Source organism: Tissierella creatinophila DSM 6911, from assembly GCF_001940565.1.
In the GTDB taxonomy this organism is placed as follows: Bacteria; Bacillota; Clostridia; order Tissierellales; family Tissierellaceae; genus Tissierella_A; species Tissierella_A creatinophila.
This window is the reverse complement of record NZ_LTDM01000032.1, coordinates 57672-115342: the sequence shown is the minus strand read 5'-3', so window position 1 is coordinate 115342 and position 57671 is coordinate 57672. Positions and strand designations below refer to the sequence as shown.

The 57671-nt window shown below is 30.9% G+C and carries 59 protein-coding genes, 1 tRNA gene, 1 pseudogene and 2 riboswitches (1 of these 63 only partly in view); of the genes and pseudogenes, 54 read left to right on the top strand and 7 right to left on the bottom strand.

All coding sequences use genetic code 11. The features are described 5' to 3' along the window. Nucleotides 1-64 precede the first annotated feature (64 nt). A complete protein-coding gene (locus TICRE_RS08670; protein ID WP_158016500.1) occupies nucleotides 65-1711 on the top strand; it encodes a GGDEF domain-containing protein in 1647 nt (548 codons plus the stop codon). Nucleotides 1712-1726: 15 nt separating this feature from the next. On the opposite strand, the gene TICRE_RS08665 is transcribed toward TICRE_RS08670, so the two are convergent. Beyond that, nucleotides 1727-2521, bottom strand: coding sequence for a nitroreductase family protein (locus tag TICRE_RS08665; RefSeq protein WP_158016498.1), 795 nt, complete (start codon nucleotides 2519-2521; stop codon nucleotides 1727-1729). Between the two features lie 150 nt (nucleotides 2522-2671). Here TICRE_RS08665 and TICRE_RS08660 point away from each other — a divergent pair, with 150 nt between their 5' ends. From TICRE_RS08660 to lysA, 7 genes are all read left to right on the top strand, one after another. Continuing rightward, the gene (locus TICRE_RS08660; protein ID WP_233120175.1) at nucleotides 2672-3853 is read left to right on the top strand and encodes a double-cubane-cluster-containing anaerobic reductase; all 1182 of its coding nucleotides are present in this window, start codon (nucleotides 2672-2674) and stop codon (nucleotides 3851-3853) included. 15 nt (nucleotides 3854-3868) lie between these two features. Further along, on the top strand, nucleotides 3869-4627 hold the full coding sequence (locus TICRE_RS08655; RefSeq protein ID WP_075727161.1) for an acyl-CoA dehydratase activase: 759 nt from the start codon (nucleotides 3869-3871) through the stop codon (nucleotides 4625-4627). 124 nt (nucleotides 4628-4751) lie between these two features. Next, nucleotides 4752-4926, top strand: a riboswitch (Lysine riboswitch). Nucleotides 4927-5026: 100 nt separating this feature from the next. After that, entirely contained in the window at nucleotides 5027-5917 is an 891-nt protein-coding gene (gene dapA, locus TICRE_RS08650) for a 4-hydroxy-tetrahydrodipicolinate synthase (RefSeq protein WP_075727159.1), read from the top strand. A gap of 13 nt (nucleotides 5918-5930) precedes the next feature. Continuing rightward, nucleotides 5931-6635: a 4-hydroxy-tetrahydrodipicolinate reductase gene (gene dapB / locus TICRE_RS08645; protein WP_075727157.1), complete on the top strand. Its 705-nt coding sequence runs from the start codon at nucleotides 5931-5933 to the stop codon at nucleotides 6633-6635. 16 nt (nucleotides 6636-6651) lie between these two features. Beyond that, entirely contained in the window at nucleotides 6652-7641 is a 990-nt protein-coding gene (locus TICRE_RS08640; protein ID WP_233120174.1) for a diaminopimelate dehydrogenase, read from the top strand. 13 nt (nucleotides 7642-7654) lie between these two features. After that, nucleotides 7655-8971, top strand: a complete 1317-nt coding sequence (locus TICRE_RS08635) for an aspartate kinase (RefSeq protein WP_075727155.1) — start codon at nucleotides 7655-7657, stop codon at nucleotides 8969-8971. A gap of 11 nt (nucleotides 8972-8982) precedes the next feature. Then, nucleotides 8983-10278, top strand: a complete 1296-nt coding sequence (lysA, locus tag TICRE_RS08630; protein ID WP_075727153.1) for a diaminopimelate decarboxylase — start codon at nucleotides 8983-8985, stop codon at nucleotides 10276-10278. Between the two features lie 53 nt (nucleotides 10279-10331). Here the strand turns inward: lysA and aroF are convergent, their stop codons facing one another. Further along, nucleotides 10332-11333, bottom strand: coding sequence for a 3-deoxy-7-phosphoheptulonate synthase (gene aroF, locus TICRE_RS08625; protein WP_075727151.1), 1002 nt, complete (start codon nucleotides 11331-11333; stop codon nucleotides 10332-10334). A gap of 534 nt (nucleotides 11334-11867) precedes the next feature. On the opposite strand from aroF, the gene aroB reads away from it, so the two are divergent. The 15 genes from aroB to TICRE_RS08550 all read left to right on the top strand — a co-directional run bounded on the left by aroB (nucleotide 11868) and on the right by TICRE_RS08550 (nucleotide 25641). Beyond that, the gene (aroB, locus tag TICRE_RS08620) at nucleotides 11868-12914 is read left to right on the top strand and encodes a 3-dehydroquinate synthase (protein ID WP_075727149.1); all 1047 of its coding nucleotides are present in this window, start codon (nucleotides 11868-11870) and stop codon (nucleotides 12912-12914) included. Further along, nucleotides 12908-13423, top strand: a complete 516-nt coding sequence (locus TICRE_RS08615) for a shikimate kinase (protein ID WP_075727147.1) — start codon at nucleotides 12908-12910, stop codon at nucleotides 13421-13423. The genes aroB and TICRE_RS08615 overlap by 7 nt, the downstream gene beginning before the upstream one ends. Nucleotides 13424-13496: 73 nt before the next feature. After that, nucleotides 13497-14342, top strand: coding sequence for a prephenate dehydrogenase (locus tag TICRE_RS08610; protein ID WP_075727145.1), 846 nt, complete (start codon nucleotides 13497-13499; stop codon nucleotides 14340-14342). 12 nt (nucleotides 14343-14354) lie between these two features. Then, entirely contained in the window at nucleotides 14355-15635 is a 1281-nt protein-coding gene (gene aroA, locus TICRE_RS08605; RefSeq protein WP_075727143.1) for a 3-phosphoshikimate 1-carboxyvinyltransferase, read from the top strand. Continuing rightward, a complete protein-coding gene (gene aroC / locus TICRE_RS08600; protein WP_075727141.1) occupies nucleotides 15616-16722 on the top strand; it encodes a chorismate synthase in 1107 nt (368 codons plus the stop codon). The genes aroA and aroC overlap by 20 nt, the downstream gene beginning before the upstream one ends. Further along, the gene (pheA, locus tag TICRE_RS08595; RefSeq protein ID WP_075727139.1) at nucleotides 16700-17788 is read left to right on the top strand and encodes a prephenate dehydratase; all 1089 of its coding nucleotides are present in this window, start codon (nucleotides 16700-16702) and stop codon (nucleotides 17786-17788) included. Before aroC ends, pheA begins: the two co-directional genes overlap by 23 nt. Before the next feature lie 26 nt (nucleotides 17789-17814). Next, nucleotides 17815-18675, top strand: coding sequence for a shikimate dehydrogenase (locus TICRE_RS08590; protein WP_075727137.1), 861 nt, complete (start codon nucleotides 17815-17817; stop codon nucleotides 18673-18675). Between the two features lie 5 nt (nucleotides 18676-18680). Beyond that, nucleotides 18681-19430 (top strand): type I 3-dehydroquinate dehydratase, encoded by a 750-nt coding sequence (gene aroD, locus TICRE_RS08585; RefSeq protein WP_075727135.1) that lies wholly within the window; start codon nucleotides 18681-18683, stop codon nucleotides 19428-19430. Between the two features lie 78 nt (nucleotides 19431-19508). Further along, nucleotides 19509-20180, top strand: coding sequence for an ABC transporter permease (locus TICRE_RS08580; RefSeq protein ID WP_075727133.1), 672 nt, complete (start codon nucleotides 19509-19511; stop codon nucleotides 20178-20180). Next, the gene (locus tag TICRE_RS08575; protein WP_075727131.1) at nucleotides 20173-21096 is read left to right on the top strand and encodes a glycine betaine ABC transporter substrate-binding protein; all 924 of its coding nucleotides are present in this window, start codon (nucleotides 20173-20175) and stop codon (nucleotides 21094-21096) included. Before TICRE_RS08580 ends, TICRE_RS08575 begins: the two co-directional genes overlap by 8 nt. Continuing rightward, nucleotides 21093-21794 (top strand): ABC transporter ATP-binding protein, encoded by a 702-nt coding sequence (locus TICRE_RS08570; protein WP_075727129.1) that lies wholly within the window; start codon nucleotides 21093-21095, stop codon nucleotides 21792-21794. The genes TICRE_RS08575 and TICRE_RS08570 overlap by 4 nt, the downstream gene beginning before the upstream one ends. A gap of 35 nt (nucleotides 21795-21829) precedes the next feature. Continuing rightward, nucleotides 21830-22189, top strand: coding sequence for a CBS domain-containing protein (locus tag TICRE_RS08565; RefSeq protein ID WP_075727127.1), 360 nt, complete (start codon nucleotides 21830-21832; stop codon nucleotides 22187-22189). Between the two features lie 18 nt (nucleotides 22190-22207). Then, entirely contained in the window at nucleotides 22208-23377 is a 1170-nt protein-coding gene (locus tag TICRE_RS08560) for a cation diffusion facilitator family transporter (protein ID WP_075727125.1), read from the top strand. A gap of 47 nt (nucleotides 23378-23424) precedes the next feature. After that, a complete protein-coding gene (locus TICRE_RS08555) occupies nucleotides 23425-25191 on the top strand; it encodes a methyl-accepting chemotaxis protein (protein ID WP_158016496.1) in 1767 nt (588 codons plus the stop codon). A gap of 63 nt (nucleotides 25192-25254) precedes the next feature. Continuing rightward, nucleotides 25255-25641, top strand: a complete 387-nt coding sequence (locus TICRE_RS08550) for a hypothetical protein (protein WP_075727121.1) — start codon at nucleotides 25255-25257, stop codon at nucleotides 25639-25641. 42 nt (nucleotides 25642-25683) lie between these two features. Here the strand turns inward: TICRE_RS08550 and TICRE_RS08545 are convergent, their stop codons facing one another. Together TICRE_RS08545 and ytaF are read right to left on the bottom strand one after the other, a co-directional pair. Continuing rightward, entirely contained in the window at nucleotides 25684-26919 is a 1236-nt protein-coding gene (locus TICRE_RS08545) for an aminopeptidase (RefSeq protein ID WP_075727119.1), read from the bottom strand. A gap of 66 nt (nucleotides 26920-26985) precedes the next feature. Beyond that, nucleotides 26986-27606 carry a sporulation membrane protein YtaF gene (gene ytaF, locus TICRE_RS08540; RefSeq protein WP_075727117.1) on the bottom strand — a complete coding sequence of 207 codons (621 nt, stop codon included), beginning with the start codon at nucleotides 27604-27606 and terminating at the stop codon, nucleotides 26986-26988. Between the two features lie 90 nt (nucleotides 27607-27696). Here ytaF and TICRE_RS08535 point away from each other — a divergent pair, with 90 nt between their 5' ends. The 9 genes and pseudogenes from TICRE_RS08535 (at nucleotide 27697) to wrbA (ending at nucleotide 36054) form a co-directional block, all read left to right on the top strand. After that, nucleotides 27697-28206 carry a dihydrofolate reductase gene (locus tag TICRE_RS08535; protein WP_075727116.1) on the top strand — a complete coding sequence of 170 codons (510 nt, stop codon included), beginning with the start codon at nucleotides 27697-27699 and terminating at the stop codon, nucleotides 28204-28206. 107 nt (nucleotides 28207-28313) lie between these two features. After that, nucleotides 28314-29750 carry a methyl-accepting chemotaxis protein gene (locus tag TICRE_RS08530; protein WP_075727115.1) on the top strand — a complete coding sequence of 479 codons (1437 nt, stop codon included), beginning with the start codon at nucleotides 28314-28316 and terminating at the stop codon, nucleotides 29748-29750. Between the two features lie 183 nt (nucleotides 29751-29933). Then, nucleotides 29934-30629, top strand: coding sequence for an AzlC family ABC transporter permease (locus TICRE_RS08525; RefSeq protein WP_075727114.1), 696 nt, complete (start codon nucleotides 29934-29936; stop codon nucleotides 30627-30629). Then, a complete protein-coding gene (locus tag TICRE_RS08520; protein WP_075727113.1) occupies nucleotides 30626-30934 on the top strand; it encodes an AzlD domain-containing protein in 309 nt (102 codons plus the stop codon). Before TICRE_RS08525 ends, TICRE_RS08520 begins: the two co-directional genes overlap by 4 nt. Nucleotides 30935-30994: 60 nt before the next feature. After that, nucleotides 30995-31531, top strand: coding sequence for a DUF4358 domain-containing protein (locus TICRE_RS08515; RefSeq protein WP_075727112.1), 537 nt, complete (start codon nucleotides 30995-30997; stop codon nucleotides 31529-31531). A 204-nt stretch (nucleotides 31532-31735) separates the two neighbouring features. Next, entirely contained in the window at nucleotides 31736-32992 is a 1257-nt protein-coding gene (locus tag TICRE_RS08510; protein WP_198927537.1) for an MBOAT family O-acyltransferase, read from the top strand. Between the two features lie 9 nt (nucleotides 32993-33001). Next, a pseudogene (locus TICRE_RS13660) lies at nucleotides 33002-34093 on the top strand (DHHW family protein). 16 nt (nucleotides 34094-34109) lie between these two features. Next, the gene (locus tag TICRE_RS08495; RefSeq protein ID WP_075727108.1) at nucleotides 34110-35270 is read left to right on the top strand and encodes a hypothetical protein; all 1161 of its coding nucleotides are present in this window, start codon (nucleotides 34110-34112) and stop codon (nucleotides 35268-35270) included. 163 nt (nucleotides 35271-35433) lie between these two features. Then, nucleotides 35434-36054, top strand: coding sequence for an NAD(P)H:quinone oxidoreductase (wrbA, locus tag TICRE_RS08490; RefSeq protein WP_075727107.1), 621 nt, complete (start codon nucleotides 35434-35436; stop codon nucleotides 36052-36054). A 33-nt stretch (nucleotides 36055-36087) separates the two neighbouring features. Here the strand turns inward: wrbA and TICRE_RS08485 are convergent, their stop codons facing one another. Further along, the gene (locus TICRE_RS08485; RefSeq protein WP_075727105.1) at nucleotides 36088-36984 is read right to left on the bottom strand and encodes a DUF4349 domain-containing protein; all 897 of its coding nucleotides are present in this window, start codon (nucleotides 36982-36984) and stop codon (nucleotides 36088-36090) included. Between the two features lie 131 nt (nucleotides 36985-37115). Between TICRE_RS08485 and TICRE_RS08480 the strand changes: the two genes are divergently transcribed. The 6 genes from TICRE_RS08480 (at nucleotide 37116) to TICRE_RS08455 (ending at nucleotide 44788) form a co-directional block, all read left to right on the top strand. Next, complete coding sequence (locus TICRE_RS08480) at nucleotides 37116-37658, top strand: TIGR01440 family protein (protein ID WP_075727091.1); 543 nt, start codon at nucleotides 37116-37118, stop codon at nucleotides 37656-37658. Between the two features lie 47 nt (nucleotides 37659-37705). Beyond that, nucleotides 37706-37884, top strand: a riboswitch (cobalamin riboswitch). Between the two features lie 173 nt (nucleotides 37885-38057). After that, entirely contained in the window at nucleotides 38058-40598 is a 2541-nt protein-coding gene (locus tag TICRE_RS08475; RefSeq protein WP_075727089.1) for a DUF4430 domain-containing protein, read from the top strand. Between the two features lie 84 nt (nucleotides 40599-40682). Further along, nucleotides 40683-41564 carry a DUF4430 domain-containing protein gene (locus TICRE_RS08470; RefSeq protein WP_075727087.1) on the top strand — a complete coding sequence of 294 codons (882 nt, stop codon included), beginning with the start codon at nucleotides 40683-40685 and terminating at the stop codon, nucleotides 41562-41564. Between the two features lies 1 nt (nucleotide 41565). Continuing rightward, nucleotides 41566-42450, top strand: a complete 885-nt coding sequence (locus tag TICRE_RS08465) for an energy-coupling factor transporter transmembrane component T (protein ID WP_075727085.1) — start codon at nucleotides 41566-41568, stop codon at nucleotides 42448-42450. Beyond that, on the top strand, nucleotides 42423-44099 hold the full coding sequence (locus TICRE_RS08460) for an ABC transporter ATP-binding protein (protein ID WP_075727083.1): 1677 nt from the start codon (nucleotides 42423-42425) through the stop codon (nucleotides 44097-44099). The genes TICRE_RS08465 and TICRE_RS08460 overlap by 28 nt, the downstream gene beginning before the upstream one ends. Continuing rightward, nucleotides 44066-44788, top strand: a complete 723-nt coding sequence (locus tag TICRE_RS08455) for an ECF transporter S component (protein ID WP_075727081.1) — start codon at nucleotides 44066-44068, stop codon at nucleotides 44786-44788. Before TICRE_RS08460 ends, TICRE_RS08455 begins: the two co-directional genes overlap by 34 nt. A gap of 20 nt (nucleotides 44789-44808) precedes the next feature. Here the strand turns inward: TICRE_RS08455 and srtB are convergent, their stop codons facing one another. Then, on the bottom strand, nucleotides 44809-45504 hold the full coding sequence (gene srtB / locus TICRE_RS08450; protein WP_075727079.1) for a class B sortase: 696 nt from the start codon (nucleotides 45502-45504) through the stop codon (nucleotides 44809-44811). Nucleotides 45505-45917: 413 nt separating this feature from the next. Between srtB and TICRE_RS08445 the strand changes: the two genes are divergently transcribed. The 3 genes from TICRE_RS08445 to TICRE_RS08435 all read left to right on the top strand — a co-directional run bounded on the left by TICRE_RS08445 (nucleotide 45918) and on the right by TICRE_RS08435 (nucleotide 49544). Continuing rightward, a complete protein-coding gene (locus TICRE_RS08445; protein WP_075727077.1) occupies nucleotides 45918-47858 on the top strand; it encodes a cell wall-binding repeat-containing protein in 1941 nt (646 codons plus the stop codon). 119 nt (nucleotides 47859-47977) lie between these two features. Further along, nucleotides 47978-48622 carry an undecaprenyl diphosphate synthase family protein gene (locus TICRE_RS08440; protein ID WP_075727075.1) on the top strand — a complete coding sequence of 215 codons (645 nt, stop codon included), beginning with the start codon at nucleotides 47978-47980 and terminating at the stop codon, nucleotides 48620-48622. Nucleotides 48623-48698: 76 nt separating this feature from the next. Continuing rightward, the gene (locus TICRE_RS08435; protein WP_075727073.1) at nucleotides 48699-49544 is read left to right on the top strand and encodes a YitT family protein; all 846 of its coding nucleotides are present in this window, start codon (nucleotides 48699-48701) and stop codon (nucleotides 49542-49544) included. A gap of 1 nt (nucleotide 49545) precedes the next feature. Here TICRE_RS08435 and TICRE_RS08430 read toward each other — a convergent pair. After that, nucleotides 49546-49621, bottom strand: a tRNA-Val gene (locus TICRE_RS08430). Nucleotides 49622-49732: 111 nt separating this feature from the next. Here TICRE_RS08430 and zupT point away from each other — a divergent pair. From zupT to rsmI, 13 genes are all read left to right on the top strand, one after another. Next, nucleotides 49733-50560 carry a zinc transporter ZupT gene (gene zupT / locus TICRE_RS08425; protein ID WP_075727071.1) on the top strand — a complete coding sequence of 276 codons (828 nt, stop codon included), beginning with the start codon at nucleotides 49733-49735 and terminating at the stop codon, nucleotides 50558-50560. A gap of 57 nt (nucleotides 50561-50617) precedes the next feature. Then, a complete protein-coding gene (locus TICRE_RS08420) occupies nucleotides 50618-50878 on the top strand; it encodes a pro-sigmaK processing inhibitor BofA family protein (protein ID WP_075727069.1) in 261 nt (86 codons plus the stop codon). Nucleotides 50879-51006: 128 nt separating this feature from the next. Beyond that, nucleotides 51007-51639 (top strand): 50S ribosomal protein L25, encoded by a 633-nt coding sequence (locus TICRE_RS08415; protein WP_075727067.1) that lies wholly within the window; start codon nucleotides 51007-51009, stop codon nucleotides 51637-51639. Between the two features lie 140 nt (nucleotides 51640-51779). Further along, nucleotides 51780-52610: a hypothetical protein gene (locus TICRE_RS08410; protein WP_198927536.1), complete on the top strand. Its 831-nt coding sequence runs from the start codon at nucleotides 51780-51782 to the stop codon at nucleotides 52608-52610. A 111-nt stretch (nucleotides 52611-52721) separates the two neighbouring features. Next, the gene (locus TICRE_RS08405) at nucleotides 52722-52913 is read left to right on the top strand and encodes a sigma factor G inhibitor Gin (protein ID WP_075727065.1); all 192 of its coding nucleotides are present in this window, start codon (nucleotides 52722-52724) and stop codon (nucleotides 52911-52913) included. 114 nt (nucleotides 52914-53027) lie between these two features. Continuing rightward, on the top strand, nucleotides 53028-53648 hold the full coding sequence (tmk, locus tag TICRE_RS08400) for a dTMP kinase (protein ID WP_075727063.1): 621 nt from the start codon (nucleotides 53028-53030) through the stop codon (nucleotides 53646-53648). A 16-nt stretch (nucleotides 53649-53664) separates the two neighbouring features. Next, complete coding sequence (locus tag TICRE_RS08395) at nucleotides 53665-53991, top strand: cyclic-di-AMP receptor (protein WP_075727060.1); 327 nt, start codon at nucleotides 53665-53667, stop codon at nucleotides 53989-53991. 11 nt (nucleotides 53992-54002) lie between these two features. Beyond that, nucleotides 54003-54287, top strand: a complete 285-nt coding sequence (locus TICRE_RS08390) for a cyclic-di-AMP receptor (RefSeq protein WP_075727057.1) — start codon at nucleotides 54003-54005, stop codon at nucleotides 54285-54287. Between the two features lie 14 nt (nucleotides 54288-54301). Further along, nucleotides 54302-55270 (top strand): DNA polymerase III subunit delta', encoded by a 969-nt coding sequence (holB, locus tag TICRE_RS08385; RefSeq protein ID WP_075727055.1) that lies wholly within the window; start codon nucleotides 54302-54304, stop codon nucleotides 55268-55270. A 10-nt stretch (nucleotides 55271-55280) separates the two neighbouring features. Then, nucleotides 55281-56153 carry a PSP1 domain-containing protein gene (locus tag TICRE_RS08380; protein ID WP_075727053.1) on the top strand — a complete coding sequence of 291 codons (873 nt, stop codon included), beginning with the start codon at nucleotides 55281-55283 and terminating at the stop codon, nucleotides 56151-56153. Nucleotides 56154-56219: 66 nt separating this feature from the next. Further along, nucleotides 56220-56387, top strand: a complete 168-nt coding sequence (locus tag TICRE_RS08375) for a 4Fe-4S binding protein (RefSeq protein ID WP_075727051.1) — start codon at nucleotides 56220-56222, stop codon at nucleotides 56385-56387. Nucleotides 56388-56442: 55 nt separating this feature from the next. Next, on the top strand, nucleotides 56443-57156 hold the full coding sequence (locus tag TICRE_RS08370) for a tRNA1(Val) (adenine(37)-N6)-methyltransferase (protein ID WP_075727049.1): 714 nt from the start codon (nucleotides 56443-56445) through the stop codon (nucleotides 57154-57156). Then, nucleotides 57134-57671, top strand: the 5' portion of a protein-coding gene (gene rsmI / locus TICRE_RS08365; RefSeq protein ID WP_233120173.1) for a 16S rRNA (cytidine(1402)-2'-O)-methyltransferase. 317 nt of this gene lie beyond the right edge of the window; 538 of the gene's 855 nt are visible here — the first part of the coding sequence; it begins with the start codon at nucleotides 57134-57136; the stop codon falls past the right edge of the window. The genes TICRE_RS08370 and rsmI overlap by 23 nt, the downstream gene beginning before the upstream one ends.

The window sequence follows — 57671 nt, the reverse complement described above, 5'->3', positions numbered from 1 at the left end:
CATGGAAATGCAGGGAAGAATAATTAGATTTTTGTGTATTCTTACTATACTCATATTTGTATTTATGAATATAACAAATGAATTTGACCCTCTTAGAGAGGGAATTATATTAGATGGCGCATGGAAAATAGCCTTAGAAGATTCTATTTCCTTTAAAGAAAAGGAATTTAATGATAGTAATTGGAAAGAAGAAGAATTTATCTATAAAAATGTACTTATAAAAAAGGAAGTAGAGAAATTAGATAAAACAATATGGGTTAGAAAAAACGTAGTTATTCCCCAAGAACTTTTATCACAGGACCTTATGCTATATATTCCAAGGCTTCCTAACTATCATAAAGTATATTTTAATGGATTTTTGATAGGGAAAACTATTTCTAGTCCTGAGGATTTATTTAATGATTGGAATAGAAAGTATGGCTACTTTATACCTAAAAATCTTATCCAATATGGAAAAGAAAACACCATATCTATAAAAACCTATTCAAGCTATGAATACGGACCTTCAAAGAGTTTAACTATAGAAAGAGCAAAAGATGTTTTAAAGAGGATAAATATATATAGCAGTAGCTATACTTATATGTATTTAACTAATATGATTATTTTACTTGGAATGAGCGCATACTTCTACTTTATATTTACTAGAATGAAAAAGAAAAAGTACTCATATTTTGCAACTCTATGTTTTGTAACAGCTATATATTATATTGACTATTTTGTATCCACTCTTCCTATACCTTATATCGTTTTTAAAAAGATAGTTTTATCATGTATGTTTTTTGTTCCTATACTTGGAGTACTCTTTTTAAGAGAATTTCTCTCTCTTCCAATCTATAAAGCACAAAAGATAAATATCTATATAAGAATTATGATTATAGCTCTTGGAGTAATTTTATTTAAAGATACTATCTCATACTATAAATTTAGAAGATATTATATGATAATATTTACACTGGACTATATGTATATTTTCTTCATGGTATTATGGGATTACTTTAAAAATCATACTAAGAAGAAATGGATATATCCCCTTCTTTTGATAATACTTTTAATGTGTGGTCATGATATATGCAATGCATTAAGAGGAATATTCCCTCCACTAGGCTTTCATTTAAACATATATGCCTTGATGATCTTTATAGGGATAGTAGCTTTAGACTTAGCTAAAGAATATATAGATATCTTTACAAAGGCAGGTAAAGATGGTCTTACAGGGCTTTTTACTCAGTCATATTTTAAAAATGAATTGATAGAAATAGTTAAAGATAAAGATATTATAAAGAAACCTTTTTCTCTCATGATGCTCGATATTGATAAGTTTAAAACATTTAATGATAACTATGGACACTTAATAGGAGATGAAGTATTAAAAATTGTCTCTAGGATAATAAAAGAAACCTCACCAGAAAATGCAATAGTTACAAGATATGGAGGAGAAGAGTTTGGGATAATCCTAAAAGGATATGATGAAAAAGAGTCACTTGTTTTAGGAGAAAAGATAAGAAAAAATATAGAAGAATTTAGACTAAAAATTGATGAAAATTCTAGCACCAATACAACTATAAGTATAGGGATTACAACATTTGATCCTAAAAGAATATTAATTCACTCAGAGATGCTTATAGAAGAAGCAGATAAAGCTCTTTACTATTCCAAAGAAAATGGCAGAAATAAAGTAACTCATCATAGAGAGATGAGGTATAAAAGATAAGCTTTAGCTTATTTTTTATACCCAGGTAGCAATATACTCTAGTCCATCATAATCCCGAGGGTTTTTAATCTTATCCCAATTTCCTTTTAAACCTTTATCTTTTAAACTTGTTTCAAAGTGATACATAGCTATACCCATATCTAATAGCTGTATATCGTAGTCTAGGTTTTTAGCATAGCCTGGCGTTCTTTTTAGATAAAGGTTAAACTTATTATCTATCTTTATTATTCTCCAAGGTTGTTTATTTGAAGCAGAAGGACCTATCCTAACCATCTCTAGTGCATCTTTAAAATCCCCTAAATCATTTAAATACAATGGCTCTAATCCTTCATAGAAAAATACATCATCAAAATCTTTTCTCTTGTCAGATTGAGCTAAAGTTCTCATGGATTTTTCTTTAAGACTCATCTTTTTTTCTTCATAACCTACAGGGGTTACTACTATCAATTTCTCTCCTTCTTTTAAGTTCATGGATTCAAAAAACTCAAGTTTTTTAAAAGTACCACCGAGCCAGCAAGTCCCAAGATTTAAAGATGTCAAATAAATTATTATTTTTTCAAATAAATATCCCAGCTCTATGAGGTTTCCGTTTTCAAGTAAAACTCCGCCTATATAGGCATTAGCATCTTTAATCACACCATAAGTACCTATTTTTCCATTTAATTTTAAATCTATTAAAGGAAACTTATACTTTGAACTATATTCTTTTTCTAAACCTTCTAAAAACAGATTTATTTTTTCTTTCAAGTCATCTTCTAACTTCTTGTTTTTAAAAGTCCTAACTGATCTCCTTGATTTTATCAATTCCATTTTCATCACCCATTTATATAATATCCAAAAATATTAATTTAAAGCATAAATTTAGTTTTCGTGATTTAACCTGGTAAATTACGATAGTATTTTATTTGGATTTATGATAAAATTTAATTAAGCTAGTTTTACTATAAATAAACATTAGGAGTGAAAAATTTGAGACCAAAATTAATGGAAGAAGTTGAAGCTTTAAGAGGAGTAAATTCTGTAAAGATTAAAGAAGCGCACGAAAATGGGGAAAGAGTAGTAGGTATGTACTGCGTATTTTCTCCTTCAGAAATAGCTATAGCAGCAGGTGCTATACCCGTTACACTTTGTGGAACTACGCAAGAACCGATAGAAGCAGCAGAAAGAGAACTACCTAGAAATCTTTGTCCTTTGATAAAATCAAGCTATGGTTTTGCTATAACTGATAAATGCCCATACTTTTATTTTTCTGATGTACTTTTAGCAGAAACAACTTGTGATGGTAAGAAAAAGATGTATGAACTTATGGGAAAAATAAAACCTATGCATGTAATGAATCTACCTCAAACAGCAGAAGGAGAAGAGTCATTAGTATTTTGGGAAAATGAAATGAAGAAGTTTAAAACATTTTTAGAAAATGAGTTTAATGTAGATATAACTGATGAAAAACTAAGGGATGCTATAAAACTTATGAACAGAGAAAGAATAGCTATGAAAAGGTTACATAAACTTAATGCTCATAAGCCTGCACCAATATCGGGTATGGATATGATGACATCACAGTGGCTAAAAGGATTTAATGTAGATAGAGAAAATGGAATAAAATTAATAGAAGACCTCATAGAAGAAGTGGAAGAGAGAATTGAAAAAGGAATATTTGCATATGAGAAAAGTGCTCCTAGAATACTTCTTACTGGATGTCCTGTAGGAGTTGGTGGAGCGGATAAAGTTCTTAGGGCTTTAGAGGAAGCCGGGGCAAGTGTTGTGGCACTTGAAAATTGTACAGGTTATAAGGGGCTTGATGTATTGGTAGAAGAAAGTGAAACTCAAGATCCATTATACTCATTAGCTAAAAAATATCTATCAACTCCTTGTTCGTGTATGACTCCAAACAACAGTAGATTAGACCTTATAAAAAGACTAGCGGATGAATACAGTGTAGATGCAGTAATTGACCTTACATGGCAAGCATGTCATACTTATGCTATAGAATCATTTACTGTAAAAGGGTTTGTAGAGGATGAATTAAATTTACCATTTATACAAATTGAAACAGATTATTCTGATTCAGATACAGGACAAATAAAAACACGTATAGAAGCTTTTATAGAGACAGTAGAGGTAAACAAAGCTTTAGCGTAAAAAGAAGGTGAAAAAATGCATTATGTAGGAATAGATATAGGTTCTACTGCTACTAAGGTATCAGTTTTTAAAGAAGATAAATTAGAACATAATTATAATTTAAGGACTGGCTGGAGTAGTATAGAGGTATCAAATGAAGTTTTAGAAAAACTTAATAGTGAAGGAATAGAAAGAAAAAACATGAAAGTGGTAGCAACTGGATATGGGAGGATTTCTGTACCATATGCGGACAAGCAGATAACAGAGATAACATGTCATGGTAAGGGAGTAGACTATCTACTTGGAAGAGATGCCACTATCATAGATATAGGTGGGCAAGATACAAAGATCATCACACTTAAAAATGGCAGAGTTATAGATTTTACAATGAACGATAAATGCGCTGCAGGCACTGGTAAATTTATGGAACTTATGGCAAACACACTAGGGGTATCTATAGATGAACTATGTAATATGGCACTTTTAGGAGAAGATATAAACATATCTAGTATGTGCACAGTATTTGCAGAGTCTGAGGTTATATCTCTTATAGGAAAAGGAACTGACAGAAAGAGTATAGCTAGAGGAATAGTAAATTCTATAACTGGAAGAGTTTCTTCTATGTTATTTAAACATGGCTGTAGCGAGAATATATATTTAACAGGGGGACTTTGTGAAGTAGATAACTTTAAAAAACTACTATCTCAAAAAATAGAAAAAGATATAAAGACAAACCCCTTGGCAAGGTATGCAGGGTCTATAGGAGCAGCACTTATCGCTAAAAGCTTAGATTAGGAAACTATCAAAATGATAGTTTCCTAATCTAGTATATATCAGTTTTACTATTGTTTTTTATTTAAATTCAAATATACTATTGACATTTATCTCATGTTGTAATATAATTCTGAATAATTAAATAAGTATTGGTAGAGGCGCACTTTACAAAAAGTAGTATCTGATTGAAAGCCATCGCAAGGTTAGTGTCAGATATAAAAGGTGTAGGTGCCGAAGACAATCAAGGCGTATGATTGGTCTGGCAAAATGAAATAAGATTCATTCTGCTGTTGCATTATTTGCAAAGAGCTATCCTATTAAGACATATAATTTAAAATGTATGTTTCTAATAAAAGGTAGACTTTTAGTCTATTTTTTTTTAGCCCTTTACCATCTATTAAATAAAAAGGAGAGATTGAAATGAAAGATATGATTTTCAAAGGAGCAGCTACAGCTATTGTTACCCCATTTAATAGAGACGGTATTGATTTTGAAAGCTTTTCTAAACTCATTGAATGGCAAATAGGAGAAGGTATAAATGCCATAGTTGTATGCGGTACAACTGGAGAGAGTTCTACAATGTCAGATGAGGAGCATAAAGAAGCTGTCAAATTTGTAGTCGATCAGGTAAATGGTAGGGTACCTGTTATAGCAGGTACTGGTAGTAATGATATAGCATATGGAATAGAGCTCACAAAATACGCATGTGAAGTAGGAGCTGATGCAATGCTTGTTGTTACACCATATTATAATAAGGCAACTCAAAAGGGACTTATAGAATTATTTACAAAGATTGCAGATGCAAGTACAAAGCCTATTATCCTATATAATGTTCCATCTAGAACTGGTGTAAATTTACAACCAAAGACTTGCCAAGTTTTAGCCGATCATCCTAATATAGTGGGACTTAAAGAAGCAAGTGGAGATATTTCACAGATTGCTAAAATTGCGCAACTTTGTGGAGATAAAATTAGTATATACTCTGGAAACGATGATCAGATAGTTCCAATAATGTCTTTAGGAGGAAAAGGTGTAATTTCTGTAGTATCAAATATAATGCCGAGGGAAACTGTTGAAATATGTGATAAGTTCTTTTCAGGGGATGTAAGTGGAAGCCTTGATTTACAGCTTAAACTATTACCACTTATAAATTCACTCTTTACTGAGGTCAACCCAATCCCAGTGAAAGCTGCTGTTTCAGCTATGGGATATTGTGAAGATATTTTAAGACTTCCATTGACATCAATGGAAGATGAAAATAAAGAAAATATGATAAGTCTTATGAAAGAACAGGGAATACAATTGAGATAAGGAGATGAGGTAAATGAAGATAATTATAAATGGCTCAAATGGAAGAATAGGTAAGGAAATAACTAAACTACTATTAGACGGGTATAAAAACTCTTCTCTAGCTGCAAAAGTAGATAGAAACAATACCACTTCTGCTAATGATCTTTTATTTGCAAAATTAGATGATTTTGATGGAGAAGCTGATTGTATCATTGATTTTTCAAATCATTTGGCTACAAAAGATTTAACTGATTATGCAATAAAAAGAAATATTCCACTTGTAATAGCAACAACTGGTCAAACTGAAGAAGAATTAGAGATGATTAAAGTTGCTAGTAAAAAAATCCCAGTGTTTTTAGCTGCTAATGTGTCTGTGGGAATTGCACTACTTTTAGAGCTTGTTAAATTAACTGTAAAGATGATGCCAGGAGCTGAAATAGGAATATTGGAAAAACATCACAATCAAAAGCTTGATGCACCAAGTGGTACAGCTCTTGCTATAGAAAGAGCAATCAAAAGCGTAAAAGAAAAAGAAGATAAGCAAATAGAGATTCATTCTATACGTATGGGCAATATAGTAGGTGAACACGAGGTTATAATAGGCACTAAAACTGAGACAATAACTTTAAAGCATAAAGCTCATTGTAAAGAATTATTTGCTGAAGGTGCTATAGTTGCAGCAGAATTTTTAATAGATAAGCCAGCTGGACTATATGGAATGAAAGATTTAATCGGCTAATCTATATATAAAGGAAGTGATAAATTTGAAAATTGGTATTTTAGGATATGGAAATTTAGGAAAAGGTGTTGAATGTGCTATAAATAACACTTCCGATATGGAGCTTGTGGGAGTCTTTACAAGAAGAGATGCTAAGAGTTTAAAGATTCAAACACCGGGAGCAAAAGTTTATTCAATGGATGATATGTTAGAGATGAAAGATAAAATAGATGTAATGATTATCTGTGGTGGCAGTGCAACTGATTTGCCAAAGATGACACCTGAAACGGCAAGACATTTTAATATAATAGATAGCTTTGATAGTCATGCAAAGATTCCAGAGCATTTTGCAAATGTAGATAAAGCGGCTAAAGAAGGAGATAATATTGCCCTAATTTCAGTAGGGTGGGATCCAGGAATGTTTTCTTTAAATAGACTCTATGCAAATGCAATTTTAGCTAATGGTAGTGATTATACATTTTGGGGAAAAGGAGTTAGTCAGGGACATTCTGATGCAATAAGAAGGGTAGATGGAGTAAAGGATGCAAGACAGTATACTATACCTATAGACTCAGCTCTAAAGTCCGTAAGAAGCGGTGAAAACCCGGTGCTTACAGTTAGAGAAAAACATATAAGAGAATGCTTTGTAGTAGCTGAAGAAGGAGCAGATCTTAAAAGAATAGAAAATGAAATCAAAACAATGCCAGGCTATTTTTCAGACTACGATACAAAGGTTAACTTTATAACACAAGAACAGCTAATTGAAGATCATGGGGGAATCCCCCATGGAGGATTTGTAATCAGAAGTGGAAAAACTGGATGGAATGATGAAAACAATCAAATAATTGAATATAGTTTAAAACTTGATTCAAATCCAGAATTTAATGCTTGTATCTTGGTTGCATATGCAAGAGCTGCATTTAGAATGAGGAGCCGTGGCATTACAGGATGTAAAACAGTATTTGATGTAGCTCCTGTTGACTTATCAGCAATGACTTCAGAAGAACTAAGAGCAAATATGCTTTAAAGGAGAAAGATAAATGGAAACTAAAGTACTAAAATTTGGTGGAAGTTCACTTGCAGATAGCAATCAATTTAAAAAAGTTGCAGAGATAATAAAAAGCCAGGATTCTAGAAGATATGTGATTGCATCTGCACCTGGCAAAAGAGATGAAGAAGATCAAAAGGTAACGGATCTTCTATATAAATGCTACATACTTTCAGAAAATGAAGAAGATATAGATGAAGTGTTTAAAAAAATTGAAAACAGATACAATGGTATTATAGAAGGACTTGGATTAGATTTTTCCTTGAAAGAGGAATTTGATAAGATAAGAACATCTATTTTACATCATGTAGGAAGTGATTATGTTTGTAGTCGTGGGGAATATTTAAACTCTATGATATTGGCAGAATATCTAGGATATGAGTTTATTGATGCAGAAAAAAGGATACTTTTTTTAGAAGATGGAAGCTTTGACTCAGAAAAAACAAATCTAGTTCTATCTGAAGTTTTAAAAGACAATAGATATGCTGTAATTCCTGGTTTTTATGGGTCTATGCCAAATGGAACTATTAAAACATTCTCCAGAGGTGGATCAGATATCACAGGTTCTATTGTTGCACGTGCTGTAGATGCTGATCTTTATGAAAATTGGACTGATGTCTCTGGTATGCTTATGGCAGATCCAAGATGCGTAGAAAATCCAAAGGTAATAGATTTTATAACATATAAAGAACTTAGAGAACTATCTTATATGGGTGCCTCCATAATGCATGAAGATGCAATTTTTCCTGTTAAACAATCTGGCATCTCAATCAATATTAGAAACACAAATGCACCAGAAGATAATGGGACAATGATAGTTCCAGAAGTCGATTTAAATGGTGCTGATAGGATAGTTACAGGAATAGCTGGTAAAAGAGGATTTTCTACAATCAATATCGAAAAAGATATGATGAATATAGAAATTGGTTTTGGACGAAAAATTCTTGAAGTTCTAGAAAACAATAATCTTGCGTTTGAACATCTTCCAACTGGAATAGATACTATGTCAATTATCATAATCTCAGATACAATTAAAGATATAAAAGAAAAGATTAAAGATGAAATCTATGAGGCAGTTAAAGCAGATAATGTTGAAATTGAAGATGGACTTGCTATGATAGCAGTTGTAGGTCGTGGCATGGTAAAAGAAAAAGGCACTGCAATGAGAATTTTTTCTGCAATAAAAGATGCATCTATAAATATTAGAATGATTGACCAAGGTTCAAGCGAGATCAATATAATTATAGGTGTAGCAGAAACTGATTATATTCCAGCGCTTAAAACAATTTATTCGGAATTTGTAGAATAGGAGACAAACTGATGATATGTGATAATATACGGATAAATGAAGATGGAAACCTTACATTTGCAGGCCTAGATACTATAGACCTTGCTAAAAAGTATGGGACACCACTTTATTTAATGGATGAAGATAAAATAAGAGAAAATTGTAATATCTACAAAGATGCACTGAAAAAATATTTTGGTGATAGCGCCCGTGTTCTATATGCGAGCAAGGCCGCAGCTTTTAAAAGGTTATATGAAATTATTGATGATGAAGATATGGGTATAGATGTTGTTTCATCAGGTGAAATATATACTGCTATAAAAGCTGGTGTATCACTTCAAAATGCTTACTTTCATGGAAACAATAAGACTGATTTTGATATAAAATATGCAATAGAAAATAAAATTGGATATTTCGTAGTTGATAATATTGAAGAACTAGATGCGATTGAAAAAGAATCATCTAGACAATGTATAATACAAAAGATACTTTTAAGATTAACTCCAGGAATTGATGTTCATACTTATGAAGCTGTTAATACTGGTAAAGTTGATTCAAAGTTTGGTACAGCTATTGAAACTGGCCAAGCAGAAAAAATGGTTGAATATACATTGGGCTTAAAAAATATAGAGCTTTGTGGTTTTCATTCTCATATAGGCTCACAAGTTTTTAACTCAGATAATTATCTAAACGGTTCTGAAAAAATGCTCGATTTTATTGCAGATATAAAGTCAAAACTTGGATATGAAACGAAAGTACTCAATATTGGTGGTGGATATGGAGTAAGATATACCCAAGATGATCCTATAATAGATATAGATGCAAATATTAAGAAGGTTTCAGAATTTATTAAAAAAAAGGTTAAAACTCTTTCAATCAATATGCCTCAAATCATTATGGAGCCTGGTAGAAGTATTGTAGGTGATAGTGGAATGACACTATATACCGTTGGAACAGTAAAGACAATCACCGGTTATAAAAGCTATGTATCAGTAGATGGTGGAATGACTGATAACCCAAGGTATGCATTATATCAATCACCTTATACAGTTATGATTGCAAATAAGGCAAGAGAAAAGGAAGATTTTAAATACTCGGTGGTCGGTAGATGTTGTGAAAGTGGAGATATAATACAAGAAGATGTGATGATGCCTAAGGCAAAGCGTGGAGATATTGTTGCCGTTTTAACAACTGGGGCATACAATTATTCTATGGCATCAAACTATAATAGGATTACTCGCCCACCAGTTGTAATGATAAAGGATAAAAAGGATTATCTAGCAGTTAGAAGGGAAAGCTTTGAAGATTTAGTTAGAAATGATATATAAGATTATGGACATGGAGATAATTTCTATGTCCATAATCTTATATTTATTTATATTTACAATGCATTAGCTATTTTTTCGATTTCACGCATAAGATGTTCGAACTTTTCAGGTTTTAATGACTGTGCCCCGTCTGAAACAGCTAGTTCTGGTTGGTGATGTACCTCTATCATAAGAGCATCTGCTCCACAGGCAACAGCGGCTTTAGAAAGTGGTTCTATCATAGACCATCTTCCGGCTGCGTGACTTGGATCAATTAAAATAGGTAGATGACTAAGTTCTTTAATTGCTGGAACAGCACTTATATCAAGTGTATTTCTAGTGTATGTTTCAAAGGTTCTAATGCCCCTTTCACAAAGAATAACATTATTATTGCCCTTTGACATAATGTATTCTGCTGACATTAAAAGCTCTTCAATAGTTGCACATAACCCTCTCTTTAGTAAGATAGGTCTATTACTTTTTCCAGCTCTTTTTAATAAGGAGAAGTTTTGCATATTTCTAGCACCTATTTGAAGTATATCTGCATATTCCTCTACCACATCAAAATTTACTTCATCCATTATTTCTGTAACTATTGGTAAACCAGTAACTTCCTTTGCCTTTTTAAGTAATTTTAGGCCCTCTTCTTCCATTCCTTGGAAACTGTATGGTGAAGTTCTAGGCTTGTAAGCGCCTCCTCTAAGCATATGAGCGCCAGATGATTTAACAGCTTTAGCTATAGTCATAAGTTGTTCTTCACTTTCCACAGAACAAGGTCCTGCTATTACACAAGTGTTTCCTCCGCCTATTTTTACGCCATCTACATCGATTATAGTATCCTCTGGATGGAAAGCTCTACCAGCTAATTTAAATGGATGTTGTACTATAAGAAGTTTTTCTACATAATCATTTGCCTCTATTTGGCTTGGATTAATCTTTCTAGTATCCCCTACTAATCCCAAGATGCAATGATCTTTGCCTTGAACCTTGTGAACCTCACAACCTAAACTCATCATTTTCTTTTGGATTTTTTCAATTACCTCTGTGGGTGCATTTTGCTTCATAACTATAACCATTATAATTCCTCCTTTTATTTTTAAAACAAATTTAGAATAAAAAAAAGAGGCCTCTAACTAAGAGACCTCTTTAACTAATCGTTAAAACGGGTTGGTAATAAACTATACTGTTAAGTATGATTTACTATTAAAATTTCTTAGGAAGATCTGTTTAAAACTATTATATTTGCATGAAAAATAACCGTAGCCATAAAAATAAAAGCTAAAGTAAAAGTTAAAATAATAGTTGTTAAATATACAAATCTTTTTAGAGTTTTTCATAGCAATCACCTTTCTATAATTTAAAGTTTTCCTAATTTCTAATATTTTATGCAAGTAGATAAATATTTGTGTATCCTAAAACTTTGTTAAAACAAATTATAAACTAATTAAAAGATAAAGTCAAGAGAAATTTTCAAACTATTTTAAACAATTCGATTCATTTAGGACTTTAAAGTAGATTAGTATAAAAAATCACTTGACAGTTAACTTAATATTCGCTAAAGTATTGTATAATTTAATAAAATAAAGATCGATATAAGGAGATAATAGAGTATGGAGAAAGTATTTATAGATTTAGATAAAAAAAGTTATTTTATACATATAGAAAAGTCGATTTTAAACTCTATTTCAGACTATATAGGAAATGCCGATAAGTGGATGATTATAACGGACAAAAATGTGGATTGTCTCTATGGAGAAAAAGTTTTAGGGGGATTAAAAGGAAAAGAGATCCATAAGTTTATAATAGAGCCTGGTGAGCGAAGTAAAACTTTTTCAACGGTAGAAAAGATTTTAAATAGAATGATAGAAAAGGGACTCACTAGAAAATCTAAAATCATTGCCCTAGGTGGAGGGGTAGTAGGAGATATTGCAGGATTTTGTGCTTCTATCTATATGAGGGGAATATCATTTATACAGATTCCCACTACATTATTAGCTCAAGTAGACAGTAGCGTTGGAGGAAAAACCGGTGTAAATATGATACTAGGTAAAAATATGGTGGGGAGTTTTTATCAGCCTGAAGCCGTTATTATAGATACCGATACACTTAATACTTTGCCAAAAAAAGAATTGATAAGTGGTATGGGGGAGATTGTAAAATATGGAGTTATATGGGATTATGACTTTTTAAACCTTATAGAAGAAAACCTAGAAAACATATTGAACTTAGAAGAGGTGATAATGAAAAAAATAATTAAAAAATGTTGTGAAATTAAAGCAGAAGTTGTATCTAAAGATGAAAGAGAATTGGGGATTAGAAAGATATTAAACTTTGGGCATACCATAGGGCATGCACTTGAATCTACAACAGCTTATAAGAGATATACTCATGGAGAAGCGGTACTTATAGGCATGTATTACGAAGCTCTTATGGCAAAAGGTTATGGATATATAGAAGATGAATACTTTAAAGAGATAGAAAATATTATAAAGAGTCTAGGTGTTTCTCTAGATATAGAAGAATTTTCAAACGACTCTTTAATAGAATCTATGATGAAGGATAAAAAAAACAAAGATGGAAAAATATCATTTATCCTTCCAAAGAAAAAAGGTGTTGTTAAAGAAGTACTCTTAAATAGGGGAGAGATCTTATGGTAGATTATAGTATTGTATTGATAGGTTTTATGGGAACTGGTAAGAGTACTGTAGCTAAGGTTTTATCTAAGCAATTAAATTTAGAGCTTATAGATACAGATAAATCTATAGAGAAAAAAACAGGACTAACTATATCTGAAATATTTGAAAAGTATGGGGAAAAAGGATTTAGAGATATAGAAACAGATATAATCAAGGATTTAAAGGATAAAAAAGAAAAGATTATATCTTGTGGTGGGGGCGTCTGCTTAAGAGATGAAAATATAAAAAACCTAAAAACTAACCATAGGGTTATACTCCTAGAAGCTTCAGCTAGAGTAATCTTAGAAAGAATAAAGGATGATGATACTAGACCTATTTTAAAGGATAAAACAGATATAGAGAGTGTAGAGATGATTATGAAGAGGAGAAAAGCTTCTTATCAAAAGTGTGCTGATTTAATAATAGATACTGATGAAAAATCTGTTGAGAAGATAGTAGATGAAATTATAGAAAAGTTAAATATAAAGTAAAAATATACAAAGTAATTAAGACTCAAAAAGAGTCTTTTTTCTAAATAAAGATAAGTCTTAAGGAGGTAAGATATTGCTAGAAAAATTAAATATAACAATAGTAGGTCTTGGTTTAGTAGGTGGCTCTTTTGCCAAGGCTTTAAAAGCTCTAAATCCCCAAAACATATGGGCAATAGATATAGATAAAGAATCGCTACAAAAGGGTGAAGAAATGGGGATTATAGATCGGGGATACGAAGAGCCTGAAGAACCCTTAAAGAGTTCAGATCTAGTTATAATTTGCCTATATCCAGAACTAGTTAAAAGGTTTGTATATGAAAATATAGAGAATTTTAAACCAGGAGCTATAATCACAGATGTAACAGGAATTAAAAATGGACTGGTAGAAGAGATAAATAAGATCTTACCCCAAAGTATAGATTTTGTATTTGGCCATCCTATGGCGGGGCGTGAGAAAAAGGGATTAGAATACTCATCAAGCGAAGTATTTCAAGGAGCAAATTACATAATCACCCCCAACTCTAGAAACCAAAAATCTAGTATTGATCTAATAGAAGATATTGCTAGAAATATAGGTTTTAAAAGGGTAATTAAAATAGATCCTCAAAAACATGATGAAGTAATAGCTTTTACAAGTCAGCTTCCTCACATAATAGCAGTAGCACTAGTTAATAGTGATGATTTAAATGTAGATACAGGCTCAGTTGTAGGAGATAGCTATAGGGAACTTACTAGAATAGCTCAGATAAATGAGAAACTTTGGTCAGAACTTTTTATAGGAAATAAAGAAAATTTACTCCAAAAAATCGAAGTTTTCCAGGAGAAGTTGGACTTACTTAAAAAAGCTATACTAGAAGAAGAAAAAGAGGTATTAGAAGAAGAATTTAAAAAATCAAGCATAAGAAGAAAAAACCTTTAGGAGATGATAAAAATGAATTGTGTAAAGATAAATCCAGGTAAATTAGAAGGAGAAATAAATATTCCTCCATCAAAGAGTCTTTCCCATAGAGCTATAATATGCGCAGCTCTAAGCAGAGAAGAAAGCAATATAGATAATATAGTTTTTTCTGATGATATCCATGCAACTTGTGAAGCTATGAGAAAACTTGGAGCTAGTATAGAAAAGACATCAGAGACGAGTTTAAAAATAAAGGGAAGTTTTCCATTAAAATTAAAAGAAGAAGAGATCGACTGTAAAGAGTCTGGTTCTACTCTTAGGTTTTTAATTCCCATCTCACTTTTAGCCGAGGGAAAAGCTACATTTAAGGGAAGGGGTAAACTTGTAAGTCGCCCATTAGAATCATATTATAATATATTTGACGAGCAGGGGATAAAGTATAAAAATGATGATGGTAATCTACCACTCGAATTAGAAGGCAATATAAATTCGGGAGAATTTAAATTAGAGGGAGATATAAGTTCGCAGTTCATAACTGGACTTATGTTTACACTTCCACTTTTAAATGGTGATTCAAAGATAATAATGCAAAGCGAACTAGAATCAAAGGGTTATGTCGATTTAACTATAGATATCTTAGATAAATTTGGAGTAAAAGTAATAAATAATGAATATAAAGAATTTATTATAAAAGGCGGTCAAGAGTATAAGGCCTATGATTACAAAGTAGAAGGTGACTTTTCTCAAGCAGCTTTTTGGCTTGTTGGAGGAATACTTGGAGAAAAGATAGATTGTAGAGATCTAGATCCAAAATCACTTCAAGGTGATAAGGCTATACTACATCTAATTAAAGAAATGGGTGGAAATTTAAATCTAGAAGGTTCATCATTTATAGCAAAAAAATCAAATACAAAAGGGATAATAATAGACGCCTCCGAGTGGCCTGATATAGTTCCTATATTAACTGTACTTGCAGCTTTAAGCCAAGGTGAAACAAAGATAATAAATGCAGCAAGACTTAGAATCAAAGAATCCGACAGACTAAAGGCCATATCCACGGAATTAAATAAACTAGGAGCAGATGTACAAGAATTAGAAGATGGACTTGTCATAATGGGTAAAAAGAATCTAACAGGAGGCACGGTAGACAGCTGGAACGACCATAGAATAGCTATGGCACTTGCCATTGCAAGTATAAAGAGCAAGGGAGAAATAACAATTACAAATAGTGATGTGGTTAAAAAGTCATATCCTCATTTTTGGGAAGACTTTAAAAGCTTAGGGGGCGATATAGATGAGTTCAACATGGGGTAATAATATAAAGCTTTCACTCTTTGGAGAATCTCATGGAGGGGCTATAGGAATAAATATAGATGGACTTCCCTCTGGAATTTCTTTAAATTTAGAAGAGATAAAGATAGAGATGAAAAGGCGCGCTCCAGGACAGGATAAGACAGCTACTAGTAGAAAAGAAAAAGATGAATTTGAAATACTTAGTGGATATTTTAATGATAAGACAACTGGAACACCACTTTCTATAATGATAAGAAATACAAATACCCAGTCAAAAGATTATGATAAGACAAAAGATTTTGCTAGACCAGGTCATGCTGATTTTACAGGTAGAAAAAGATACCTTGGAAATAATGACTATAGAGGTGGAGGACATTTTTCAGGTAGACTAACAGCTCCTATAGTGTTTGCAGGAGCTATTGCAAAACAAATCTTGAGCTCTGAAGGAGTAATAGTTGGAAGTCATATAAAAAGTATTGGAGAGATAGAAGATAATAGTTTTGATCCCACTAAAGTTTCTCCTAGACTATTAGAATTTTTAAAGGTTAAAAAACTACCAACTATAGATGACAATAAATCAGTTGAAATGGAAAAAACTATCTTACGAGCAAAAGAAGAAGGCGACTCAGTTGGGGGGGTTATAGAACTTGCAGTTATAAATCCAATGGCTGGACTGGGTAGTCCATTTTTCGATTCAGTAGAAAGTCATTTGTCTCATATGATATTTTCTATTCCTGGTGTAAAGGGGATTGAGTTTGGTAAGGGATTTGATATAACAAAGATGAGGGGTTCAAAAGCTAACGATGAGATGTATATGGAAGGGGAAGAGGTCAAGACCTATACAAATAACAATGGTGGTATACTTGGAGGTATTTCAAGTGGTATGCCTATTATCTTTAGGGTAGCCTTAAAACCAACAGCTTCCATTGCTAAGAGTCAAAGGACTATAGATATGTTCAAAAACAAAGATGCTAAAATAGAGATAGTTGGAAGACACGATCCTTGTATAGTTGTTAGAGCGGTTCCAGTATTAGAAGCGGCTACAGCTATAGTAATATTAGACTTATTGATGGAGATGAAAAAATATGACGGATTTAAAAGAGCTTAGGGGAAAAATAGATGATATAGATAGAAAAATAGTTGAACTATTTCAAGAGCGAATGGAAATTGTATCAGGAGTTGCAAAGTACAAAAAGGAAAAAGGACTTCCAGTATTAAATAGTATTAGAGAAGGAGAGTTAATAGAAAAAAATATAAATTATCTAAAAAATAAAGAATTAACACCATATCTTAAAGAGTTTTATATTAAACTTATGGACTTGAGCAAAGACTATCAAAGACTACAAATAGATAAGGCTAAAGAAGGTATAAATGTCTGCTTTCAAGGCACAACGGGTTCCTATAGTCAAGAGGCTCTCTTTGAATATTTTGGAAGCGATGCAACTAGCTATCCAGTTAAAGAGTTTGAAGATGTATTTAAAAAGTTAAAAGATGACAATATATCCTATGGTGTTCTTCCCATTGAAAATTCTTCTACCGGTGCTATAAATGAAGTCTATGATCTTTTGAGAAAATATGGATTATATATAGTTGGAAATATGACACTAAAAATAAACCACAATCTAATGGCTATAGAAGGGGCTAAACTTGAAGATATAAAAACTGTTTATTCTCATCCACAAGCTTTTAAACAATGCAGTGAGTTTCTCAAAGATAAGGGTTTAGAACTTATTGGCTATCACAATACTGCTGTAAGTGCAGAACTAGTATCAGAAAAGAAAGATAAGACTATGGCAGCTATAGGAAGTAAAAAGGCAGCAGAAGTAAATAATTTAAAGATAATAAAAAACAATATTAACAATGATGATAGCAATTATACAAGATTTATAATAATAGGTAAAACACTTGAAACATCTGATATAAACGATGCTATAAGTATAGTATTTTCAAGCCCAAATAAAGTAGGAGCACTTTATGATAGTTTGGGAATCTTTAAAAAGAACAATTTAAATATGATAAGAATAGAATCAAGACCTGTAGTTGGAAAACCATGGGAATATTTCTTTTATATAGATTTTGAAGGGGATATAAATAACGAACATGTAAAAGAAGCTATAGACTATATTCAAAATAACAGCAGTTATTTTAAATTCCTCGGAAACTATAAAAAGTAAAGAATATCTTGAAAGGGTGAAAAAGGGTGAATAGTATCAGTGGCAGTACAAGACTTATTTCAATACTTGGTAATCCAGTAAAACACAGTAAATCTCCATCAATGCACAACAATTCCTTTGAAAAGCTCCATTTAGACTTTGCATATATGGCATTTGAAATAGAAGCGGGCAAGGTAGAAAAGGCGATAGAAGCTATGAAAACCTTAAAAGCAAAAGGTTTTAATATAACTATGCCCTACAAAGAAGAAGTGATGGAGTTTTTAGATGAAATAGATAGAGAAGCTAGGATAATAGGCAGCGTCAACACAGTCTTAAACGAGGGTGGAAAACTTATAGGTTACAATACAGATGGTAAGGGATTTGTAAAAGCTTTAGAAGAAAAAGGGGTAGTGTTTAAAGATAAAAAGATTGTAATAATAGGTGCAGGAGGGGCAGCTAGAGCCATAGCGGTTCAACTTGCCCTTGATACGGCTAAAGAAATTGTGATAGCAAATAGAACAATAGAAAATGCCAAAACTATAAGTGATATTATAAATAAAAATGTACCAAAAACCAAGGCTAGAAGTATAATCTTAGATGAAGAAAAGTTAAAAGAAGAGTTAAGAGATGCAAAGATACTTATAAATACTACATCTATTGGAATGAAGGAAACAATTGATAAAAGTGTTATAGAGAATACTAAAATTCTTCATAAAGATTTATTTGTAGCAGATATAATATATGATCCCCAAAAGACAAAACTTTTATCTCAAGCAGAAAATATAGGCTGTAAAACCATGAACGGTCTAGGTATGCTAGTATATCAAGGTGCAATAGCATTTAAAATATGGACAGGAATTGATATGCCTGAAAGTGTAATAGAAGATATGCTTTGTGAAAGTAGGTAAATAATGTGAAAACTATAAAGGTTAAAGATGTTATAATTGGAGAGGGTATACCTAAGATTGCAGTTTCCATTATTGGAACTACAATAGAAGAGATATTGGAGATCTTAGAGAATATAGATAGAGAAAAAGTTGATATAGTAGAATGGAGAGCAGACTATTTTGAAAGTGTATTCAATCCTAAAAGAGTACTAGAAACTTTAAAACTGATTAGAAAAAGCCTTATAGATATACCTATTATATTTACCCTTAGAACTTTGGATGAAGGCGGGGAAAAGAAAATAGATATAGACTACTATACTTTTTTAAATAAAGAGATTGCAGCTTCTGGTGATGCAGATTTGATAGATATACAAGTGTTTTTAAACAAAGAAAAAGTAATGGAGAACATAGAGAATATAAGTAAAGAAAATGTTTTTATAATAGGATCAAATCATGATTTTAATAAAACCCCCAAAAAAGAAGATATGATAAACCGATTAAAATTTATGGAAAGTCTAGGTGTTGATATCTTTAAACTAGCAGTTATGCCCTGTAGTCCAGCTGATGTTTTAGATTTATTATCAGTAACAGATACAATGAAAAAACTTACGAACAATCCAATAGTAACTATCTCTATGGGCAGTCTTGGCACTATAAGCAGAATATCTGGAGAAACATTTGGCTCTAGTATAACCTTTGGAGCTATAGGAAAGGTTTCTGCCCCTGGGCAAATCTCTGTAGAAAAATTATTTAATATACTTCAGTCTATCCACTAAGTTTTCTATAATATGTGGATATTTTCTTTATAGGGGTATAAATAAATTATTCATTTAGATATAGAGAGGAGAAGTGATATGAACCTTTTAAGAGAAGTAATAGATCAGTATATAAATCGGAGTGGGTTTTTCTTAGAAGCATTTATAGAACATATAGAACTATCAGCTATGGCTATAATTTTAGTGACACTAATAGGAGTACCAATTGGTATTATAATGAGCCGATATCCTAAGATTGCACCTCCAATACTTTCTTTTGTGAATTTTTTATGGACAATTCCAGTTATAGCATTCTTTGGTATAATGATATCTGTTTTAGGACTTAGTACACTAAATGCACTTTTTGCACTTCTGATATATGGACTTCTTCCAATAGTTAGAAACACATATGTTGGTATAATGGAAGTAGATAAATCTATTATAGAAGCTGGAAAGGGTATGGGAAGTACAAAATGGCAGCTACTCTTTCAAATAGAACTTCCACTAGCACTTCCAGTAATAATTGCAGGTTTTAGAAACATGGCAGTTATGACTATATCTTTTGCAGCTATAGCTTCATTTATAGGTGTAGGAGGACTTGGAAAAGCCATTTGGAGAGGTATAAGTTTAAACAATCTAAGTATGACTATAGCAGGAAGCATATTGATTGCAGCTCTTGCAATAGCTGTAGATTTAAGTCTTGGATATATTGAAAAAAGAGTCTTACTTAGAGTTCAAGGAAGAACTAAAGGGGGAATTGTAAATGAATAAGAAGATAATCTCTATATTTTTAGCACTAACACTCGTATTTTTAGTAGGATGCCAGACTGATAAGGGTACAAAACAAGATAATGGAGGTAAAACTGGGGAAAACAAGATAGTTATAGGAAGTAAACCCATGGCTGAGCAATATATATTGGTGGAGATTTTAGCTAGTCTTATAGAAGAAAATACTGATATTGAAGTAGAAAAAAAGCTTGGAATAGCAGGAGGAACTAGTAATCTTCATCCCGCTATAATTAAAGGTGATATAGACCTCTACCCTGAGTATTCGGGTACAGGATGGCTATTTGTTTTAAAAGAAGAGCTTATAAATGATCCAGAGAAATTATTTGATGAAACCAAGAAAAGATATGAAAAAGAGTATGACCTGATATGGTCAGAGCCCTATGGCTTTAACAACACATTTACACTAGCTATGAAAAAAACAAAGGCAGATGAGATGGGGATAGAAAACTTTTCAGAGCTTGGCGAAAAATCAAATAGTTTAAAATTTGGTGCAGAATATGACTTTTTTGAAAGAGATGATGGTTTTCCAGAGCTCTCTAAAAAATATAATTTAAATTTTAAAGATAAAAAAGAGTTAGATATAGCTCTAAAATATAAAGCCGTAGATTCGGGTGAAGTGGATGTAATAAATGCATTTTCAACTGACGGCCTCTTAAAAGAATATGAAATGAAAGTTTTAAAGGATGATAAAAACTTTTTTCCATCATATAAAGCAGCAACTATAGTTAGAAAAGAAACTCTACAAAAATATCCTGAGCTAGAAGGGGTCTTAGATAAAATGACAGGTCTTATCTTAGATGAAGATATGATAGAGATGAACCTTAAAGTAGAAAAAAACGGAGAAGATCCTAAAGATGTAGCAGAAGAATTTTTAAAGAAAAAGGGATTAAAAAAATGATAGAGATAAGTTTTAAAAATATAAAAAAAATCTACCCTGGAGAAAAAATAGCACTAGATGATTTAAATTTAGAGATAAAAAAAGGTGAATTCTTAACAGTTATAGGTCCCTCAGGATGCGGAAAGACTACACTTTTAAAGATGATAAATGGTCTAGTTATGCCAACCCAAGGAGAACTCTTAATACATGGAAAAAATATAAAAGATATAGATATAATAGCTTTAAGAAGAAAGATAGGCTATGTAATTCAGCAGATAGGACTATTTCCTCATCTAAATATAGAAAAAAACATCAGCTATGTTCTAAAGATAATGGGAGTAGAAGAAGATAAAAGAAGAAAAAGGGCAGAAGAGCTTTTAAGTCTTGTAGGTCTAGAAAAAGAGACTTTAGAAATGTATCCTAGAGAACTTAGTGGTGGTCAACAACAGAGAATAGGAGTTATAAGAGCCTTAGCTGCAGATCCTCCCATTATCCTTATGGATGAACCATTTGGTGCAATAGATGAGATAACTAGAAAGACACTACAAGATGAACTCTTAAAGTTGCAAGAGCGTCTTAAAAAGACAATAGTATTTATAACTCATGATATAGAAGAAGCTATGAAGCTTGGAGACCGCATAGCATTGATAAATAAAGGTAAACTAGAACAAATAGCTTCTTCAAAAGAAATGTTTTTAATCCTAGAACTCCTTTTGTAAAAGAGTTCTTTGGTAGAAAAAGTTTTTCTTCATTTATGAATACAACAAAAGTATTAGAGGGAATAGACAAAAACTATCCCTATATACTATTTGATAGAAATAATGATATAATAAAACTAAATGGTTCTAAACAAAAAATGGAAAAGATACCCGCAATAGATTCAGAAGGAGATTATCTTGGAATGATAACTTCTACTAAGGAAAATATAACTTTTAAAGATATAGAAAAATCACAATTTATAAGTTCTAATTTTCCTATGATGAAAGCAGTAGAGTTTCTTTTTAAGGAAGGTTTAAAAGTAGTTCCTATTGTAGATGATAATAATAATTATCTAGGGATGTTTTCTTTAGATAGGGGGTATAGAGAAATATTAAAAGGGTTAGAAAATAAATAAAAGTGAAGGAAAGATAAAATGACAAACTTTTTAATAAGACTTGTTACAAAGAATGAATCAAGCGATGAAAAAAGAAGACTTAAAATAGCTTATATGGCAAGTATAGTAGGTATAATTACAAATATAATTCTTTCGATCATAAAACTAATCATAGGTTTTATGATCTCTTCTATAGGGGTTATAGCAGATGGATTTAACAATGTGACAGATACATTATCATCTATTATAACTCTTGTAGGATTTAAACTATCTTCAATGCCTCCAGATAAGGAACATCCTTATGGACACGGAAGAATAGAATATATCTCAGGTCTTATGGTGGCATTTTTAGTTATGATTGTAGGTTTTCAATTTACAACATCTTCTTTTAAAGAGATTATAAATCCCACCCCTGTAGAATTTGAATTAGTATCATTTATAATAATCACCCTATCTATACTTTCTAAAATATGGCTTAGTTTTTTCAATAAAACTATTGCCAAAAAGATAAATTCTAAAAGCTTAAAAGCTGTATCAGTAGATGCATTAGGGGATGTACTTACAACAAGTGTGGTAGCTGTATCTTTGATTATAGGAAGGTTTACCACACTTCCAATAGATGGATTTATAGGAATTGTGGTATCCTTTTTAATAATATACAATGGATATAATCTAGTAAAAGAAACAATAAATCCCCTTATTGGAGAAGCCCCTTCTAAAGAACTGATTGAAGGAATCCAATCAGATGTTTTATCATATAAATACATAACTGGAGTTCATGATCTCCTTATACATTCATATGGTGAAAATAAGACTATAGCAGTTATAGATGCAGAGTTTCCAGCTAGTCTAGATATAGTAAAAGTATATGATGAGATAAGGATAGCAGAAAGAGAATTAGGAGAAAAGTATGAACTAACGCTTGTAATTCATATGGATCCATTAGTAGAAGAATCAGAAAAAAGATACAATATAAGAAAAGAAATAAAAGATATCTTAAAAGAAAATCCACTATATAAATCTATGCACGACTTTCATATATCACAATCATCGGGAGTAGAGATAATAGAATTTGACATGGTTATATATGGAGAAAAACTAAAAAAACAAGATATTGTAGAAGATATAAAGGAAAATACTCAAAAGAGGCTAAAAGAAAGATATCAAGATAAAAACTTTAATATAACACTAGATATAGATTACACTTAACCTACATAATTTTTATGTAGGTTTTTTTATACACCAAAGCTTGTCTTTTGAATATTATAGTAATAAATATAAAAAAGAAGGGTGAGGTAAATATGAGGTTTGGTGTAAGAAATAAAATGTTTATATCATTTGGTTTAATTGTACTGTTGATAATATCTTTTGGAGTGTATAGTTTAAATGTTATTAAAAGCTTAAAGGATATCTCTAATGAGATTATAGAACACTCCTTTAAAGGAATTGATCTTTCACATAAGATAAAAACAGATATAGCAGAATTTAGAGGGGGTCAATATCGTCATATTTCATTTGAAGATTTAAACCTTATGAAAGAAGTTGAACAAGAACTTAATGATAAAAAAGAAGAATTAAAAAAATTTATAAATGAATATAAAAAAACATTAGAAACAAAGCAAAGCAAAAAACTAATAGGCGATCTAGATAAAGATATAGATGAGTATCTGGATCTAAGTTCTGAAGTTTTAAGATTGAGTATTATTAATGAAGATGAAAAGGCAACAGAACTTATGTTAAAAGATTCTCTAAAAGAATATATTGAAATAATGGATAAAAGTGATAATTTAATTGTTTATAATGGCAAGATAGTAGAAGAAGGTTATCGTGAGATTGGCAATAAATTTAGAACATCTAGATTTATATCTTTAATATTTCTTTTAATTATTATCTTTATAAGTATTGCTTTAGCAGTTGTATTATCAAATAATATAAATAAAAGGTTATTAATGATGAAAAAATCATTAAATAGGTCAAAAGACTTAGACTTAAGCGTTGATAAAGAAACACTAGAAAATTTTAGAAAGTTTAAGAGTAAAGATGAAATAACAGATGCTGGAATATCTTATATTTCTATGACTAAAAACTTAAGAGAGATTGTTATAGATATAAAGGGGGCAGTTTCAAATGTAGATGAACATGCAAAAGATGTAGCCCAAAATATTGAGGAAGTAACAAGTACCTTTGAAGGGATAACAGAAGCCACAGAAGAACTTGCTAAAGGAGCTGGTACTCAGGCAAATGATGCAGAAGAGGCAGTTTATAAATTAAACCAACTTTCCCAAAACGTAGAAGGGGCAGTAGATAATTCAAAAGTAGTAGAAGAAGGAGTAAAAGAAATAGTAAGTGCAAATAAAGAAGGACAAATTGCGATAGAAAACTTAAAAGAAATAGGTGTAAAAAATATAGAAGCATTGGGAGAAGTCGTATCACAAATAGATATACTTGATAGAGAATCTTCTTCTATAGCAGGTATTACAGATACAATAAAAGAAATTGCAAATCAAACAAATCTTTTAGCACTTAATGCTATGATAGAAGCAGCAAGGGCTGGAGAAGATGGAAAGGGCTTTGCGGTTGTAGCCACAGAAATAAGAAAACTTGCAGAACAAGTAGAGGACAATATAGAAAATATAGAAAACACTATAAATGGTATAAATGGCGAAATCAATAAGACTAAAAAGATGATGGAAGATGCAGGAGGAGTTATAGGAGAGAGTCAAAAGGCTACAGATATGACTGAAGAGAAGTTTATAGTTATAGCTAATTCTATAACAACCATAGTAGATAGAATAGATGATCTATTGAAGAATATTGATGATATAGATAAAGATAAAGAAAAAGTTGCAGCTTCAATACAAAATATATCAGCTGTAACCGAAGAATCTAGTGCAGCTACTCAAGAAATAAGTGCATCACTTCAAGAACAAAGTGCTATAATGGAAGAGATACTAAATGCTGCCAAAGAGGTAGAAACAGTAGCAAGAGATACAAATGAAATATTAGATAGATTCACTATATAGATTGTTTTAAACAAGTAATTATGATAAAGTTAAATATAAAATAAAAACTAGGAGAATGATCTAATGAACTGGTTAAGAAAATTTATGTACGGAAGATATGGAGTAGATGCACTTAGCATGACTATAATAATATTTGGGTTTTTGATTTCGATATTTTCTCCTTATTTTAGGCCTTTATCTATAATCTCTACACTAATATTTATCTATGCCTATTATAGAGTGCTTTCAAAAGATATAAATAAGAGATACAGGGAAAACCAAAAGTTTTTAAAACTTATAAAACCTGTAACTACTAGATTTAAAAAGTTCAAGACGAGAAGTGAAGGCAGAAAAAGTTATAAGTACTTTAAATGTAAAAATTGTAAGCAAGAAATAAAGGTACCAAAAGGAAAGGGAAAAGTAAGAGTTACCTGTCCTAAATGTGGAGAAAAGACAATCAAAAAAAGCTAAGAGATTAAAAGTTTAAAACTTTTAATCTCTTTTTTTAAAAAGTTAAAATGCCCAATTACCATCTTTAAATATCTGTAGAGTTTTACCATCTAAAGTTGTGGCGACTATAGAAGTAGTACTATCTCCCACCATAAAGTCAACATGAGTTAAACTATTATTTACATGGTGAGCTTCTAGCTCTTCATCAGTCATATCTTCTCCACCTTTTATATTGGTAGGATAAGCCTTACCAAATGCAAAGTGACAAGAAGCATTTTCATCAAATAATGTATTCATAAAGATAATATTTGAATTGGATATAGGAGAATCAAATGGAACAAGTGCCACTTCTCCAAGGTGTTTTGCTCCTTCATCTATAGCAAATAAATCTTTTAAAACTTCTTCTCCAACACTGGCACTAAAGTCTACTACTTTTCCTTTTTCAAAATATAGTTTAAACTCATCTATAAGGTTTCCACCATAATTAAGAGGTTTGGTGCTATAGATAACCCCATCTACACCATATTTATCAGGCATAGTATAAACTTCTTCAGTTGGCATATTTGGAGCAAATGGTACTCCACTAGAGGTGATAGATCCGCCCCCTGCCCAGATATGGTCAATTGGAAGTTCTACTTTTAAATCAGTTCCATTTTTTGAAGTGTAGTGAAGACTTTTAATTTTTTTATTATTTAAGAAATCTACCTTCTCCTTTAAATTTCCCATATGATCTTCCCAAGCCTTTATAGGGTCTTCTTGATCTATACGAGTAGCTTTAAATATAGCATCCCAAAGTGATTTTAAAGCTTTTTCTTCCTCTAGTTTAGGAAACACTTTTTTTGCCCAAGAGCGAGTTGCAATAGATATAACAAGCCATGGGTTTATATCATTCATAGTATATTTTCTATACTCTTTTAAGGCAATAGATGCAGACTTATTAGCAGCGGCTACCTTTTTTGGGTCCATTTCTTTTAAAAGTTCAGGATCATCACTAGATATAGAAATAAATCCAGCACCACGTTTTGCAAAATCTTCCAAGCTATCTGCTTTCCACTTAGGATAGTTTTCAAAGACTTCCATAGGAGAGTTTTTATACTTTAGTTTTGTAAGTACTTCATCACTCCAATTTACATAGACTTCACTTGCACCTAATTCGTATGCATTTTTAGAGAGCAATCTTACAAACTCCAATCCCTCAATAGGTGCATTTATAACTAAAGGCTGACCTTCTTTGATGTTTATTCCTACCTTTACACAAAGCTTTGCATATTTTTCTAATAGTTTATCTAAATTTTTCAATATACCACTCCTTCTTTTGTTATTATACTTATAGTTTACAAAATTTCACATAAAATGTAAATGAATTTAAAATAGTCTTAAAACAGCTAAGATAATAAGAAGTATTCCAGATATCCAAGATAGATTAAATCTTATCCCATTTGAAAGCTTTTCACCTATTTTAAGTCCACTAAATATAGATAAAAACCCAGCTATAAAAGAAAATGTCATAACACTGAAATAATCCATATTGGAAAGACCACTTCCAAAGCCTATAGTAAGAGAATCTAGCGATAGAGCTATAGCAAGATAGATCGCTTCCCTAGCATCTAGAATCTTAGAACGGTCTTTATCAGCTTTTGTTTCATCTATATAGATATTTACAATAAAACGTATCCCAGCAAATCTTATCTCTAGCTTACCCTCTTGAGATTTTTTAGATTCCAAATAAAACTTAATTAATCCTTCAAATAGGTAGTACATTCCTAGAAAAGAGAGTATAATAAAACTAATTATACTAGTTGCACCTACTGGAAGAAACCTTTGGGCTTCTTTACCTAAAAGAATAGATAGTCCTAAAAGAAACGAACAAATCATATTTATAATCAAGATAGATATAAAGGGAATCCTTATTTTTTTTACACCATAATGAATACTAGCCACAAAAGCATCTAAACTTACAGCCAGTACAAGCAAGATAATTTCCATATAATCACCCCTTTAACATTTATAATTATAATATTCAAAGAGTTTAAAAGTGTTTATAGGGAAACTAACAATTTAAAAGGAGAGGACAAGATGATTTTAATGCTTACTGCAGATAAAAATTGGAATATAGGTTTAAAAGGGAAAATGCTAGTAGACTTAGAAGAAGATCTAAAAAGATTTAAAGAAAAGACTACAGGAAATATTATCATAATGGGAAGAAAAACTTTAATGGCAATTCCTGGAGAAAAGGCATTACCAAATAGGGTCAATATAGTTATGACACGCGATAAAGAGTTTAAAAAAGATGGTATAGTAACAGTAAACTCAGTAGATCATCTATTTAAAACACTAGATAAGATAAATAGTGATGGAACTAAAAAGGTGTTTGTAACTGGAGGGGCTAGTATAGTAAGAGAGCTATTAAAATATTGTGACAAGGCATATATTACCAAGATATTAAAAGAATTTCCCCAGCATGATACATCTATCCCAAATTTAGATGAAAGTAGCGACTGGGAAATTGTAAAAGAAGGAAATATAATACATCAAGAAGACATAAAATATAAATATATAGACTATAAGAGAAAAGCTTCTATTTAAAATTAAAAGAAGCTCTTTTAAAAATAGATACATTTTAGTAAAATGTGGTAAATATAAAAACTATGGGGTATAGATGAGATAGAAAATTAAAAGGAGGATTGAATAAATTGTTAAAAGAAATTAGTAGAGAAAAAGAGAAATCTTTTAAAAGAAGTATTTTCAATAGAAACAAAACAGACAATGACTACACTAAATCAATATTAGGTGAAAGGCAAAAACTCGACAAAAGAGAAAGTCAAATGGCTCATTATTCTAAAGAAATATTGAATATAACAAAATCATTAAGTGAATTTGATGTAGGTATGAACCATATTTCAAAAGAATTATTAGACTTTTCTAAAGATATATCTCTTTTAAGCCAGTCAAATGTTGCTATAGTAGAAGAAACTACAGCTAGCATGAGTGAGGTAGGTGAAGCGGTAATAAATACTACAAATACTCTAGAGAACTTATCCAATAAATCACATTTGCTATCAGATAAAAATGATGAGAGTATAGTTATATTAAAGGAAATGGAAAGCTTAAAAGAAGAGGTAAAAAAAGACACGGAGGACTTAAGTTCAAAATTTAAAGACCTTATAAAAGTTTCTTTTGAAGTATCTAAGATAGTTGAAGGAGTAAAGAAAATTGCAGAACAGACAAATCTCTTAGCACTTAATGCTGCTATAGAGGCAGCTAGAGCTGGTGAACATGGTAAAGGATTTTCAGTGGTTGCATCGGAGATAAGAAAACTTGCAGACAATACAAAAGAAAACCTAATGGGAATGGATACATTTATAGATAGTATAGGTCTTGCTACAAAAGAAGGAGATATAAGTTTAAAGAACACTCTAAATTCTACAGAAGAGATAAGTTCAAAAATAGATTTAGTAAGTGAAACAGTATATGGAAATTTAAGTTTATTAAAAGAAGTTATGAAAGATATCGATATTATAAATGAAGATATGGAAAACGTAAGGGTATCTACACAAGAGATAACTCATGCCATGAACGAGTCAAGTCACGATGCTGAAAAACTAAGTTTTATGGCTGAAGGTATAGAAAGACAGGCACTTGAAAGTGTTCAATTTTCAAAGACAATATCCAATATAGATGATGAACTCTCTAATGTAGTTATAGATCTATTTAAAGACTTAAAGGGAAGTAAAAATGCTATAAGTAACAATGAACTCACAGAGATAATACAAAAAGCTATAATATCTCATATAAAGTGGGTGGAAAGACTTCAAGAAATGTTAGATACTATGACCTTAAAGCCACTTCAAACCGATTCAAATAGATGTGAATTTGGTCATTTTTATAAAGCTATAGATATGGACAATAGTTATATAAAAGATGCATGGATAAAGATAGATAGCATTCATAATAGAGTTCATAGTCTTGGAGATATATTTTTAGAAAATATAAAAAATGGTGACAGACAAGCTGCCACAAACATTTATAATGATGCTAAAGTAGCCTCTAAAGAGATGATAGAAAGTTTAAATGAAATCCAAGAGATAATAAAAGATTGTACAAATAAGAACATAGAAATACTTAGATAAAACCTAAAAAATGACAATTAAGATTGGCCCCTTTAATGTCATTTAAAAAAGCACAAAAGAATTCTCCCCCAAGCAACTAGAAAGGGGGCTTTTTTATTGCCTAATTTTAAGAAGTTTTTAAGAAAAAATTCCCCAAATATAGTATAATATAGAATATAAACGTAAAAAGAGGAGGAGGTATTTATAAACACTAAAGCCGAAATAAAAAGAGGGTTTACGACTTCAATACCAATAATATTAGGCTACATCCCTGTTGCAATGTCTTGTGGACTCCTATCGAAGAGTTCAGGGATTTCGATTATCGATACTGTTTCGATGAGTTTTTTTGTCTTTGCAGGGGCAAGTCAGTTTATGGCTATTGATATGATAGTTCAAGGACTTTCTTATAGCAGTATAATCTTAGCGACATTTCTATTAAACTTGAGGCATCTTATGATGAGTGCTTCTTTGAGCTTGGACTTCAAAGATATAGAGAGAAAATACATACCACTTGTAGCCTTTGGAGTTACAGATGAGAGTTTTTCACTTATAAGTTTTCATAAGAAAAATCTATCACTTCCATTTATACTAAGCTTATTTTTTTCAGCTCATGCAGCTTGGTGGGTAGGCAATATCATAGGCTATCTAGTTGGTGAAGTACTTCCAAAATCCTTACAATCCAGCATGAGTATTGGGTTTTATGCTATGTTTGCAGGTCTTCTATTTAGTCAAGTAAAAGAAAATAGAAAAGTTTTAACTTTAAGTTTAATCTCAATGGCAATTTATATTTTTATATATGGACTTAAAATAATGGGTTCAGGATGGGATATAATTCTTGGAATTATAATATCTTCTGCTATTGGAAGTTTTATATTTGGAAATAGAGGTGAAGAGAGATGAAGTATTTACCACTTATACTTGGGATGGCTCTTGTAACATATATCCCTAGACTTATGCCACTTATGATAATTAAAAAGGGTGAATTAAATGAAAGATTTAGACTCTTTTTAGTATATATTCCATATACATCTCTTAGCATACTAATGATTAGAGGAGTGTTAACTGCAACAAGTGATATGAAAATCCCTACCATAATAGGAGTCATAGCGGCAAGTGCTATAGCTTATATTCAAAAAAATATTATCTTTTCTGTATTAGGAGGTATAGCTGCTGCATTTATAACTATTAACTTTCTAAACTTTTAAGAGTAATGGACAAGGTACCTGTCCCCTTGTCCACTTAATAAATTTTAAGGAGAGATTATAATGAAAAGAAAGATCAGCATTTTATTAGTATCTGTGATGGCTATTTCTTTTTTAATAGCTTGTACACCAAAAAATAATGAAGTGGGAAACAAAGATGTAGATATAAAGGCAATACATGCTAAAGTAAAAGAAGAACTTGGAGAGGATTATTTACCTGATACGAGTCTTAGTTTAGAAGAATTATCAGACCTTACAAAGGTTGATAAAGAAAATGTAGAAGAGTTTATAGCAGAAGTTCCTATGATGAATGTTCATGTAGATACATTTATAGCTATAAAAACTAAAGATGGAAAAGGTGAAGAAGTAGAAAAAACTCTTGAAGAATATAGACAATACCTAAATGAAGAATCTATGCAATATCCTATGAATATTGCAAAAGTAAAATCTGCAAAAGTTGTAAGACATGGAGACTATGTGTTTTTTATAATGATAGGAAAGATGAATGAGATAGAAGATCAAGAAAGTGCTGAAGCTCTAGAGTTCTCTGAAGCTGAAGTTAAAAGAGTAGAAAACATTATAAACGAATTTTTTAAATAAGAATAATTAGCTTGGGACACTCCCAAGCTAATTATTCTTTATGGGGGTAGAAGCATGGTTTTTAGCAGTATATTATTTTTGTTTTATTTTTTGCCAATTAGCTTAATCTTATATTTTTTAATCCCTAAAAGGTTTAGAAATCTAGCTCTTTTTATCCTTAGTCTTGTCTTCTATGGATGGGGAGAGCCGAGATATATAGTTTTAATGATTTTTTCTACAGTAGTAGATTATAGTGCAGGAATAGTTATAGACTACTACGATAAAAAGATATATGAACCTGGTAGAAAGTTAGGTCTTCTCTTTTCTGTCTTTATAAATTTAGGGCTTTTGTCATTCTTTAAATATGGAGATTTTTTTATACAAAACTTAAATAGTGGATTAAATTTAAATTTGCCACTACTTAATGTAGCACTCCCAATAGGAATATCATTTTACACTTTCCAAGCTATGAGTTACACTATAGATGTATATAGAAAAGAAGTTCCGGTACAAAAGAATATAATATCTTTTGGTACATATGTAACGCTCTTTCCTCAGTTAATAGCAGGACCTATAGTAAGGTATAAGACAGTGGCTTTTGAAATAGACAATAGACGAGAAAGTTTTGAGGGGATAAGTGAAGGTATAAAGCGATTTATAATAGGACTATCTAAAAAGGTACTCTTAGCAAACAATATAAGACTTCTCTGGGAAAGTGTAAAGATGATGGAGATAAGTTCAATTCCAACTTTTACAGCCATTCTTGGCATAGTAGCATTTTCATTTCAAATCTACTTTGACTTTTCAGGCTACTCCGATATGGCAATAGGACTTGGAAAGATATTTGGATTTAACTTTTTAGAAAACTTTAACTATCCTTATATGTCAAAATCTATTACAGAATTTTGGAGAAGATGGCATATCTCTCTTGGGACTTGGTTTAAAGAATATGTATATATACCTATGGGTGGCAATAGAGTAAACAGGATAAAGACTTTAAGAAATATATTAATAGTTTGGATGCTAACTGGTATATGGCATGGGGCTAGCTGGAACTTCCTATTTTGGGGACTTTACTTTGGAGTAATAATTATATTTGAAAAACTATTTTTATTAAGGATATTAGAAAAACTTCCAACTATACTTAGAAGGGTATATACACTGTTTTTAGTTGTTATATCTTGGGTTATTTTTTCTTTTGAAGATATGAGTTTAATGGTAGAATATTTAAAGAGACTATTTGGAATTGGTGGAAATTTATTTGATGATACTACGATATATCTTTTCTATACAAATATATTTTTAATCATAATCCTTTCTATAGCTTCAACTGATATTTTTAAAAATCTATATAATAATATTAAACTTAAATGGGATAAAGTTTATATTTTAGAAGATATTGCCTTAACCACTCTTCTAATTATGTCAATAGCCTATCTTGTAGATATGACTTATAATCCGTTTTTATACTTTAGATTTTAGGAGGGAGATATGAAAGAAAAATTTAGGGTTTTTTTATTTGGAGTACTACTATTTGGTTTAAGCGTTTTTAATATATTATCTCCTAATAAGACATTTTCTGATAGAGAGAATAGATTTTTAGAAAAGTTTCCTGAACTAAATTTAGAAAGTATAACAAATGGAAAGTTTAATGAAAAATTTCAAAAGTATTCATCAGATCAGTTTATATTTAGAGATGATTGGATAAGCCTTAAAACTAGGATAGATTTAATTGGATTTAAAAAAGATAATGGAAGAGTCTATTTTGGAAAAGATGATTATCTATTTGCAGTAGAAGAACCTGTAGATAGAAAAAGATTTCTAAAAAATATGGAAAAGATAAACAAGTTAAAAAGAGAAGTAAGCTTTCCTTTAGATATAATGCTAGTTCCTACAAAAGCTACTGTATTAGAAGATAAGCTTCCACCTAAAGCACCTATATTGGATGAAGAACTTATTTTGGAACAAATAAATTCAAAATTGGATAAAGAGATAAACCTTATTTCACCTATAGATCTACTTAGACTTAAAAATAAAGAAAGCATATACTATAAAACCGATCATCACTATACAAGTCTTGGAGCATTTTATACATATAGTGAATATATGGAAAGTATATGAATTATCCCTTACCCTATAGACTATTTTAAGAGGGAAATGGTTACAGATGGCTTTTTAGGAAGTCTATTTAGAAAATCAAATTATTATGGCGGCGAAAGCGAAAAAATAGAAAAATTTATTCCTAAAGTAGATGTAAGTTTGAATATAATTAAAAATGAGAGAGAAGAGTTAGAAAGTCTATATGATGAGAGTTTTTTAGAAAAAGGTGATAAATATTCTTTCTTTTTAGGAGGAGATCATCCAGTACTAGATATAAAAACATCCATAGAAGGGAAAGGTACACTACTCTTAGTTAAGGATAGCTTCGCAAATAGCCTAGTGCCATTTTTAACGCTACATTTTGATAGGATAATAGTAATAGATGGAAGACACTTTAATATCCCATTAAAAGACTATATAAAAGATAAAGAGATAGATAGGGTACTATTCTTATATAATATAAGGACATTCTATGATGGTTAAGAAAGGGGAAAGTTAAATGAAAAAAAGTAGCAAAAAAAATGAATACTTAGGATATGGTTTATTTGTACTTATATGTGGGGGAATAGGGGCATTATTTGGTTTTCTTTCAGATAGTATCTTAAAAGACTTCTTTGAAGCATATGTAGATAATGATAAAATATATAGAGAAATGTTTAATATATACTTTATTCTTTTGATAATAGTACTTGGTTACTTAGTTCATATAATCATCCATGAAGCAGGGCATTTAGTATTTGGACTTCTTACAGGCTATAAATTTGTATCCTTTAGAATTGGCTCTTTTACACTTATAAGAGAAGATGGAATGTTTAAATGGAAGAGATTTAACATACCAGGGACAGCTGGACAATGTCTTATGATGCCTCCGGAAAAGAAAGATGGAAAGTTTCCATTTGTAATCTATAATCTTGGAGGAGTATTTATGAATTCAATCTTTGTAGCCATAGGAATCATAATTGCAATGGCTATAAAAGAATTAAATCTTATAAATTTAATCTTTATATTAACTAATATTGCGGGAATAATAGTGGTAGTTACAAATGGTATTCCAATGAAAATTGGAGGAGTTGCAAATGATGGACACAATGTGATATCTATGATAAAAGATAGACATGCAAGAGATTCTTTTCATCTTCAGCTTAAAGTAAATGGACTTTTAACCGAAGGAATGAGAATGAAAGATATGGCATATGAGGAACTTAAACTTCCAGAAGGGTTAGATTATAGAAGACCTATAAACTTTTCTAGAATTTTCTTGGTTTATAATTATCACTTAGATAAGATGGATTTTGAAAAGGCAAGAGAAGTATTGGAATTTGGGAGCAAGTATGTAGATGATACTATTTTAGTATATAAAATGGAATTTGCAGCTGAAAAGCTATTCTTGGAGATTATTGGAGAATGTGATGAGAGAAAAATAGACACTATATACAGTAAAAACCTTAAAAAATATATAAAAGCTTCAAAGTTTATGATATCTAAAAAGCGAGTTATGATGGCTTATGAAGGTCTATATAAAGAAAAAAGAGAAAGTGCTCTAGTATACCTCCAAGAGCTAAAAAAGCTATCTAAAATGTACCCTATAAAAGGGGAGGCCAAGATGGAAATTATGTTGGCAAATTTTATAGAAAAAGAATTGGAAGCTAAAAATATATAAAAGATAATTTAGTATCGTTAAATTAAAAAAATAATAACCTTAATACTTGAAATTGTTTAAAACAATCCTTATCTATTTATTAGTATAAATGAATAAGGATTGTTTTTTGGGGTATGTTAAAGATGAGTATAAACTTTTCTTATATATTTAAAGGAGTGATTTTGTGAATAATGTAAAACTTACGATAGTCTACTATAGTATGACGGGTAAAAATTTTCAACTTGCAAATTGGGCTAAAGAAGCGGCTGAAGATTCAGGTGCTGAAGTAAGGTTAGTTAAAGTAAAAGAACTTGCACCAGAAGAGGCGATAGAAACCAACCCTGTATGGAAAGCACAAGTAGAAAGAGAAAAGGATATAAAAGAAGCTACTTCAGAAGATCTTACTTGGGCAGATGCAATTATATTCTCATCACCTACTCGTTTTGGAAATGTAGCCTCACAGATAAAACAATTTATGGATATGCAAGGGGGCATTTGGGCTGAAGGAAAGCTTGTAGACAAGGTGGTATCAGCTATGAGTTCAGCGCAAAACCCTCATGGAGGACAAGAAGAGACTATAAGAGCTATTTATACTACCATGATGCACTGGGGAGCTATAATAGTACCCCCAGGCTACACGGATGATAGTATATATAAAGCTGGTGGAAACCCTTATGGAACATCTGTAACGGTTGGAAAAGATGGCATGATAGAAGATGTAGAAACAGCCGTAAAACATCAAGCAAATAGGACAGTAGAAGTGGCTAAATGGATTAAGCGTGGAAAAGAGAATGATATAAAATAAACATATTAAATATTTTAAAAAACAAATCCTATTTTAATAGGATTTGTTTTTTCTTCTTTTGATGAATATTATAGCTAAAACAGCAAGAGTAACTATTACTATAAGATAAGGAAGTGCAAAGACTAACCATATAATAAAGTTTTCTATAGCCACTTTAAATGCAAATAATGAATCTTTAAATGCTGCTTTAAGGCGAGTAAAAAGTGAAGAGTCTGCTTTATCCGTATTTGAAAAATTTCTGACTTCTACAAGACTTAAACTTAAAGTAGTATATTCTATTTTTTCATCTATCTCCTTTATACTCTTTTGTAGCATTTCTTTTTCGTATATAGTATTAGTAAGTTCAGACTCTATAGCTATTATATCTTCTATCTTTACTGCCTTTTCTAAAAGTTCTAGAAGTCTTTTTTCTTTTGAAGTTACAAGTTGTAAGCGGGACTTAGTATCTTGATAAAATTTTGTTACATCTTCTTTAGAGTTGCTTTCATTAGTTATATTTCCAATTTTTTTAAGGGAGAGTTTAAATTCTTCTATATTTTCCTTGGGAACTCTTATTGAAAAGTCTCCATATCTATAGTTTTTAGAGTATTCAAATCCTCTATATCCTATATTGGAGTTTTCTATAAAAGATTTTTGCTCTTTTATTAAAGCATCTAGCTCATCCCTTGTTTTTTCAAAGTTGAGTGTTTCAAGAGTTAAAAAATAAGTTGAGATTACTTTTTCTCCTTCTACTATTCCAGAGCCTTCTTTAGCGACATCGCTTGCCATCTCCTTATCGGCAACTTCTCTATCAGTAACCTCTTCAAAACTACCTGAATCCGTAGCAGAAGGTCCTGTTGAATGATTCTCTTGATAACTACAAGCTGAAAGTAAAGATATGATGATTATCAAGCCAAAAACTTTTAAAAGATTAAATTTAGACTTTTTCATAATTATCAACTCCTTTACCTTTATTATACAATATAGAAAGAGAAATAGGATACAATATAATTACAAAATTACAATAATTTAGGATATATATGGTACAATATAGCTATAAAAGAAAAAAGGAGTGAATACCTTTGGATTTAAAACAAATTGAAAAAGATACTAGACAAATTACAATGGAACTATTAAATGCTGCAAACTTAGATGCTAAAGATGCGGTGGTTATAGGTGGAAGTACTAGTGAGATAATGGGCGAACATCTAGGTTCCCATACAAATATTGAAGTAGCAGAGATAGTAATTAAGACTATAGTGGCTATTTTACAGGAAAATGATATCTATCCAGTAATTCAATCTTGCGAGCATATAAATAGGGCTCTTGTTGTAGAAAGAGAATACGCTAAAATGCATAATTTAGAACCAGTAAATGTAGTTCCCGTACTAAGTGCTGGAGGAGGATTTGCTACCGTTGCCATGGATATACTAAAGGATCCAGTAGTAGTTGAAAAAGTAGGAGTACAGGCAGGTATAGATATAGGTGATGTATTTATAGGAATGCATCTAAAAAATATAGGTGTAGTAGTAAGAAGCGACATCAAAGAAATCGGAAAAGCTCACCTAAGTATGATAAGAACAAGATTAAAATTAATTGGTGGAGATAGGTCTAAACATTTTTAAAATATACTATTAATCTTGTAAAATCTATGTTAATATACACTTAAACAATTAAATAAGATATCTAAGGTGTTCATTTAAATTATGAATTAAAAGGGAAAAGGGTGAGAAACCCTTGCAGCCCCCGCTACTGTGAGTAGTTATGTCTATATAAAACCACTGGGAAACTGGGAAGGAGTATAGAATATAAGCTATAAGCCAGGAAACCTGCCTTATATATTAACACTATTTTCTTCGGAGGGAAGAATTAGTTCTTTAGGTATAAATATATTAGATTAACACATGGTATTAATCTATTTTTATGATTTAAAAGAGCTTATTTCCTAACGGAAATAAGCTCTTTTAAGTTTCTTTATTAAAATATCTTATTTAATACCAAATTTAAAATTTAGGAGGAGAAAAATGAATTTATCAAACAACAAAATAAAAAGAAGTCTATCATTTATAATCGTTTTTGCTTTAATTTTTTCGTTTATAGCACCTATGACAGGCTTAAAAGTAGAAGCTGCTAATGAAGTTGATTATCAAGTAAAGGTTAGAGTAGAAGGCAAAGACTCTACATTTGTAAAGCCTATAACTGTAAATATCAATAGCTTGGATCTAAGTCAATACCCTGGAATTGAAAAACCAGCTAGTGATTATGACTCACTTAGAGCTATTCATGGGATAGTAAAGGCACTTGAAAAATCAGGAATTGATCCAAAAGATAAGAGTAAATTTAATATAACTTCTAATGGGAACTATATCACCATGATAAATGGACTAGCAGCAGGAGAAATGAGTGGGTGGATGTATCGCGTAGACAATAAAAATGCCGATGCAGGAGCTGGAGATTATAAGATAAAAAATGGTCAAGAAGTTGTAGTCTTTTATGTAGAAGATTTTATGGACAACATATATTCTTGGTTTGATAAAGAATCAATAATTACAGATGAAAATAAAAATTTTGAATTAGTATTAAATGGGCATGCTGGCTTTGATGAAAGTACTCCTAATAAAGTAGTAGAAGGTGCTACAATATTAGTTGATGGTAAAGAATATAAAAAAGATGGACAAGTTTTAAAAACAGATTCCAACGGTAGAGTTTCTTTAAGTCTTAAAGAAACAGGAACATATCATATAAGTGCAAGCAAGAAAAATGCTAAGGGACAAAATATAATAAGTAGACCCTATACATCAGTAAAGGTTAACAAAGCAAGTGCAGTAGAGTCAAATAAGATTAAATCAATAGAAGGCGTAAAAGATATAGAAGTAGATTTAAAAACTACTAAAGAAAAAGTTTTATCTAGCCTTCCTAAAACTACTAATATAGTTGATAGTGGAGGTAAAAAACATATTGTTGATTTAAAATGGACTCTAGATAATTATTCTGGCGAAAAGATAGGACAATATAAGGCGGTAGCAAGTTTTATTCTTCCAGAGGGAGTAGTTCAAACAGAACCTAAAACAGAGTTATCCTTAACTACAAAAGTAGTAGTTAAGGCAAAAGAAGCCACTAATTCTACAAATGTAGATAAAGCAATAGAAAAGACTGTAAACTATTATAAGAATAATAACCCACTAGATCCAAATGGAGATTGGGAAGCTTATATTGGTCTTTGGGGTGTTGATAAAACAATAGACAAAGAATATCAATGGGAGTCTATTGACCCAGGTTTTGGGTCAAATATCTCAACAAATGAAACAATAACATACGCCTATAGCTTATTGGCTAAAGGAAAAGACCCTTCCAATATTTGGGGAGGTAGAAATCTTTTTAAAGAACTTTCTACTCAACAAAGAAAAGATGGAGTCTTTACCAATATAGGTAAACACATCTTTGCAATGCTCCTATTGGATACTGGTAGAGAAATGGGTGCTGATGTTGGAGATTGGAATGATATAAACAGACAAAGAGCCATAGATGGTTTATTGAAGATGCAAAATAAAGATGGTAGTTTTGGATCATTTAGCTATTTAGATCATACTGGTTGGTCACTAATAGCCCTCTCTGAATATAGAGATCAAGCAAATGTTCATAAAGCTATAGATAAGGCAATAGGATTTTTAAAAGAAAAACAAACTGATAATGGTTCCTTTGACTATAATGATGGATCGGAAAAAGGAGAAAACTCTAACTCTATCTCAGTTGTAATTCAAGGGCTTGTAGCTATTGGAGAAGATGTCTTAAATCCAAATGGACCTTGGGCTAAAAATGGAAACACACCAGTTGATGCTCTACTAAGATATCAAAGAGATGATGGTTCATTTTTATGGAAACCAAATACAAGTATTACAGGCCCAACTACAAAGCAAGCTATGGTAGCCCTAGCGGATATTAAAAACGGAAGATCTACTTGGCATAGATTAGGTAAAGAAGTTTTTCTCTCTTCAGTAGGTGAAAAAGATGTAAAAGCTTTAATTTCTGATATAAATAAACTTCCTAAAGAAGATAAGATTACCTTTGATGATAAAACAAGTATAATGAAAGCTTATAATAAATATTTACAATTACCAGAAAAGTATAGGTCAAAAGTAACAAATAGTTTAGTACTTTTAAAAGCAAAAGAAACTCTAGATAAGATTGAAAACAAAATAAATGCTATAAATGATGGCATTTGGGAGCTTCCTGGTAATGCATCAGATATCAGCTTAAAGCATAAAGAAAAAGTGTTGGATCTAATTAAACAGTACAACTCACTTTCTGATTCTGATAAAAAACATATAAAATACTACGATGAATTAAAAGCAGCTAAAGCTCAAATTGATAAGCTCTTAAAGGAAGAAGAAATAAAAGAAGAAGAAAAGGAAGAAAATGAAGGAACAAAAGCACCTATAAAAGATAGCAATAACTCAAATAACAGTCCTAAAACTGGAGATGAGGGAATAGTTGTATCGATAATATTATTTATAACATCTTTATTTATGATTATATTTCTATCTAAAAGAAAGAAGATAAGCTAAAAAACAAACAAACTGATATAATAATTAAAAGCCAATATATATTGGCTTTTAATTATCTAAATATCTAGGAAGGAGAAGATAAAAATGAAAAATAAAATTATAAGACTATCTATATTTTTGCTTATCACTATAGTTCTATTTACAGGATGTAAAATACAATCGGTAGAACAATATAATAATGAAAAATCACAAAAGGTAGAAGAAGTCATCCCATCAGTAAAAGGTGATGCACCAAAAGAGAAAGATGAAAATGAGAAACAAATAAAAGAAATTGATAAAGTTTTAGAAAACGATAAAAAAGATAAAGTGGAAAATAATGAAGTATTGGATAAAGATAATAAAGATGAAAACAAGGTAAATGATAAACAAGATACCAATGGTAAAAATGAGACGGATAAAAATAATGTTGATAAAAATAAAACTGAAACTGAAACTAAACCACAAACCAAACCACAAACTAAACCAGATAATAAGCCTATAGAAACACAAAAACCTGTTGTAACACCAAAACCGGTTCAAACTCCAAAACCAGTTCAAACTCCAAAACCTATACCTGCAAAAAAATATGTTACTATTCAAATAAGGGTAGATACTATATTAAAAAACTACGATAAATTAGATTCCAAATTACAAAGTGAAAGGTTTGTCCCTTCAAATGGAGCTGTACTAAATACTAGTAAATTTGAATTAAACGATGGTGAAACTGCATTTGATATACTTGTCAAAGCAACAAGACAAAATAGAATCCATCTAGATTACCAAGGGGGTAGTAGTGTTTATATTAAGGGAATAAACAATATCTATGAATTTAGCTGTGGGGAGCTAAGTGGTTGGATGTATAATGTAAATGGAAATTATGCTAAATATGCAGCCAATTTATATAAATTAAAAGATGGAGATCGGATAAGTTTTAATTATACCTGTAATCTAGGCAGAGATCTCGGTCAAAGTGGGATGAATAGATAAGATGAGAGCATTTGACTCATATCACCCTATAGTTATCTTTACCTATTTTTGTAGTACCATATTGTTTTCAATGTTCTTTATGCATCCGATTTTTTTAAGTATCTCATTAGCCTCTTCAATACTATATTTAGGGTTTTTAAAGGGATTTCATAATATGAAACGAACAATTTTAATTTCTATTCCCCTATTTCTAATTATAGCAATAAGCAATCCAATCTTTAGCCATAGAGGTGTAACTCCCTTATTTTATATTAATTATAATCCTATAACCCTAGAGTCCGTTATATATGGTCTATCTATGGCAGGGATGATTGTTACAGTTATATTTTGGTTTAGTTGCTACAATGAAGTTATGACAAGTGATAAATTTATCTCTCTATTTGGTAAAATATCACCAAGTATAGCGCTTATTATTTCTATGACAATAAATACTGTTCCTAGAATGAAAAGACAGATAGAACTAATCACAAACTCTCAAAAGACTTTAGGGATGTATGTTCATTCTGGAAGCATAATAAAAAGGGCTAAGAGTTCAATAAGAATATTATCTATATTAATTACATGGGCACTAGAAAATGCAATAGATACAGCTGATTCTATGAATGCAAGGGGATATGGATTAAGAGGGCGTACATCCCATTCTCTTTTTAAATTTAAAAGAAATGATTTTTTTCTTTTTTCCTTTATTATACTTCTATCTGCCTTATGTGTATATGGAGAAATGGCCAATTATATATCATTTAGTTATTATCCTTATATAAGTAAAATCAATCTATCATATTTTTCATTTATTTTATATTTTTCGTATCTTTTATTAATGACTCTACCCCTAGTAATAGAATTTAAGGAGACGATTAGATGGCGTTTATCGATATCAAAAATTTAAGCTTTACTTATCCAAATGAGGATAAAAAGGTTTTAGACAATATATCACTAAAGATAGATGAAGGTGAATTTATAGTAGTTTGTGGAAGTACGGGTTGTGGTAAAAGCACCCTTTTAAAGCAACTAAAAGTTGATCTTTCTCCCCATGGGGTAAAAACTGGAGATATATTTTATAAAAATACAAGTATTGACTCTCTAGATAAGAGAACTGCTGCTTCTGAGATAGGCTATGTTCTTCAAAACCCAGAAGCTCAAATAGTAACTGACAAAGTATGGCATGAACTCGCCTTTGGCTTAGAAAACCTAGGAGTACCATCTTCAGTTATAAGACTTAAAGTTGCAGAGATTGCTAGCTTCTTTGGGATTGAAGAATGGTTTAGACAAAAAACTGCGGATCTATCAGGTGGCCAAAAACAATTATTAAATTTGGCATCCATTATGGTTATGAATCCAAAGCTACTGATATTAGATGAACCAACTTCTCAACTAGATCCAATTGCAGCAGCTGATTTTATATCCACATTAGCAAAATTAAATAAAGAACTATCTCTTACAATACTTCTTGTAGAACATAGGCTAGAAGAAGTATTTACACATGCAGATAAAGTAGCAGTTTTAGATGAGGGTAAACTAATCGCTTTTGATAAGCCGAGAAATATAAGTAAATTTATAAAGAATCACCCAGTACTATATTCCATGCCTACGCCTGTTAGAGTTTACAATAAGTTTTCCACAGATGATGATTGCCCTTTAACTATTAGAGAAGGTAGAAGCTGGTTATTAAAGAATTTTCCAAACAAGAAGAATTTATCTATTAGTATCGAGTCAAAGACTTTAGAAGAAGATAATCCTGTATTAGAAATGAAAGATATTTACTTTAGATATGATAAAACTCTTCCAGATGTATTAACAGGAACATCACTTAAAGTATATAGAGGAGAGATTTTTTGCATACTAGGAGGCAATGGATCAGGTAAGACTACAGCTTTAACACTACTTTCTAGAATAAATAAACCTTATAGAGGTAAAGTGATTTTAAACGGTAAAAATATAGACAAGTATAAATCTAAAGAGCTATACCACAATAATATAGCTCTTCTTCCACAAGATCCTCAAACCACCTTTGTAACAGATAGTGTAGAAAAAGAATTTAAAGAAATCATAAAGACTATGAACTATAGTAAATTAGAAGCAGAGGTAAAAGTAGATAAGATAATCGATAGATTAAATATAAAAACGATTATAAAAAAGCATCCTTATGATCTAAGCGGGGGCGAGCAACAAAAAGTGGCACTAGCTAAGATACTTCTTTTAGAACCTGAGATAATACTCTTAGATGAGCCCACAAAGGGTATAGATGCATATTCAAAGATAGAACTTGCCAATATATTAAAGGAATTAAAAGATGAAGGAAAGACAATTTTAATGGTAAGCCATGATATAGAATTTGCGGCAGAGTATTCGGATAGATGTGCACTATTTTTTGATGGAGAAGTGGTTTCAGTAGGTGACCCATATTCCTTTTTTAATGGAAACAATTTTTATACAACTGCAGCAAATAAAATGTCACGAAATATATTTAAAAATGCCATTACAAGTGAGGATGTGATAGAGTTATGCAAGAAGATCCAAATAGAAAATACAAATTAAATAAAAAAAGATTTTTCTTTTCAGTTTTGATTTTAACCATTGTAATTCCAATAATTTTACTATTTGGAATAAAACTCTTCAATGATAGAAGATATAATCTTATTTCAATCATAATAGCTTTTTTATCTTGCATACCGTTTTTTATAAGATTTGAAAGTAAAAGACCTAAAGCTAGAGAAATAATGGTAATAGTTGTAATGGCATCAATATCTGTTACAAGTAGAATAATATTTGCCCCAATACCAGGATTTAAACCAGTAACTGCGCTCACTGCTATCACTGGAATAGCTTTTGGTCCTGAAGCTGGATTTTTAACTGGTGCTATATCGGCATTGGTTTCAAATATGTTTTTTGGACAAGGACCTTGGACACCCTTTCAGATGATAGCTTGGGGTCTTTTGGGATTCATAGCGGGGGTTTTATCAAAGTTTAATTTAATGAAAAATAAAGCCTTCTTAATCTTATATAGCATATTTGCTGGTATCTTTTATTCTCTTATAATGGACATCTGGCATGTGTTATCAATAGATGGTCTTTTTACATTAGAAAAATACAAGATAGCTATAGTTGCAGCTATACCCTTTACAATTATATATGCAGTCTCTAATATATTTTTCTTGATTTTATTAAATAAACCAATAGGTGAAAAGCTAGATAGAATCAAAATAAAATATGGTTTAATTGAGTAAATACTCAATTAAACCATATTTTATTTCTTTATAGCATATATAGCAGTTCTTGCATTATCAAATTCATAACTACAGGTTGACAAGGTTAAGAGTTTTTCATCTCCATCAAAAGGGATCTCTCTATAAAAAAGCGAATCTTTTTTTATTCTTTCTATATAATCTAAGAACTCATTAGAACTCTCAAAATCTATATCTATATACTCTGAATCACCCTTAGTTAAGAGTACGGAAACTATTTCATACTCAATTTTTTTACCATCTATAATGACAAAAATTTCTTTGTTTTTATCGAAGAAGTCTTTATCCTTATATTTAACTAGGTCTTTAAACATCGTTCCATCTTTCATATGATGACCATATATAACAAGGCTCTTATCCTCACCAACTAGGTTTCTATAATCCATAAAAATTGACCCATGAGGAGACTTTTTGCCCTTTATATCATGTGTTAAATAAAATGAATTATCTTTTCCCTGTACAACTGGATAATCAATATTTGTATTTGGAATTTCTATCCACGCAACAATATCTTTGTTTATCTCTTTTAAAGAATTTAAACCATCACTAGTTGTTGCTCTAGAAGTGTAAATGCTAGATATGTCTTTATATAAGTTTTTATTGTTTACGCTCTTATATCCATATGATACGATTCTATATGAAGATACTAGTAGAACTACTACTGATACTAATATAGCTAATCTTTTAATGATTTTCAATATATAACACCACCTATAATTTAACTATAAATCAATTATAACATTATTTTTAATATATGAGAACTTTCAATCCTTATTTATTAGGTTTTTATAAAAAATAAGCTAATAAAGTTTTAAAAATAAACTAAAGATAAATTTTAAATAATAATTATTAAAACTATTAGAAAAACTTGCCGATATGATATATATTGAAAGTTATAACTTTATATTTTATAAGCATACAGGGCAAATTTTATGGATATTATGGCTAAAACAATTGCATAAATTATCCAAATATACTATACTTTCAATTATACATATTTATATAATATCTATTATATAAAATAATTTAAAAAAACATATAAAAGGGGGAAAGATTTATATAAGTAAACACTAGAAGATAACTTTTGAACTACATAAGAGGAGGAAATTTAATGAAACAATTTAGTAAATTTTTAGCTATACTTTTAATACTAGCAATGGTAGTACCAGGAATAGTAAATGTAAGCTTAGCAAATACCAACAATCCAAGTGAAGATAATAATCTTGGTGAAACACATATAGAAATTAAAGAAGCCCAACAAAATGAAGGCGATAAGGAAATAGAGAAGGTCTCCCCCCAAGAGACAGTATCAGATATAAAGGAAGAAGATACCCAGAGCGTTGAACAAAACAAAGTAGAAGAAGCACCCTTAAATCAAGAAACAATTCAAAAAGAGCCTTTAAAAGCCGCTTTAAACATAAATAATGATATAGAGAGATTAAAGGGTAGTGACAGAATAAAAACTGCCATAGAAATAAGTAAGAGAGCTTATAAAGATGGAACAGCCAATACATTAGTCCTAGCTGGATATAATGGATCAGCTGATGCCCTTACTGGCACAATATTGGCAAAAGCTAAAAATGCTCCAGTACTAATATCGCCAAAACAACAACTTTCAAACGAAATCAAAGTTGAAATAAAAAGACTAGGTGTTAATACAGTTTATATTCTTGGTGGTGAAACAACAGTTCCATTGTCAATAGAAAATGAACTAAAAGCTCTTAAACTAAATGTAAAAAGGGTAAGTGGAGATAATAGATATAAGACGGCTGTTGAGATAGCTAATGAGATTACGTCTAAAAAACAAGTATTCTTAACTCAAGGAATGAAGGTTCTACCAAATGGTGAACAAGATGCTTTAGCAGATGCTCTAGCAATAGGACCAGTTTCAGCTAAAAAAAATATGCCTGTTCTTTTAACACAAACTGATAAACTCCCAAAAGAAACCAAAGAGGCAATTATAAAGTTTGGAGTAACAGATATTACTATAGTAGGTGGAAAAGTTGCAGTTTCTGCAGCAGTTGAAACTGAATTAAAAAGCATGAAAGTTAATGTCACAAGAGTAGAGGGAAACAATAGATATGATACTGCTATTAAAATAGCTAAAAAGTATTTTAGTAAACCTGAAAATTTAGTAGTAGCTAATGGTCAAAGAGATGCAGATGCTTTAGTAGGAGGATATTTTTCAGATAAAAATAATGCACCTATACTTTTAACAAGTACAAACCATATTGATATAGAAGCTTTAAAATATGTAAAAGATTCACAGGTAAAACCTATCGTGCTCGGTGGAGAAACTGCCGTAAGTGCTAAAGTCTTTAAAGAAGTTAAAGATGCGAAAGATGGAATAATAAATGAAACCCCAGTAGCACCAGAACCAGTAGTACCTGAACCAAAACCAGAACCAAAGCCAGAACCAAAGCCTGAACCAACACCAACACCAACGCCAGAACCAGAACCAGTAGTACCTGAACCAACACCAACACCAAAACCTGAACCAGTTAAGCCGGGTAAACCTATAGTTTGTCTTGACTATGGTCATGGTGGAAATGACCCTGGAGCTGGTTATCAAGGAAGAAAAGAAAAGGAAGATACCATCGCTACTGGAAAACTAATTGCAGCTAATTTAAGACGTCATGGTGTTACAGTAGATGAAACTCGTAGTTCAGATAAGACAATGAGCCTAGATGAAAGAGCAAAGTTTGCAAATAAAAAGAACTACAATTATTTTATATCTTTGCACAGAAACGCATTTGTACCTGAAAAGGCACATGGTGTTGAAACCTGGGTTAGTAATCCTAGTAGTGCAAAGTCTAAAGCTTTAGCACAATCTATACAAAAAAATCTTGTTGAAGTTGGATTTAATGATAGAGGAGTAAAGGCTAAGAACTTCTATGTATTAAAATATACTAAAGCACCAGCAGTTTTAATAGAACTTGGATTTATAGACCATACAAAGGACAATCTCCTATATGATTTAAAACAAATACAAATAGTAAAAGGGGTAACTTCAGCTATACTTGGAGAATTAGGAATTCAATATAAAAACTAATATTTTATAATATCTCTTAATTACAACAAATTATTTTAACTAAAAGTCTTTTATTTTCTTTCTCTGTATTAAATCCACTATTTTGGAAATAATATCAGTAAGAAAGGACGTGTTTTAATATGAGAATACCTAAACATCTAGCAGTTATACCTGATGGCAATAGAAGATGGGCAGAGGATAATGGAATGACTCGGGATAGGGGATACCATAGTGGTTTAAATCCTGGGGTTGAAGTCTTTAAACTCTGTCAAAAACACGGTATAGAAGAGCTTACATTTTATGGCTTTACAGCGGACAATACTAAAAGACCTACAATTCAAAGACTTGCCTTTACTAAGGCCTGTATAGATGCAGTAGAGCTTTTAACAAAAGAAGATGCAGAGCTACTTGTCATAGGAAATACAGATTCAAAGATGTTTCCAGAAGAGTTAAAACCTTTTACAAACACAAGAAAAAAGTTTGGAAAAGGTGGAACAAAGGTAAACTTTTTAGTGAACTATGATTGGAAATGGGATATAAATAATTTAAATAATGAAGAAAAAAAAGCTATAAATCCAATAGAGCTTTTAAAATCTAAAGATATATCTAGAGTAGATCTTATAATCAGGTGGGGCGGCAGAAGAAGATTAAGTGGATTCTTACCTCTTCAAGCAGTTTATTCAGACTTCTTTATTGTAGATGATTACTGGCCTGATTTTTCTCCAGATCATTTTATTTCAGCACTTGATTGGTATAATGTTCAAGATATTACCTTAGGAGGATAAAATTAACTTGATTTTATCCTCCTTTTCTTCTATCATTAAATGGGGAAGATTTATTTCCCTAGAGAGGAGAAGGTGGATGAAAAAATTTGACAATAAGAGATTTTTTCTTATAAATATTGGAATACTTATTTTAGCAGCAGGATTATATTTCTTTTTAATTCCTTCAGATTTAGCAGTTGGTGGAATTACAGGTCTTGCAATGGTATTAAATAAATTTATCCCGATGTTGCGTGTAGGTACGATAATGTTTATAGGAAATGTGATTTTATTTATAATAGCATTTATAATTTTAGGTAAAGAGTTTACAGGTTACACTATTTACACAAGCTTAGTTATATCGGGACTTATAGATGTTTTAGATCTAATGGTTAATCTAAAGGCTCCATTAGTTGATGATATAATCTTAAACCTAGTATATGGAATAATGATTCAAGGAATAGGTATGGCCATTATACTAAATCAAGGAACTTCTACTGGTGGAACAGATATAGTCGCTAAAATTATAAATAAATATACTGATTTTCCCATAGGAATAAGTTTGCTTATTGCAGATGTTTTAATTGTAGTATCTTCTATTTTTGCCTTTGGAATAGACATAGGTCTGTATGCATTTATAGGAATTACACTAAACTCAGTAATAATAGATAAATTTATAGCTGGATTTAACACCAGAATTAAAGTTGTAATAATAAGTGAAAAAGAAAGGGAAATAAGTAAATATATAACCCATGAAATTTCAAGAGGAGTAACGCTTTTATATGGAGCAGGAGGATTTTCCAATAAAGATAAAAGAATTATAAATACAGTAGTATCTAGAAAAGAATATGTGAAAATCAAAAAACATATAAAGGAAATAGATCCCAAAGCTTTTATTTGGATAAACTTTGTAAATGAAGTTTTAGGAGAAGGGTTTAGCTATTAATTGGTGGGCGGTATAGGACTTGAACCTACGACTTTCACCTTGTCGAGATGACACTCTACCAACTGAGTTAACCGCCCTTGTTATTATTTAATCTTATCACAAGGCTTGTAAACTTTCAATAAGATTAGATTTTTTCTTAAAGGGTAAATATTTAAAAATAGAATATTAAAATTTAAGGTGGTTTTTTTATGGATTCAAATGTTTTAAGCAGTTTTATTTTAACACTATTTGTAGGACTTACAATGGGATTTGGAAGTCTTTTTTCATTTTTTATAAAAGAAGAAAATAAAAAGTTTTTAAGTCTTTCTTTAAGTTTTTCTGCGGGAATTATGATATATATATCCTTTATGGAGATACTTCCTGAAGGCATACATCTAATAGAAGAAACAGCTAGTGGTACTAGAGGGCATGTTATAGCTTTAATGGCTTTTTTTGGCGGAATGATCTTTACAGCTCTTTTAGAAAAATGGGTTCACAGTATGGGGGGACATCATCACCATAAGATAGATGAAGAACATATTCATCTGGAAGAAGATGAAAAAAACATAGATAAAAGGCATCTAGAAAAACTTGGAATTATGACAGCAGTTTCAATAGGTATACATAATTTACCTGAAGGACTAGCTATATTTACAACAGGACTTAAAGATATCACAATAGCAATCCCGCTAGCAATAGCTGTAATCCTTCACAATATACCCCTTAGTATAGCTATCTCTGTTCCAATATACTATGCTACTAAGAGTAAAAAGAAGTCATTTTTATATTCAACCCTTGTAGGGCTTTGCCAACCTGTTGGAGCAATCCTTGGCTATGCATTATTTTCTAATTTTTTTGGAGACATGCTCTTTGGAGTACTCTTTTGTATAATATCGGGAATAATGATATTTGTATCTTTAGATGAGCTGCTACCAACATCACAGCAGTATGAAGATCATCACTTTTCGGTTTATGGCACTATACTTGGGATGTTTGTAATGGCAATTAGTCTTATGTTATTTGGGCATAGTCATTAAAATTAGGAATATTTAAGACATATTTGTCCTATATTTATAGTAGAGGGGGAGGTTTTTATGGATATAACAACAATTCTTTTTTATCTTGCAGGTTTAGTTCTTATATATGTAGTTGGTATGTTTCTTGTTATACCTATTAAAATATTGATTAAACTACTTTTAAATGGGATTATAGGTGGAGTTGTGCTGTTTTTATTTAATGCAGTAGGGGGGATTTTCAACTTATCAATTGCAATAAACCCCTTAAATGCTATTATAGTAGGGTTTTTAGGAGTACCAGGGGTTATACTCTTACTAGTGCTTCAAATTATACTTTAGTTAAATTTTAAAATTAAGAAATATTATAAAAAAGATGGTCAAAATATACCTAAGAATATTTGCAAATTAAGCGTATTTATGATATAAGTACTATATGCGAACAATGAAGATAAGAGGAGGAAACACAGATGTCATCATATAAAATAACCGTACAAAACAGAGAAGGTATTGGAAGCAATAAGGTAAACAAACTTAGATCTCAAAAAGTAATTCCAGCAGTAATTTACAAAAAAGGTGAAGAGACAAAGAGTTTACAAATTGACGAAAGAGACTTTCTACTTACATTTAGAAAAGCAGGTACTACTTCAGTAATAGATTTAGACTTAGATGGGTCTACTCATTCAGTAATAGTAAAAGATGTACAAATGCATCCTGTAAAAAACAAAGTACTTCATATTGACTTTCAAGAATTAAATATGAACGAAAAAATAAAAGTTCTTATCCCAATTAATCTATTAAACAGGGATCAAGTAAAACTTCAACCATCAGTACTTGCACAACTTTTAAATGAAGTAGAAGTTGAATGTCTACCGGGAAATATTCCTAATACAGCTGATGTAGATGTAGAAGATATGGACTTTACTACACCTTTATTTGTTAAAGACCTAGATATAGCAAAAAATGCTGATATAGAGATATTAGCAGAAGAAGATACTGTAGTATGTACTCTATCTGAACCTAGTGTAAAAGAAGAGGAAGAAGAAACAGATGAAGAAGCATCAGCAGATGTTCCAGTAGTTGGAGAAGAAGACGAAGAATAATATTAAATAAAAAACAAAGTAGAAATTATAATTGTACCTATAGATAGGACACTTGAAAAAGAGTGTTTCATTTATAGGTATTTTTTGTAGTTTAATTTTTAACTTGGGTATAATATACATATAATAGAGGGGGGATTAACTTGAAAATTAATAAAACGAACTATTCTTTAAAAATCTGGACTTTAATCACATACCTTATAATGGTAGCTACAAATGCACTTGCAAATATTTTGCCTATAAATGGTGTAACTTCTGGAGAGGTTTCAGACTCTTATCCCAATTTATTTGCACCAGCGGGTATAACCTTTTCTATATGGGGAGTTATATATTTACTTCTTTTCTTATACTCTATATATGGATTTGGAATATTTCAAAGAGAATCAGATCCTTATAAAGAAGAACTTTTTAAAAAGATTGGAATATACTTTTCTATTTCATCGATACTAAATACTATGTGGATATTTGCTTGGCATTATAGATTTATAGAAGTTTCACTAGCTATTATAATATCAATACTTCTTTTATTGATAATTATAAATAATATTACAAAGAGAGCAGAACTATCTCTAAAAGATTACTTTTTTATAAGATTTCCATTTAGTATATATATGGGATGGCTTACAGTTGCAACTATAGCCAATGTTACTACTTTACTTGTAAAACTAGGCTTTGATGGCTTTGGATTATCAGAATCATTTTGGACTATAGGAGTTATAGTAGTAGGTCTTATAATAGCTTCTCTTACAATTCTAAAAAATAATGATGTGGCATATGGATTGCCAATTATATGGGCATATATAGGAATATATATAAAACATATTTCAAGAGATGGATGGAACGCAGAGTATAGTACTATTATATTTACCACAGTTGCATCTATTGTAATCTTAGTTATGGTAGAGGTATATACTCTATTTAATTTAAGAAAAAAGGATAAGAAAATAAAGGAAAAGAGAATAAAAGATCTATAGAAACTCTCTATAGATTCTTTTTTATTTAAGACACGCACAAATCTCTCTTCAGTTGAATAATATATATTATCTAGGAGATAATCCTAATAAAGAATTTAGGAGATGATAACTATGTATTGTAATATCTGTGGAAATATAGAAGAAAATATAGGTATTTTTAAAATAAAGATGTGTAAGTATTGTTTAGATGAAATACAAAATTTAAAATATGAAGATGAAAAGTATGACTACTATAAAAATTTAATAAGAATAGCCCTAGGATATTACATACTTCCTCCCTTAGAATTAAACCCTGTAAATTAATACGGGGTTTTTTGGGTATAAGAAGAATAAATATAAAATAGACTAGAAATAGTTAGATTAATGGGATATAATAAAAAACAAATAGTAGTTCTAAAAACAAAGGAGTTGTAAGATTTGAGTGGGGTATTTATCACCTTAGAGGGGCCAGATGGTTCGGGGAAATCTACCATTATAAAATTAATTGGAGATTTTTTAAAGAAAGAAAGCATACAATTTATAGAAACACGTGAACCAGGTGGAACTTTTATAGGAGAAGAGATAAGGGAGATTATCTTAGACAATAAAAACACAAATATGAGTTACGAAACAGAGGCCCTACTTTACGCAGCTTCTAGAGGGCAGCATATACATGAAAAGATCATCCCTGCGCTTGAAGATGGAAAAGTTGTCCTCTGTGACAGATTTATACTTTCATCGCTTGCATATCAAGGGGTTGGAAGAGGTCTTGGTATAGAAAAGATAAAAATGATAAATGATTTTGCTATAAGAGGAGTCTATCCAGACTTAATCCTTTTTTTTCATATAGATCCAAAGATTACTTTAGAGAGAAAGTTAGGAAATATAGATACTGATAGACTTGAAAATTTAGGCGGAGAGTTTCATGAAAGAGTATATAAAGGCTATATGGATCTTTTAAAATTGTATCCTAAAAATATAGTAATAATAGATGCAAGCCGTTCTATAGAAGAAGTTTTAGAACAAAGCATCAATACAATCAAAAAAATATTAAAATAGAAATGAGGAGAGCTAAATGAAACTTATAATAGCTATAGTACAAGATCAAGATGCTGCAAGCCTTATAGAAGACCTAACAGACCATAAATACAGAGTGACAAAGTTAACATCTACAGGAGGCTTTTTAAAGGCCGGAAACACTACTCTATTGGTAGGGGTAGAAGAAGAGCATATAAAACCAGTAGTAGATTTAATAGAAACTAACTGTAAAACTCGTGAAATAACAACTTCCCTATTAACAGTTACAATGCCAGGAGACACTTATATACCTTATCCTCTAGAAGTAAAAGTAGGAGGAGCAACAGTATTTATATTAGATGTAGAAAGACATATTAGGATATAGGGGGAGTAAATATGAAACTTATAATTGCTATTATACAAGATGAACATGTAAATAAAGTAATAAGAACTCTTATGGACAATAAAATTAGGACAACTCGTCTATCTTCTACAGGTGGGTTTTTAAAATCAGGAAATACTACTCTTCTTATAGGTACAGAAGAAAAAGAGATAGACACTATAGTAGATCTTATATCACATCAAACTAAAAGTAAAAAGATAAAAGATGGTCAAGAAGAAGTAGTAGTAGGAGGAGCAAATCTATTTGTAATAGATATCTTTGATCATATAAAACTTTAGAAATGGAGAACTAAATGGATTTTAACCAAATTATAGGACATGAAAAAGTTATAGAAATCTTAAAAAAATCTATAAAGACAAATAAAATAAGTCATGCTTATCTATTTCAAGGTGAAGAAGGCATAGGAAAGAAGAAGCTTTCTTATGCCTTTAGTAAAGCTCTTTTATGCTTATCAGAAGGAGAAAAACCTTGCGGAGATTGTCCATCTTGTAAAAGATTTGAAAGCGGAAACAATCCTGACTTTTTTCATATAGAACCTGAAAAAAATCTTATAAAAATAGAACACATAAATAAAATTCAAAAAGAGATGAGTACTGCTCCTTTAAACTCAAATAAAAAGGTAATGTTAATAGAAGATGCTCATCTTATGAATAAAGAAAGTACAAACAAGCTACTAAAGACACTAGAAGAGCCCCCTTCTTTTGCCCATATAATCCTTACTAGCTCGCAAGCTTATAAACTTCTTCCAACTATACTCTCTAGAGTTCAAACAATAAATTTTTTTCCAGTTCCAAAAGAAAAAATCAAGAATTTACTTATAGAACACTACGGAAAAGATGAAAAACAAGCTAAATTTATAACAGAATTTACCAAGGGCGCTATAGGAAAGAGTATAAACTTAGCAAAGAGCGATCTATTGTTTCAAAGACGAGAAGAAGTTTTAAAGCTTTTAAATGATTTAATAAAAGGTGATAAAACTAAAGTGTTTAATTCTATGGACTTTTTTAACAACAATGAAAAAGATATACATGAGATATTAGATATAATGATTTACTACTTTAGAGATCTGTTGCTCTATAAAAAGCTCCCAAATAGCCCTCTTATTATAAATCAAGATAAAATTTCTTTACTAAATGAACATTCATTTATGGCTTTTAATAAAATAAATGATATAATATTAAATATAATGGAAACAAAAGATATAATAAGAAAAAACGTAAACTTTCAGTTAAGCCTAGAAGCTATGCTTCTTAACATATAGGGGGTAAGGAATGATTCAAGTTGTAGGAGTCAGATTTAAAAAAGTAGGCAAGATTTATTATTTTGATCCTTGTGAATTAGATGTAAAGGGCAATGATTTTGTAGTAGTAGAAACAGCTCGTGGTATAGAGTTTGGGCATGTTGCTTCGGGACCTAAACTTATATCCCAAGAGGAAATAGTTTCACCTTTAAAAAGAGTTATAAGAATTGCAGAAGATGAAGACTTTGCAACGCATAGAGAAAATATAAAGATGGCAAAAAAAGCTCATAAGATATGTGAAGAAAAAGTAAAGCTTCATAATTTAGATATGAGAATCATAGATGTAGAATATACCTTTGATAACAATAAAGTTATATTTTATTTTACGGCAGATGGAAGGGTAGATTTTAGGAATCTTGTAAAGGATTTGGCAGCTATATTTAAAACCAGAATAGAGCTAAGACAAATAGGAGTAAGAGATGAAGCCAAGATGTTAGGAGGTCTAGGTCCTTGTGGTAAACCTTGTTGCTGTGTACAGTTTTTAGGAGACTTTGAGCCAGTTTCTATAAAAATGGCAAAGGAACAAAACTTATCGCTAAATCCAGCTAAGATATCAGGTCTTTGCGGTCGACTTATGTGTTGTTTAAAATATGAACAAGAAGCATATGAAGATGCTCTTAGTAGAATGCCAGAGCTTGGAGATATAGCTATTACTCCAGTAGGTAGAGGTACAATAGTATATTCCTATACTCTACTTGAAACTGTAAAGGTAAGAGTTCGACTAGAAGATGGAACAGAAGATATATTTAAATATCCAATAAAAGATATAAATCTTACGGGAGAGAGAGATATTTCATTTATAAATTCATTAAAAAGAAGTGGAGAAGTAGAAGAATTTTTATAAAATTTTTTTAATACTTTAATTTCCTAAAAAAATCTGTTAAAATATAATTAAGGGGAGGTGAGTAAAATGGCATATCATATAAATGATGATTGTATAGCTTGTGGAGCATGCGAACCAGAATGTCCAACTAATGCTATATCAGAAGGAGACATTTACATAATAGACCCAGATGCATGTATAGATTGCGGAGCTTGTGCAGATGTTTGTCCAGTTGACGCACCACAACCAGAATAATTTAGAAGCGAAAAGACCCATTGGGTCTTTTTTACTATGTAAAAGGAGCTGGAAAATGGAGAGAATAGACCTGGTTCCAGGTACAGATTTTAAAATTATACAAGATAAAAGTTCCTTTTCCTATGGCACAGATGCCATATTTCTTTCAAACTTTTCAAAACCAAAGGGAATTGTTGTAGACCTTGGAACAGGATCAGGAATTATACCACTTAGAATTGCAAATAATTCTCGAGTAGAAAAGATATATGGAATAGAAATTCAAGAAGAAGTCTCTAAAAGAGCTAAGAGAAGCATAGAACTTAATAATTTAGAGAAAAGAATAGAAATCTTAAATATGGACTTAAAAGATCTACCTAAAAGATTTTCTAAATGCGAAATAGATACAGTAGTCTCAAATCCACCATACCTGAAAACTGGAGGGGCTATAGTAAATGAGAAAGAAAACTTTGCCATATCTCGTCATGAAATCCAGTGCAATCTAGAAGATATAATAAGGATTTCAGATTATCTTTTAAAACCACTAGGGAAACTCTTTTTAGTACACAGACCAGATAGGCTTACAGATATATTTTACTTATTAAGAACTCATAAATTAGAACCTAAATGGATTAGATTTGTATATCCAAAACTAGGTAAAGCTCCAAACCTTGTACTAATAGAAGCAGTAAAAAGTGGAAATAAGGAACTTAGGTTTTTTAAGCCCTTAATAGTCTACAATGAAGATGGAACATATACAGACGAAATATATGAAATATATGATAGAAAGTAGTGACACAATGGAAAAAGGAAAACTTTATATCTGTCCAACTCCTATAGGAAATCTAGAAGATATAACTATTAGGACACTTAAAGTACTAGAAGAAGTAGATATAATAGCTGCTGAAGATACAAGACATAGTCTAAAACTATTAAACCATTATGAGATAAAAAAGCCACTTACAAGCTATCATGAACACAATGAAAGAGAGAAGAGTAAGGAACTTATACAAAAACTATTAGAAGGAAAAAACATCGCCCAAATAAGTGATGCAGGTATGCCGGGGATATCAGATCCTGGAGAAACACTTATAGCCCTTGCAATAGAAAGAGGAATAGAGGTAATAGCTCTTCCTGGTGCTACCGCTCTTATAACGGCTTTAGTAGCTTCTGGACTTTCTACAAGAAGATTTACATTTGAAGGTTTTCTTCCATCTAAAAAAAAGGAAAGAGTAGATAGATTAAGATTTCTACAAGAAGATTCAAATACACTCATAATCTACGAATCTCCCCATAGAATAAAGGACT

Excerpts from the sequence above, each read along its gene's own strand:
- TICRE_RS08670 (WP_158016500.1), top strand. The coding sequence starts at position 65 with ATGAATATAACAAATGAATTTGACCCTCTTAGAGAGGGAATTATATTA.
- TICRE_RS08665 (WP_158016498.1), bottom strand. The coding sequence starts at position 2,521 with ATGGAATTGATAAAATCAAGGAGATCAGTTAGGACTTTTAAAAACAAG.
- TICRE_RS08655 (WP_075727161.1), top strand. The coding sequence starts at position 3,869 with ATGCATTATGTAGGAATAGATATAGGTTCTACTGCTACTAAGGTATCA.
- dapA (WP_075727159.1), top strand. The coding sequence starts at position 5,027 with ATGAAAGATATGATTTTCAAAGGAGCAGCTACAGCTATTGTTACCCCA.
- dapB (WP_075727157.1), top strand. The coding sequence starts at position 5,931 with ATGAAGATAATTATAAATGGCTCAAATGGAAGAATAGGTAAGGAAATA.
- TICRE_RS08635 (WP_075727155.1), top strand. The coding sequence starts at position 7,655 with ATGGAAACTAAAGTACTAAAATTTGGTGGAAGTTCACTTGCAGATAGC.
- lysA (WP_075727153.1), top strand. The coding sequence starts at position 8,983 with ATGATATGTGATAATATACGGATAAATGAAGATGGAAACCTTACATTT.
- aroF (WP_075727151.1), bottom strand. The coding sequence starts at position 11,333 with ATGGTTATAGTTATGAAGCAAAATGCACCCACAGAGGTAATTGAAAAA.
- aroB (WP_075727149.1), top strand. The coding sequence starts at position 11,868 with ATGGAGAAAGTATTTATAGATTTAGATAAAAAAAGTTATTTTATACAT.
- TICRE_RS08615 (WP_075727147.1), top strand. The coding sequence starts at position 12,908 with ATGGTAGATTATAGTATTGTATTGATAGGTTTTATGGGAACTGGTAAG.
- aroA (WP_075727143.1), top strand. The coding sequence starts at position 14,355 with ATGAATTGTGTAAAGATAAATCCAGGTAAATTAGAAGGAGAAATAAAT.
- aroC (WP_075727141.1), top strand. The coding sequence starts at position 15,616 with ATGAGTTCAACATGGGGTAATAATATAAAGCTTTCACTCTTTGGAGAA.
- pheA (WP_075727139.1), top strand. The coding sequence starts at position 16,700 with ATGACGGATTTAAAAGAGCTTAGGGGAAAAATAGATGATATAGATAGA.
- TICRE_RS08580 (WP_075727133.1), top strand. The coding sequence starts at position 19,509 with ATGAACCTTTTAAGAGAAGTAATAGATCAGTATATAAATCGGAGTGGG.
- TICRE_RS08575 (WP_075727131.1), top strand. The coding sequence starts at position 20,173 with ATGAATAAGAAGATAATCTCTATATTTTTAGCACTAACACTCGTATTT.
- TICRE_RS08570 (WP_075727129.1), top strand. The coding sequence starts at position 21,093 with ATGATAGAGATAAGTTTTAAAAATATAAAAAAAATCTACCCTGGAGAA.
- TICRE_RS08565 (WP_075727127.1), top strand. The coding sequence starts at position 21,830 with ATGAATACAACAAAAGTATTAGAGGGAATAGACAAAAACTATCCCTAT.
- TICRE_RS08560 (WP_075727125.1), top strand. The coding sequence starts at position 22,208 with ATGACAAACTTTTTAATAAGACTTGTTACAAAGAATGAATCAAGCGAT.
- TICRE_RS08550 (WP_075727121.1), top strand. The coding sequence starts at position 25,255 with ATGAACTGGTTAAGAAAATTTATGTACGGAAGATATGGAGTAGATGCA.
- ytaF (WP_075727117.1), bottom strand. The coding sequence starts at position 27,606 with ATGGAAATTATCTTGCTTGTACTGGCTGTAAGTTTAGATGCTTTTGTG.
- TICRE_RS08535 (WP_075727116.1), top strand. The coding sequence starts at position 27,697 with ATGATTTTAATGCTTACTGCAGATAAAAATTGGAATATAGGTTTAAAA.
- TICRE_RS08520 (WP_075727113.1), top strand. The coding sequence starts at position 30,626 with ATGAAGTATTTACCACTTATACTTGGGATGGCTCTTGTAACATATATC.
- TICRE_RS08515 (WP_075727112.1), top strand. The coding sequence starts at position 30,995 with ATGAAAAGAAAGATCAGCATTTTATTAGTATCTGTGATGGCTATTTCT.
- TICRE_RS08510 (WP_198927537.1), top strand. The coding sequence starts at position 31,736 with ATGATTTTTTCTACAGTAGTAGATTATAGTGCAGGAATAGTTATAGAC.
- TICRE_RS08495 (WP_075727108.1), top strand. The coding sequence starts at position 34,110 with ATGAAAAAAAGTAGCAAAAAAAATGAATACTTAGGATATGGTTTATTT.
- TICRE_RS08485 (WP_075727105.1), bottom strand. The coding sequence starts at position 36,984 with ATGAAAAAGTCTAAATTTAATCTTTTAAAAGTTTTTGGCTTGATAATC.
- TICRE_RS08475 (WP_075727089.1), top strand. The coding sequence starts at position 38,058 with ATGAATTTATCAAACAACAAAATAAAAAGAAGTCTATCATTTATAATC.
- TICRE_RS08470 (WP_075727087.1), top strand. The coding sequence starts at position 40,683 with ATGAAAAATAAAATTATAAGACTATCTATATTTTTGCTTATCACTATA.
- TICRE_RS08465 (WP_075727085.1), top strand. The coding sequence starts at position 41,566 with ATGAGAGCATTTGACTCATATCACCCTATAGTTATCTTTACCTATTTT.
- TICRE_RS08460 (WP_075727083.1), top strand. The coding sequence starts at position 42,423 with ATGGCGTTTATCGATATCAAAAATTTAAGCTTTACTTATCCAAATGAG.
- TICRE_RS08455 (WP_075727081.1), top strand. The coding sequence starts at position 44,066 with ATGCAAGAAGATCCAAATAGAAAATACAAATTAAATAAAAAAAGATTT.
- TICRE_RS08445 (WP_075727077.1), top strand. The coding sequence starts at position 45,918 with ATGAAACAATTTAGTAAATTTTTAGCTATACTTTTAATACTAGCAATG.
- TICRE_RS08440 (WP_075727075.1), top strand. The coding sequence starts at position 47,978 with ATGAGAATACCTAAACATCTAGCAGTTATACCTGATGGCAATAGAAGA.
- TICRE_RS08435 (WP_075727073.1), top strand. The coding sequence starts at position 48,699 with ATGAAAAAATTTGACAATAAGAGATTTTTTCTTATAAATATTGGAATA.
- zupT (WP_075727071.1), top strand. The coding sequence starts at position 49,733 with ATGGATTCAAATGTTTTAAGCAGTTTTATTTTAACACTATTTGTAGGA.
- TICRE_RS08420 (WP_075727069.1), top strand. The coding sequence starts at position 50,618 with ATGGATATAACAACAATTCTTTTTTATCTTGCAGGTTTAGTTCTTATA.
- TICRE_RS08415 (WP_075727067.1), top strand. The coding sequence starts at position 51,007 with ATGTCATCATATAAAATAACCGTACAAAACAGAGAAGGTATTGGAAGC.
- TICRE_RS08405 (WP_075727065.1), top strand. The coding sequence starts at position 52,722 with ATGTATTGTAATATCTGTGGAAATATAGAAGAAAATATAGGTATTTTT.
- TICRE_RS08395 (WP_075727060.1), top strand. The coding sequence starts at position 53,665 with ATGAAACTTATAATAGCTATAGTACAAGATCAAGATGCTGCAAGCCTT.
- TICRE_RS08390 (WP_075727057.1), top strand. The coding sequence starts at position 54,003 with ATGAAACTTATAATTGCTATTATACAAGATGAACATGTAAATAAAGTA.
- holB (WP_075727055.1), top strand. The coding sequence starts at position 54,302 with ATGGATTTTAACCAAATTATAGGACATGAAAAAGTTATAGAAATCTTA.
- TICRE_RS08380 (WP_075727053.1), top strand. The coding sequence starts at position 55,281 with ATGATTCAAGTTGTAGGAGTCAGATTTAAAAAAGTAGGCAAGATTTAT.
- TICRE_RS08375 (WP_075727051.1), top strand. The coding sequence starts at position 56,220 with ATGGCATATCATATAAATGATGATTGTATAGCTTGTGGAGCATGCGAA.
- TICRE_RS08370 (WP_075727049.1), top strand. The coding sequence starts at position 56,443 with ATGGAGAGAATAGACCTGGTTCCAGGTACAGATTTTAAAATTATACAA.